The sequence below is a fragment of the Bacillus sp. JCM 19034 genome, assembly GCF_001310635.1.
In the GTDB taxonomy this organism is placed as follows: Bacteria; Bacillota; Bacilli; order Bacillales; family Bacillaceae_D; genus Halalkalibacter.
Genome location: NZ_BAXR01000019.1, coordinates 1 through 55349, shown reverse-complemented (window position 1 = coordinate 55349; position 55349 = coordinate 1). Strand labels below are relative to the sequence as shown.

Below are 55349 nucleotides of genomic sequence, written 5' to 3'. Positions count from 1 at the left end.
TTATAATCAAATATTCCTAAAGTAGAACAAATGAACCGATTTTTTTGGCTCTATACTAAATGTGGTGGTGATGGTTGATCAAACAAGGTTGTCTTCCTCCCCAAAAAAGCAAAAAAAAGCACTATATTCACTCTCTTTGTTACTCTTAAAGTTGGCACACCAAAGAGAAAAAAGAGGAATATAAGGCATGATCATTCGAAGCAGGGTGTGGAGAACGGACAAGACGTGTCCATAGTTACCGAATACAAAAGTACAAAGAACACGTATAAATGAAAAAGAGATCAGCTTATATGTGAATAAGAGAAGATATCGATGTCTGAGATGTGGGAAGACGTTTTATGAACGGTTGTCTTTTGTAGAACGCTATCAACGTCACACGATAATGTTGGAACAAGAAGCATTAACACTTAGTTCAGAGATGTCGTTCGAATATCCATAAGCTTAGCACAAAAAGTCAAGTTTCTAATAGAGTCTTCAGTTATAGTTAAACATGAGGCTAGGAGGTGTTCAGGTGCTCTATCAAGAGTATGAAAAATCCATTAAGAATACACTAGATTTTATTGAACAGCATTTAACAGACGAATTACCACTACATTCCATTGCAAAGCAAGCCGGTTATTCAAGGTTTCACTTTCACCGCATTTTTCGAAAAGTGATTGGGAAGTCAGTTGTTGATTATGTACGGGAACGAAGAATGACTCAGGCGGCAAGAGATTTAATTATGACAGATAATAGGGTGATTGACATTGCTTTGCAGTACCATTTTGGATCACAAGAGTCTTTTACTAGAGCTTTTAAGAAAACATATGATAGGACGCCAGGACATTATCGGAAATTGCTTCGAAAATTAATGGAAAAAGGGGAGTTTAGTATGAGTAAAAAAAATAATGCACCTGCTGGTTGGATTATGGCAGGGGAATCACCATCTGATTACGAGACCGGATTAGATAACCAAATAGTACATAGTGGTAATTACTCAGCATATTTGATTTCAAAAGATGAAAAAGCACGTGGTTTTGCAACACTGATGCAACAAATTAAATCAGATAGATATCTAGGTGAGCGAATCCGTTTCTCTGCATTTGTAAAAAGTAAGGATGTTAAAGCTCGGCCGGTTTATGGATGAGAATTGACCATTCCTCTGGGGAGGTGCTTGCCTTTGACAATATGATGAATCGCCCGATCAAAGGGACGAATTCATGGAATTATTATAGTGTTGTATTGGATATTCCAGTAAAAAGCGAACTGATAGCGTTCGGAATATTATTACATGGTTCAGGGCAAATTTGGATAGACGATCTTAGTTTTGAGGTTGTAGATGAAAGTGTCCCCGTGACAGATCATAACGCTACAGAAGATTTATCCGATGAGCCAGTTAATCTGAATTTTGAAGATGGTAATAGAGGATGACAACAGGAAAAGGACAAAATCGTCAAATTTGTGAAGATAAGGGGATTAAATCAGTTATGAAAAGAATTTTATTGATACCAACAACTGTTGTTAACACAATTAGCCTTTTGATCGGCCTTGGCTTTTTATTTGGTGAGGATGAAGAAGACAAAGGGTTGTAAGGGAGATTGCCCCATGCCTATTTAATTCAATCAAACGTCATAAGTCGCCCCATTTTTATGCGTTTTCACACATAATAAATACGTATTAATGATTGTTAAGAGATAATGAAACCAGTTGAATGTTCTTGACGTAGGTAGTTCTAGAAATTACAATCGAAGTAGGTCAAAACTGACTGGTCAGTCGGAGATATGTAGAAAAACAGAGGAGTGGAGAAGCGTGACGTTGAAATCAATCGCAACGTGTACTGTTAGTCTTTTTGTCTTGTTTTTAGTAGCTTGTGGTGGAGAAACAGATACAGAAGCAGAACCTGAAGAAATAGTAGTCGCTGTTGAAGAAGTTAAGAAAGGCGATATTATCGGTGAAAACCGTTTTATCGGACAAGTGCAGGCCGGAGGACAACAAGTGATTATGCCAAAGGTGCCTGGTGAAATTGTCGAGGTTCTTGTCGAGAAAGGAGACTACGTCGAGAAAGGAGACATACTTGCCCGCTTAGATAATCAGGATTTGCAACTCCAGCTTGAAGCAGATGAAGCACAGCTTGAGCAGGCTCGTAACGGATTGCGTCGAGCAGAAAATGGAAAGAAGCAGGCACAATCAAATGTAACTCAAGCCGAATCACAGCTTAGTCATGCGAAAAAAGGATTATCTGATGCCAAAGAAGCAAAGGAAGAGTATGAAGAAGAGCTAGAGGCACAAATTGAAGAGGCAGAAAAAATGGTTGAGCGTCTTCGTGAATCGCTAGAAGAGGGTGGTGCTAGCGAAGAACAAGTTGAGCAGGCAGAAGAATTTTTACAAGGGCTGCTCTCTTCACAAACAGGTGGGAATGCCCAAATGAGCTCACAGCAAAGCATCTCCTCGATTGAGGCGACGGTTGAGCAAGCGGAAACAGGTGTAGATGTGGCACGTTCTACGGTTACTGAGGCGGACCTTGCCGTTGAGGAAGCGAAGAGAATGGTCAATCAAGCGAAAAAAGCAGTTGAGCGCTCAGAAGAAAGACTAGATGATGCTGTTATTCGTGCAACCGCTGAAGGAGAAGTGCTAGCAATTGAAGCAAGTGAGGGAGACATTGTTTCACCACAAGCACCATTTGCTCATTTGATCTCACTCGATTCGGTCATTGTGACGTTAAATGTAACAGCTGAACAGTTAAGCTATTTCTCAGTTGAGCAGGAAGTTGAGATTGAAGTAAGTGGAGTATCAGAGTTGCAAACAGGTGAAGTAACGTTTATATCTCCATCTGTCAACGATTCACGCCTTTTCCCAATTGAAATAGAAATTGAAAATACAGATGCTGAAATTCGTCAAGGAATGGTTGCCTCTGTATTTATCGAGGAAGTTCTTGTAGAGGATGAGCAAATTGTACCAACAGAAGCGATCCTAGAAAGCCAAGGTCGTGCGTATGTCTTTGTTGTGGAAGATGGTGCTGTGCGTGAAGTTGAAGTTGAAGTTGTTCGCTTTGACAGTGAGCAATCGGCAATTAGAGGAGAGATCGAGGTAGGAGATCAAGTCGTAATCAAAGGTCAGCATCTCATAGACGATGGCGACTCTGTTCGAATCGTCGAGGAGGTGTAGCATGAAATTAGTAGAAACATCCGTAAAGCGTCCCGTCGGGGTTATTATGATCGTCCTAGCAGCACTAGTACTCGGCGGAATTTCCTTAAAAAATTTAGCAATTGATTTATTCCCAGAAATTGAGGTGCCTGTTGCTGTCATTGCGACCTCTTACCAAGGTGCGGCCCCACAGGAAATGGAGCAGCTTGTTACGAGGCCAATTGAATCAGCAGTAGGCTCTATTGAAGGGGTACAAGCGATCGAATCGATGTCAGCGGCGGGGTCTTCTCTTGTTATCCTACAATTTGATTGGGGACGGAATATCGATGAATCAATGAATGCGATTCGCGAACGTGTTGATCAAGTTGTTGGAGTACTTCCAGAAAATGCTGGACGACCATCGATTTTACGCTTTGATCCACAACAGCTTCCTGTCATGTGGGTCAGTATATCGGGGGCATCACCAGACATTTTACAGCAGTTGGCTGAAACAGAGATTCAACCAGCATTTGAACGAGTTGACGGTGTCGCCTCTGTCTCAATCGAAGGTGGACTCACGCGTGAAATTCAAGTACAAATGGATCAAGCAAAACTTGCTACATATGGCTTAAACGGCTCGCAAATTGCTCAGGCCATTTCTGCAGAAAATCAGTCAATATCTGCTGGAACACTTGAGCGCGGAACACAGGATTTACAATTACGAATTAATGGAGATTTCACGTCGATTGATGATATTGGCAATACACCGTTAATGATTCCGACAGGTGAAACGATTACGGTTAATGATGTTGCAGAAGTAACCGATACGTTCCTTGAACGTGATGTACGCTCAGAAGTAAACGGGTCGGAAGCAGTTGTTTTATCAATAATGAAGCAATCTGATGGAAATACGGTTGCAGTTTCTGACAACATGTATCGTGCAATTGAACAAGTGCAGCAAGATTTAGGAGACAGCCAGTTTACTGTTGATGTCATTATCGATACATCTGAGTTTATTCGACAATCAATTGCGAGTGTCGTCAATAATATGCTACTTGGAGCTCTTCTATCGGTTATTATTCTACTCATATTCCTACGTAGTATCAGAACGACACTAGTTATCGGGATTTCAATACCTATTGCGATTATATCAACGTTTACACTCATGTATTTTACCGGTGAGACATTAAATGTTCTGTCGATGGGTGGTTTGGCACTCGGACTCGGAATGATGGTCGATAGCTCGATTGTTATTTTAGAAAATATATTTAGTAAACGTCAGCAAGGCTATTCAATGATCGAAGCAGCGAAGGAAGGTGGATCGGAGTTAGCATCAGCCGTCCTTGCTTCAACGTTAACGAGTGTGGTCGTTTTCTTGCCGATTGTCTTTGTTGAAGGTTTACCAGCACAAATTTTCCGACCGCTCGCTTTTACGGTCGCATTTGCACTCTTCGCTTCACTGGTCGTGTCGCTGACGTTAATACCGATGCTCTCCTCCAAGCTGTTATCGAAGGTGAAAGTCGGCGAGCCTGAGGAAAAGAAAGGCTTTGACCGTTTATTTGATAAAATAACAAACATTTACGAGCGTGTATTAAAATGGGCACTGAAAAAGAGAAAAACAACGGTTGCCCTCACAATCTTCTCAATTGTTGCTAGTTTAGCACTCACACCATTTATTGGAATGTCCTTTATACCTGAGGCTGATCAAGGCCAAGTTCAAATGAACATCATTGCCCAAACAGGGACAAGGATAGCTGAGCTTGATGAAATGGTTGAGCGAGTGAATGAGACGCTCGAACCATATGAAGAGATCATTGAAACAAGATATTCAATGATTGGTGGTAGCTCACAAGGAATGGGCGGTGGCTCAAGTGAAATAGAGGTCATTATCCAGCTCGTCGAACCGTCTGAACGGAGTATGACAACGGAAGAATTCGTTCAGTCCTTAGGTGATGAGATGACTGATTTGCCTGGGGCAGAGACGACAATTACAGCTGTAGGTGCGGGTCTAGGTGGAGGTTCTCCGATTCAAATTAACATTAGTGGACCTGAGATGGATGTCCTAGAGGATTTGGCTCAGCAAGTCATGTGGATGATTGAAGATAATGAAGGAATCACAAATGTTGACAGTACGATTTCGGAAGGAAGACCAGAGCTACAAATTGTTGTTGACCGCGATATGGCAGCTCAATATGGTTTATCACAACAGCAAGTTATGAGTGAAATCATGCTCGGCTATAGTGGTCAAGTGGCAACTCGTTACCGTGAGGAGGGTAAAGAATTTGATGTTCGGGTCATTTTACCAGATGATCAGCGTCAAACCATTCAAGATATTGAAACGATGATGATTCATAATCAACAAGGAACCGAAATCCCGCTTTCAAGTATCGCGGAGTTACAGCAAATTCAAGGTCCTACGGAAATCAACCGAAGCAATCAGCAACGAGAAGTACGGGTGACAAGTGACTTAGTTGGTGTAGACCTTGGAACAGCTACAACGCAAATTGAAGCTCAGCTTGAGCGAATGCATAAGCCAGACGGATATAATTTATCACTTGGCGGACAATCGCAAGAAATGATCGATGCCTTTGAACAGCTGGCCTTAGCGTTCTTTTTATCAATCTTTTTAGTGTATATGGTTATGGCGATTCAATTTGAATCCTTCTTATTCCCATTTATCATCATGTTCTCGTTACCTACGATGATTGTCGGGGTTCTTGGCGGTCTATTTATTACAAATGAACCACTTAGTGTTCCAGCCTTCGTCGGGGTCATCATGCTCGCCGGAATCGTCGTGAACAACGCGATCGTGCTCGTTAGTTATATTAACATTTTGCGGGAAAAAGGAATGGATCGCACCGAAGCAATTATTGAATCAGGTCGGTCACGTTTACGTCCAATTTTCATGACGACGTTAACGACTGCATTAGCGATGGTACCACTTGCACTCGGCATAGGCCAAGGTGCAGAAGCACAAACACCAATGGCGGTCGTAATCATTTTCGGTTTGATGGCTTCAACGGTGTTCACGCTAATTTTAATACCGGTCATGTACATTTTCTTTGATAATTTATCAAAACGAATGGGATCATTCTCTTTTAAACGAAAGAGGGAGGTCGATTCAATTGAAGAATAAGGAAACAAAACGCGAAAAAAATTTTAAAAGCCGCTTTTCATGTTTTTCTAAGAGATGGTTACGAACGGGCAACAATGCAGGAAATTGCCAACTCGGCAGGAGTGGGAAAAGGAACGACCTATGAATATTTCGAAAGCAAGCAGTCGCTTTTATTTGAAGTCGTACAAGAGGCCTTCCGTTTCTTCCTTAAGAAATTAGTTCAGGAGACAGAGAAGCCAGGAACAGTCCGTGAAAAGGTTGAACGTCTATATGAATGTAATTTATTCTTCTTTCAACAAGAAGTGCAATTTCGAGATTTCATGCTAAGTGACTTCGGTAAGATGCCGGAAGAACTTCATGATTGGCTTCGCGAGCAACAAGGAATGTTCATTGATAAACTCGCAATGGTCATAGAAGAAGGGAAGGAAGCAGGAGAACTAGGAGATCATGTTCATCCAAAGGTAGCAGCTAGCACACTTATTCATAGTATGAAAGTAATCTATTTCTACCCAGCTACAGAAAAAGAGACTCATCAAGAAGTGGTAAAAACTCAAGTAGATCTACTATTTCAAGGATTAAAAAAGCATTAACACAAAAGACAGAACCATTGCCGGTTCTGTCTTTTGTGTAGTTTCCAATGGGCTACTAATAAGGTTTTAAGCAAGCCTAATAAGGTGAAATTGGCAGCAACTGAGGAGGAATCTATTTGGAATTAGCACTATAGTAGTAACAAAATTAACGCGAGAAGCTCTGTGACCCCCTAAATTTTCTAAACAATAAATAATACAAAAGTCGAAATAAGTCGAATAATATAGGTTATCATAATGATATAGAATCTTGTATACTAGTTATAAAGTCATAAAATTCCGGCTTTGTTGAAATTTATCTCAAGTATTAGGAGGTTTAGTGTAGGTCTAATTACTTGAATCATTCAAGAATGAGGAGGAAAGTTTATGGAAGCAAATCAAGGTATGAAAATGAATTTGCAATTAAAGGTAACGGCATTACTTACATTACTAATTTTTGTTATAACAAGTGTTAGTACAACATTAACTGGTATAGTACATAATTATATTGAAAACTCAACTGCTGTTATGGTTGTGACGACATTTATCATGATCGTAATAGGGGCAATTGGGAGTTTTTTCATTATTCATTTTCTAATAAAAAAACCACTCACAAAATTAACAGAGATTGCTCTAGCCCTAAAGAACAATGATTACGAAAAACGTATTCACATTCGTACAGGCGATGAGCTTCAGCAGCTAGGTGAGGTATTTAATGCAACAGCTGAGCAAATGCAGTTTCTCGTAGACGAATTACAATCATCGAGTAATCAACTAGCTAAGCAGTCGAATGGAATGATACAAGCATTAGTAGAAACACAACAATCAATTGAACAAGTCGCATCAACGACGGAGCAATTTTCAATGTCGGCTGAAACGATGACAAAGGATGTTCAGCTTGTAGTTGAAGAAACGCAAGCGACGAATGATGAGATTAAAAGCTTTGCTAGTCGTGTCGACCAAGTCGACCAGTCGGCAACAGATGTGTATACGTTAATGAAAGAAGGACAGAAAACAGTACAAGCATCAATGGAAAAAGTTCAAACAACTCAAACGAATTTTACGCAAACGGCAACGGGCGTTAGACGGTTAAGTGAAAAATCACGTGAGATTAATGAGATTATTGAGCTGATCACGTCGATTGCTGAACAAACAAATTTATTAGCACTGAATGCATCTATTGAAGCAGCACGTGCAGGAGAGCATGGGAAAGGATTTGCCGTTGTAGCTGATGAAGTACGTAATTTAGCTACGCAATCCCAGCAATCAATTGGACAAATTCATCAGCATATTACCGCCATCCAACAAGAAGTAGAGAAAATGGTACAAGACATTCGGGAAAATGAAGCAGATATGAATGGCATCGTTAAAGAAATGCAAGGAACTGAGCAAGTCATTACATCAATCGGTCATGAAACAGGCGATATAAAAGAGCAAACCACTGCGATGAAGCAAGTGATGACTGAGCTGGTTAATCGTGGGGAGCGTGTTAATGAATTAATGATAAATACTGCACAACGTGTTGATGATGCACAGGCTGGAACAGAAGAAATTGCAGCGACTACGGAAGAACAGCTTTCGACAGCGACTCAACTGACAGAAATGGGGAATAAACTCGAAAGTATGTCGGTTTCTCTAAACGAAATAGTCAAAAAGATTGGTATAAAGGCATAAACTTTTCCACAAGAATGACCGTGAAGATCACGATCATTTTTGTGGATTATTATTTAATAAACGTGAAAAGTGTGCATAACCTTGTGGATAAGAATGCCTTTATACACAAAATAATTAGAAAATTCGGCTTACTGTTGATAGTTGTGAATTATTCCCCGATATAAAGCTCACCTTTTTCTTTGGCAGCTCTTAATTTTTTTATTGCTTTCTTTCGCCATGTGCCAACCGTATTAGTCGAAACCCCTCGTTCCTTCGCGATTTGTGCTGGCTTTTTGTCATAGATAATCGTGTCGATAAACCATTGAGCTTCGCGTTTGCTCAAAAATGCAGTATACTCCTCAAGCTGCCTATCTAGCAGTTCCGAAACAGCACAATTTCTATCTTTAATGTAATGGAAGAGGACATCATTACTATAAATATGATGCTTATGATGCTGCCCTTCCTTCCGTAAATGGTCCAGTAGATGTCCACGCACTCGCAGCATTGCAATCGTAGCAAAACTACCTTTTTCTTTATCATATTGTTGATATGCTTTCCAAAGGCCAATTAAACCGATTTGAAAAAAATCATCCCAGTCACGATAAATGTGCAGCTTATTGATTTGCCCTCCAATTAGAGGTGCATACTTTTTGGCAACTTCCTGAAAAGACATTCCTTCAACCATTTTCGTACATCCTTCTAGAAGTGCACTTCTTCAAATTACCGGTACATTCACGATACATAAATAAAGAGAATCGTGCATGGAGTGAAATGTTATATTTGCTTGTTTATATGAGAAGGAAATGAGCGTTTTCCCTTAGGTGAAAAACCCTTTTTCGATAGATAAAAATTGATAAAATAGAAAAAAATACAAAAATCGTGTGTAAGTGGAGAAACGTGTTACAATAGAAGACAAATATAGGATATGTAAATGGAGTGAACGTAATGAAATGGATTCAAACAGCAGTGATACTGCTGCTAATACTGAGTGGCTGTCAGCAAGCGACGGAACCACCAGTTGAGGAAGAGCAAGATCCAGAGCCCGAAGAAACAGCGGTTGAACAGGAGCATGAGGAAGAGCCTATACCACCTCCAGTTGAAGAAGAGACGACAATCACACTCGGAGCGATCGGCGATGTATTGCTGCATGAACGCTTATATGAAACGGCAGAGGTTGAGGACGGCTATGATTTTATGCGAATGTTAGAACCTGTTAACCACCTTTTAGAAGAACCAGATTTCATGATGGCGAACCAGGAATCGCTGCCAGGTGGAGAGGAATTGGGATTATCAACATATCCGACCTTTAATAGTCCGCAGGAAATTGCTCGTGATTTACAGCTAGCTGGTGTTGATATGGTTTCTGTTGCAAACAATCACACGTTAGATCGTGGTTTACAATTAGTATATAATTCGATTGATTATTATGATGAAATCGGCCTTCATTACGTTGGAGCATATCGGGATCAAGACGACCGTGAGCGCATGCGAATTATTGATGTTGACGGCATCAGCTCGGTATTCTAGCTTATACATACGGAACAAATGGAATTCCTGTACCAGAAGGACATGACTATGTCGTTGCGTTGATCGATGATGAACAAATGCAAGAAGATGTAGAAGAGTTGCGCGATCAAGTCGATATTTTAATCGTCCACATGCATTGGGGAGCTGAATATATTCTTGAGCCGAGTGAGGATCAGCTTCATCAAGCGAACCTACTTGCCAAAGCTGGTGTTGATATCATTTTCGGCCATCATCCTCACGTACTCCAACCGATTGATGTGATTGAGCAAGAGGATGGCCATGAAACGACTGTATTTTATTCGCTCGGAAACTTTTTATCTGGTCAGAACTTTGACTATACTGACATTGGTGGAATCGCGACAGTTGATGTAACGAAAGTCACACTTGATGATGAGCTCATCTCACTAAAAGTCCATTCGCCACACATTGAACCAACGGTCGTAACAAGAGAAGAGGGAAGTTATCGCGTGCGTGAGCTAGCTGAAGTCGGGGCATCACCTATTAATGGAAGTACTTTTGAAGAAATGAGCGAGCATGTTGTTCAATATTTAGAGTAAATTAATACGGAGCTTTTCGCTGATGGCGGAGGCTTCTTTTTTATATTAGTAGCAGTTATTTTGGTGTTTTGGAGTGATTTAATAAAAGGACTAACAGGAACAAATTAATACCAACAATAAATCGCCCTCAATAATTCTTAGTAGAATTAGTTTGAGGGCGATTTTTATTAAGTTATTTAAATATAATATCATTCAATCTTGAAAGAATATTGAGTAAAAAAATATCCTTACTTTTTCTCCTCTAATTTTCGCCAATGCAGCATTCGTCGTCTTTTTTCAATGAGGCTTACATAAAATAGGTGGAAAATCATCAGTGCCAGACAGGCTCCAAGAGAATTAATTAAAACATCGAACAGGCTAGCAGTTCGCTCTGGTAAAAATGCTTGATGATATTCATCAAGGGCACCGTAAATCGTCGCAAGCCCCCAGGCGAGATAATAGCGGTATTTCCGGCGTCGAAGGGAATCTAATGCCATAAAGAAAAATATGGCCAATAACCCAAATGAAGTTATATGAACCCCTTTACGAAAGAAATAGTTAACGATCTCAGGGTCAATAAAAACAATAAATTGAAAGAAGGATTCTGTTGATTGACCAGTTAAGCTAGGCTGACGAGTAGCAACCGCAATTGCAATACACCAAACAAGGGCAATAAACCACCATTTGTTGAGTTTATGCACGTTGGTCACCGTAAGCTTTTTGATAGTGCTCAATCATCTTTTGTGTTGTAGGTATGATTTGTTCAGGAAGGGCATCTAATGAGAAATAGCCTAGATCTTTACTTTCTTCATCGATTCGCAAAAATCCACTAACCTCTTTAGTTATAAAAGAGACGATGACATTATACACTTCATCACCATTTGGATATTGAAAGTAGAAATCTTCACCTGAAAATACTTTGAACAACTCTAGCTTATGAACGGTTAATCCGGTCTCTTCTTTTAACTCGCGACGGGCTGCTTCTTCAATCGACTCCCCAAGTTCCATAAAGCCTCCAGGTAATCCCCAGTTATTAGTATCCGCCCGATGCTGCAGCAAAATCCGGTCCTTATCATCAACGACGATAATAGAAGCCGCTGTTAAAATTAAAGGCTGTGCCCCAGCAATTGAACGAATATGCTGTATGTAATCCATGTTACAACACTCCCTCATGGTTTAATTATACATTTTATCACAATGGAAGTCATAAGAAATATTTACCAATGGGGGCACAATGGGGGTCAGACCCTTTTTTAGTGACTTTAACCAAATCCGTATAAGATAACTGTTATAGAACTGTAAAAAGTGCTGTGCATCTTCATTTGTAAGACTAGTATTAACTAAATAGAAATAATCACGAAGAGAATGGTAATGAGCATTACGTGAAACAGACCCACATGAAGGACAAAGCCACTTTCCACGGTTGCGAGAAAGGGGGAGAGAGTCACAAGTGGGACAGTGCACGCCCGGCATGGGGGTCAGACCCCAATCATGTACAGCAGGTGTATGTGATTGTAAAAGTAGTTCCTTCAATTGTAAAACTTGACGATCGGAATAGAGAGAACGTTGATAGAATTGTTCGTAGCGTTGGATCATTTGTGGGAGATAAGCTTTGTGGATGACATAGTTGGAGATTGATTCATATCCTGATTTCGTTTGGATTTGAGAGTGCTTGGAGCTGATCACAACAAGTGGGAGTAGTGGAATGTCTGAGAACTGATAAGAGGAGAGCCATCGTCTAAATTGCATAACCTGTCGTTCATTTTGAACAATAGGATCGGGAAATGTTTCTGTTTCCCCTTCTAACGTTCGGATCAACTGGTGAAAGGTGGGGGCGAAATAAAGCTGACCGGCAATATTTTTACTTCTATAATTACTATAAAACGTGAGCATAAAATGAGCAAATCAAACTGTGCAAAGTACTCACCGATGGGCAAACGCACATCATGAAAAACCAAGTACTCATCTTGATCTATCAAACTCAGCTCATATGCTAGCGACTGCTCTCCCTTAAAGCCAGCCACCCGCCTACGCCATTGCTCCTTAATATCAGCCTGTCGTTCATGCTGTCTTGGCAATCGCCTTCTTAAAGCATCAAGCTGAAAAAGAATGGGAGGAACTCGCAAAGGCTTTACTATCATTGCCTCACTCCTTTCAATTGCTACTTCGTTAATGATGTAATTCGCCGTTTGGATGAGTTACTCCTTCTCATTGAGGAGGAATTTATTTGAATAAATTCGCGAATGTGTGTGTGAAAGCGTTGTATTAAATGGTGAAAACGCTCTAACAATGCGTGAGAACGTTACAAAAACGGAGGAAAACGCTTCCTAACCATGTGAAAACGCGTACACGAGCAATTACGACAAATTCCGCACGCAACATCACGCAACATCAAAAAGGGGTCTGACCCCTGCCCCCCCACCTCCCACGTATGCCTTTCTAAATCATTGGCTACAATGATGCTAGAAAGAGAAAAGGAGTTGAGGATCATGTGGAAAGCATTTGGTGCAGGGTTGGCCTTTGTGTTCCTATTACTAATCGGTGCAGGCTATTTAGGCTATCAATCATACAATGACGATTACGCGACTTATGCTACCGAGCAGCATCCGAAAAAAAGCGAGAACCAGCTGCAAACGAAAGAGGTAACAGCTGACATGTGGAAGCAAGAGGATGCGATGCCAGCAAGTACTATCCCGCAAGCTCAGGAGGTACAAACACTCGTTGCAACGGCACGCGGAGAGACAGTAGAGGCACTCGTTGCTAGAATGACAGGGTCTGAGCTAATCGAAGTATACAATATTGCCAAAGCTGGTATTGATGAGGAAGCCGAGAAGCAAATACACGATACGCTTGAAAAACGCTTCACCACTGAAGAAATTGATACGATCATCTCATTCGGCCTTAGTGAAATGGAGCATATGATGCAATAGCTTCATAGAACCGAGCACTAAATATACTTGAAAAAAGCCCTTAAAGGAGAAATCCAATCCTTCTAAGGGCATCCTACATATACTTTACCTTTCAATAGTAATCTGAATAAATGTCTTCAATGTTTCACCTGGCTTCACACATACGAGCTCATTTTTACGATGAAATTCACCGTTCTTCGCCATCCAAGGCTCAACGCAGACAAAGTCCTTGCCTTCCTCTGTCCAAAACACGACATACGGGAACTCGTCACCATAGCTCAATCGTACTTTTGCTTCAATCTCCGGCAGTTCAAATACAACATAACTCTGCTCTGTATCAAGTAAAGCGATTGATTCCTTTAGGCCGTTCAAATCAACGACACCATCAAATGGCTTCACGTCATGATCATTGTAATCTAGCATAATCGTCGCGTCACTTTCAACGACTATTGCCTTCTCTGCTGTACGAAAATACGGATGGAAGCCAGCGTACATCGGCATCTGCTCCTCCGATAGATTCGTATAATTTTGCTCAATAATTAAGCCTTCATTGTTAAGGCGATACGTGAACTCAAGCTTAAAGTCAAACGGATACGCAGCCTTGGTCACATCATTACTCGTTAAGCGAAGCGTCACGGTGTCCTCGTCCTGTGTCACAACCTCCCACGGTAAATTTCGTGCAAAGCCATGATTATTCATCGTATATGTCTGTGTGCCCCACTCATACTGCTTTTCTTCTAACTGACCACTAATGGGAAAAAGGATGGGAATCCCGCCACGTACATTTGCCTCTAAGTCATCTAACGTGTCCTTATTTAAATAGAGTATATCATGCCCTTCAAGCTGCAAACGTGTTACGATCCCACCTCGTTCAGGAATCAATTCAGCTAAATCTGTACCATTCCTCAGTGTAAAGGTTTTCATTAAATCATACCCCCAAATAAAAACGTTTGTCTTACTATCATAATCTTCTGACAAAAAAAGTCTAGTATTAGAGAACACTTTAGGGAAAATTTCCTATATCAACACCGTCCAAAAAGAAAATCTCACGTTGACGACAATGACACCCCGATAAGGAAATGTTAATGACCCATGAAATTGAACAGAAAAAAAGGCTTACTGCACAAGAGCCTAAAATGGTCCTGCACGAACGTAATGGGGTTTATGAATTTTACGGTAAATTTAAAAAATTTGAAAGTATCGATGAATGCTATTACAGATACCACAAAAGCTATCTTATTAACCTCGATAAAAAGAGTTACAACAGAATTCCTCAAGTTTCGATTCTCGGAATAATAATAATTAAAACAAAAAAATGTAAGTCGCTTGAATAAACAGATAGGCCAATGTCTTTTTACTTATAATCTTGTCTATTTGTCGGAGCTTTTGTCGAACCTATTAACTGAAACAGTTTAATATTGTAATATGTAGTTAGTCTAAAAGTAGGGGAAGTTATGGGCACAAAGACGAGTTCACATATTGCAGTTGAAGTTGAAAAGTTACGTACCATAATGATTTATACGGGATTAACAAAAGGATTAGATCACCCAGAGACACTTATGTACAGTCAAAAATTGGACGAGTATTTGAATTGTTTACTAGCGGAAAACAATGACAAAGAGAAAAGAGAATAATTGTGATGTTTATTCCACACTTACTAACATTAATCGGTTAGTTGGTGTGGATTTTGTTTTAAAAGGTATTCTGATTATCGTGTGGAAATTACTATTCCCACTTATTCATTATTTACTCTTACATATTTAATATAATAATTTATCTATTTAATTCTTTTTCTCTCTGAATAATTTTCTTATTAATATTATCAACACAAGTCATTAAAGATTTTTTATCTGGAAATACCTGGTATCCCCTCCGTCTAAATAATGGTTCGTTGTACATACCTAAATGTTGTCCTTTAATGAAATTTTCATTTTGATCTTCTATATATAAATCTATAAAATCACCATATCTGTTATTCTTTACAAAATTTTCTCCTGGTCTCACTAATATAAAATTTCCTGGAGTATGCGTTAATTTTGCGAAATCCTGCATACTCTGTAATGCGTCTTTATCGCAATTGTCTTCTAATTGACGAAACAATTCTTCTTGAAAGAAAATAAGATGACTATATAAAATCAGTTGGTTATCATATGCAATGTTTTTATGACATTCCTTTAACTTTTTATATGTTGAATGAATTATTAATTCGCTTAAAAGGTTCTTAGTGTATTCCGTTTTCAATCTAATATTGTCTCTATCATTACCCTCTTTTCTTGGAAATATATCTGGCAAATAAAAATTGAGAAATCGTTTAAATAGTTCCGCATATGAGTTTGCTGTATCTGGACTCCAATTTGCTTTTTTCTCTGCCAATCATTAACTAATTCGGATGGTACAAACGAAGGTAGATTAAGTTTACCAAAAAAGGCTTTATCACAATCAGACTGATATGCGGGCATATTTTTACAAACCAAAAGCTTATACCAAAGAAATTTTAATATATGATTATCCCCCTCAAATACTTCAGATATGTTCTCATATGTGAGAACATTTAACGTCTTTAATATTTCCTTGTAACGACTATCACCTTTCTTCCCCCAGTCATTAAATTTTTCTGCCGTAAGATATTTCGTAATATCGTTTTTATAATCAATACTCATTTAACCCCTCCTAATATTATATTTAGCTCATTACAATAATTATTGTATAGGAAAGAAGTAAACGTAATCATATCCTCTCTGATTTTAAACTCTTATTTATGAGCACTTTGATTGAAAGCTCATTAGCTTTTTCACAGGATAATCCGAGTACCCGTTTTAAGTAGATGTACAGCAAAATGAAATCTGCTGATTAATACGACCAACTAGCTAGATACATATAAAAATAAAAATACGCCTCATTATTCTCAATACATTTGTACCCGCCACCTTTGCCGAATCGCCATAACTTTTTGCTATCCTCTAACAGTAATAACAATAGATATAACCCTCATCAAAATATTGAAGCTCGTTCTTATCGTATTCTTCATTCTTCACAAAGCTTCTTAATGCTACGGATTCATTCCAAGGGTCTCCAATCGTCATTCAACCCACATTAAATAAATAATTCAACACGAGTATATTGTTAGGTGAACAATTTCCATGAATCATGCTTTGTAATTATTTAAGCTTCTGTATGACCAATCTCCACATACTATACTCAGCTCCTCATGTTCCGTAGTATGAATGAGTTCCGCTATACCTTTAAAAGGGTCGATTAGTCTGCCTTAATTTTAGCATATACATCCTGCTACGATTAGGATCATTGATCCATTGTTTATGAAATAAGTATTGCTATAAGGCCTTTGAGACTATACGAGTGAAAATCTATATAATAGGGATCATCTACCTACATTGCTTTACCCTTTCCGTTTGATCGGGGATTTAAAAATAATATGTTGCTAATGACATCCCGAAAAATAGGGAAAAGGAAGTTTGAAACTATAAAAACTAACCATTCACTATTCAAAAAAAGTAAAAACAATAGTGTAAATATAGTAGGACTTTTGAATGAATTTAGACAAAATTATTAGTTTAAAATCAGGATAAATCCGAGTTTCTTCTATTATATATATAATAATGAAAGCGTTTACTGAGAAAAAATAATGATGGAAACATTTCGAATGGGCATTTAAAATAAAAATTAACGGACTATTAGACTAGTAGTGTAGAAGGAGGAAACGAACCATATGAACAAAACTTTGAAAAAAGCTGTTATTTCTTCCGCATTTGCGACTGGACTCTTGATCGCTACACCGCAAGTTGCAGATGCCGCTTTAGGTGATCAAACGCTACGTAAAGGGATGAATGATCCAGACGTCAAGGATCTACAGGATGCGTTAAAGAAGAAAGGATTTTTTAACTACGACCAATCAACTGGGTATTATGGCGACATTACGCAAGATGCTGTCCGGAAGTTTCAGAAGGAGCATAATTTAACGGTCGACGGCATTGCTGGGCCTCAAACATTGAATAAGCTGCTTCAATTAATGGAAGGAAACGCAGCTCCGCCTACATCGTCCAATTCCAACTCGAAATCATCTAGTTCAAGTCAATCAACGTCATTAGCTAATCATTCAACATTGATTCGCAGTGGCCAAAGTGGGAATCATGTCGAAGAGCTTCAAAAGCTATTGAAAGAAGAAGGATACTTCCGCACTGATGTGACAGGTTACTTCGGACGTGTAACGGAAACAGCGGTAAAGGATTTTCAACGTGACATGAAAATTAAAGTCGATGGAATTGTCGGCCCACAAACAATTAGTAAACTATTAAATGAAAATAAAACAGAAGTGAAGGAGCCTGAATATAAGCCGTCACTACCAAAAGAAACGTCTAAGCTTGATCCGACAAAAATCTATCGTATCGGCAGTACAGGACAAGCTGTTAACGAGTTACAATCGCAGCTTCGTTCAGTCGGTGTTTTCCAGCGAGAGCCAACAGGATATTATGGTGAGATTACAGCAGATGCCGTTCGCAGCTTCCAGCGGCTACACAACTTAAAGGTTGACGGTATTGCTGGCCCCCAGACGTTAAAGAAGCTACAAGAGATTGCTACGAATAAAAACGGCGGCTCAAATTCAAACGCTTCAAATGGAAGCGGCTCCTCGTCTAATTCATCGGCATTTGTAACAAACGTAGTTGCCGATGCTGCGACGTTAATCGGTGTTCCGTATGTATGGGGAGGAACAACGACGAATGGCTTTGATTGTAGTGGATTTGTTCAATATGTCTTTAATAAACAAGGTGTCTCCATTCCGAGAACAGTTGCATTACAATGGAATGCAGGTAAATCTGTTTCAAAGCCAGCAGTTGGTGATATCGTCTTTTTTGACACGACTGGAGGACCGTCTCATAACGGTATTTATATAGGAAATAACCAGTTCGTACATAGCGGTTCTTCAACAGGTGTGACGATTGCAAATTTAGATAATAGTTACTGGAGCCAACGCTACCTTGGTGCAAAAAGGCTTCATTAAATTAACAATCTGTAAGGTTGATCCAATCTCTATTTGGGTCAACCTTATTTGTATTTACGTTTCACCAATTAATCCCGTTCGAAACCATAACACATTTCGACAATATTTGCAAAGAACATAGAAAAGAGCCCTGCTTCGACGAAAGCAGGGGCTCATGTTCAAAACTATCAATCCAATTCCAAATGTGCACGGAGCTCTTGACTAACTCGAGCGACTTCATCATCCGGCACTATGAAATAATAAAGGCCATCAATATGCGTTCCGTCTCCTGAAAGTGTCATTTGCTCAACATTATGACGAGCATTACGATAGTTCGATTGAATGGTCCACATATCATCTAACGCTAAGTCCGTTTTAACCGAGCCACCGACAGCATTTAAAATCTCTCCAACCTTCGTAATGGAACCGATATGTGCAGCTTCATGGATCATGGCCTCGACAATTTGTCGTTGACGGTCATTACGACCGAAGTCACCGCGAGTATCTTGTTTTCTCATTCGTGAGTATGCAAGTGCTTGATCACCGTCCAAAAAGATTTCACCTTCATTAAAGGTATGTCCATCTTGAGTGAAGTAAAAATCATTTTCGACTGTTACCCCACCAACTGCATCAACTAACCCTTTGAAACCTTCCATGTTTATACTCACATAATGATCGAGCGGAATATCGAGAAAGTTCTCAACCGTATCCATCGACATTGCAGCACCGCCATACGCATAGGCATGGTTAATTTTTTCGATTGTTCCACGGCCGATAATTTCGGTACGAGTATCGCGGGGGATGCTTAACATTTTAATCGACTGCTGATTCGGATTAACGGTCATCACGATAAGTGTATCTGATCGACCTGCATGCGTTTCACCTTGTGAATCGACACCAGCAATTAAAAACGAGATTGGATCTTGATTCTCGAAATCGACTACATTTTCACGACGTTCACTTGTCCTCTCAATCGGCTGATGTATTTCATTTGCCGTATCGACAACAGATTTATACAAATAAAAGCCATATGCAACAACTGCTAGGAACATTACACCAAACAAAATACCTATACTTATAAAGATTTTCTTCTTCGTCATTCTATTATGAACGCCCTTCCATAGTGTATTTGCCCTATTTCCAAAATTAGTAGCTAGATTACTTACTTATTATAAATTATAGTAATAATGAGATTCAACAAAATTTTAATGAACAGAAATTGACAAACTATGATATAATCCTCATAGCTATTGTGAAAATCGTAGGAGGGTTCAGTTAAAGATGGAAGAAACAATTAGTTTAAAAGATATTATCCTGACGATCAAAAAGAGGCTTAGTTTAATAATCACGATTCCGATTATAGCTGTTGTCGTCAGTGCCTTAGTTACCTACTTATTGCTCACCCCAATTTATCAGAGTTCAACTCAAATTTTAGTAAACCATACGAATTCAGATCAGCAGGTAAGTCAAAACGAAATTCGTACAAACCTTGAATTAATCAACACATATACGGAAATTATACGTAATCCAATTATATTAGATAAAGTAATTGAAGAAGCGAATTTAACCGAATCGTTCGGTACATTAACTAATATGATTAGTGTCAATCCGCAAAACAATTCACAGGTCGTTCGGATAACGGTAGAACACGAACAACCAGCACATGCCGCCTTAATTGCCAATACGGTAGCGGAAGTGTTCCAACGGGAAATTGTAGAAATTATGAATGTAGATAACGTTCATATTCTCTCTTATGCTGTAGTCGGTGATTCACCATCACCTGTTGCACCAAATCCAACATTAAATATGGCGATTGCTTCGTTGTCGGTTTGATGGCAGCCGTCGGTGTAGCCTTCTTATTAGATTATTTAGATACAACGGTGAAAACGGAAAAAGACATCGAGGAGCTAACGGAGCTTCCGATCCTCGGAGTTGTTTCAAATATGGAAAACGTCATGTCGAAAAAGGCAAGATGAAATAGCGACAAAGGAGAACGATAGCGTGGCACGAGCAAATAGAAATACAAAAGTAAACAACCAACGAAATTTAATTGCAGATACCGATAAACGCTCCCCGATTGCAGAGCAATATCGAACAATTCGGACAAATATTGAATTTTCTTCAGTTGATGAACAATTAAAAACAATAGCCATAACATCATCAGGTCCAGGGGAAGGGAAATCAACAACGTCGGCCAATTTAGCGGTTGTGATGGCTCAGAACGGTAACCGTGTTTTACTGATTGATGCTGATTTACGGAAGCCGACGATGCATTATACGTTTAAGACGATTAACACCCACGGTTTAACGAGTGTTTTAACGAAGCAGGAAGAGCTTGCAGAAGCCTGTCAAGAGACGAAGATTGAGAATTTAACGATCCTTACTTCGGGGCCGATTCCACCGAATCCATCCGAGCTCCTGAACTCGAAGATGATGGAAATAACGTTAAGTAAAGCAACGGAAATGTTTGATATCGTTATTTTAGATACACCTCCAGTTGCGGCCGTTACTGATCCCCAAATTATTGCCAGTAAGGTTGACGGAACGATTTTAGTAACGTCTAGCGGTAAAACCGATAAGGAACAATTGGTTAGGACAAAGGAACTACTAACGAAGGCGAAAGCGAAAATTTTAGGTGTAGTATTAAACAACAAAGAAGTGAATGAAGGACAATATTATTATTATTCTAACGATTAATTTAATTATTTGTTAGTATATGGTAGAGTGTATATGATTTAACAAAAAATTAACAATTATTAATGGAAGAAGGTGTTATGATGATTGACATCCACTGCCATATTATACCTGGGGTCGATGATGGTCCCAAAACTGTTGCAGAAGCAATGGCGATGGCACAGCAAGCAGAACGAGAAGGGATTACAGCGATTGTTGCTACCCCGCATCATAAGCACCCTTCTTTTATGAACGATGGTCAAGCAGTACTGAAAGCTGTTCAGGAATTGAATGCTAGCTTAAAAGAATACGAGATTTCACTTAATGTACTACCAGCACAGGAAATTCGCTTGTTCGGTGAGATGAACGAACAGCTTCAAACCGGTGAACTCCTCTCATATGGGGGGCATAATCAGTACATATTAGTCGAGTTTCCGTCCAATCAAATTCCACGTTATACGAAACAATTATTCTATGATTTACGTATGCAAGATTATACGCCGATCATTGCCCATCCAGAGCGAAACAAAGTCTTGATGGAACAGCCTGACATGCTCTATGAATTTGTGAAGAATGGAGCATTAACTCAAGTGACGACCTCAAGTATAACTGGACACTTTGGCAAAAAAATAAAAAAGTTCTCTGAACAGTTAATAGAAGCAAACTTAACTCATTTCATTGCTTCAGATGCCCATAATTTGGCTGAACGGGCGTTCAGAATGGAAGAAGCGTTACATGAAGTTGAGAAGCTATTTGATTATGAAACGATTGTTCAATTTAAAGAAAATGCTGAGCTTTTAGTTGAAGGTCAGTTTGTTTATGCTGAACCGCCTGAGAAAATCCGGACTAGGAAGAAATTATTGGGAATTTTCTAAATGTTGCAGTCATAACAATAGGCAATACCTCCTTGCCTTTATCGATGGGGGTACTCGGCTATGCTGTGGGTTTTATACCTTAGACACAAATGTTGTCATTGGTATAGTGTGAGGGTGGGTTAGATGCCCATTATTTTAATAAAACCTTATTCGAGTAATCTTAAAACCAAGAAGATTCGATTAAGGTTTTATTTCTTAAATTATTACTAATGGAACGGTAACTATAAATACTTGAAAGAAAGGTGACAAGAAATGACGTATCGAAAACGGGTTGCTTTTTAATGCTTGTAGACTCGGCAATCGTATTGACTGCCATTTTTATTAGTAACTTTTTATTAGCTCCACTAGGTAACCCTTTTACAATGGTATTATTTGTGAGTTCTATCACATTATTAATTAGTCATCATATATTTGCTTATTACTTTAAACTGTATAAGAAGGCTTGGCAGTATGCGAGCATATCTGAGTTAATAGGGATTTTCAAAGCTGTAACAATATCGATCGCCTTAACAGCAATCGTACAACTACTATTCTTCCAGACCATCTCATTACGAACGCTAGCGATTACGTGGATGATGCATATTCTCTTTATAGGTGGTTCTCGATTCTCTTGGCGTTTAGTTCGAGATCGTTATATTAAACCAAGCAAGGATAAAAAGAACACATTAATTATCGGTGCTGGTGCAGGTGGGACGATGGTTGCTAGACAACTGCAACAAAGCCAAGAGTCTGAGCTGCAGCCTGTTGCCTTTATTGATGATGATTTGGCTAAACAAAATTTAGAAATTCTTGATCTACCGGTAGTAGGCGGTGTTTCGGAAATTGAAGAAGTCGTTAAGCGTAAGCGGATTGAACAGATTATTATCGCCATTCCATCGCTTTCAAGAGAAAAAATTAACTATATTTTCAACGAATGTGCAAAAACGAAGGCTAAGACACAAATTCTCCCCCGTATTGAAGATATCATGTCTGGGAAAGTTTCAGTTAGCCAGTTTAGAGATGTAGAAGTAGAAGATTTACTCGGTCGTGATCCTGTAGATTTAGATATCGACGGAATTGAGAAATACATTAAAGGGAAAACAATTCTTGTTACAGGTGCAGGTGGATCGATTGGTTCAGAGGTTTGCCGTCAAATTGCGAATTTCTCACCAGAAGAGTTAGTCTTATTAGGTCATGGCGAGAACAGCATTTATGCGATTGAAATGGAGTTAAGACGCAACATACCCGATTTGAACATTTCAACGGAAATTGCTGATGTTCAAGACCGTGATAAAATGTTTAAAATTATGAATACGAGAAGGCCGCATGTAATCTTCCATGCTGCTGCCCATAAACATGTGCCGCTTATGGAACGCAATCCGGAAGAAGCAGTGAAAAATAATATTATCGGTACAAGAAATGTTGCAGAAGCAGCTAGTAATGCGAATGTAAATACATTTGTGATGATCTCAACCGATAAAGCTGTTAATCCAACTAGTGTAATGGGGGCAACGAAGCGAATTGCTGAGATGATTATACAGCATATGGATATGGTCAGTTCTACCCGCTTTGTAGCGGTCCGATTCGGGAACGTATTAGGAAGTCGTGGAAGTGTGATTCCGCTATTTAAAGATCAAATACAGGCTGGTGGTCCTGTCACCGTCACCGACCCGAAAATGGTTCGCTATTTCATGACGATTCCAGAAGCGTCACGATTAGTTCTCCAAGCTGGTGCGTTAGCAGAAGGCGGCGAAGTATTTGTACTAGATATGGGAGAGCCAGTCAAAATAGTTGATCTAGCCCGTAATTTAATTAAGCTATCAGGTATACAGAGGATGAAATCCCGATTGTCTTTACAGGAATGAGACCAGGTGAGAAGATGTTTGAAGAGTTACTAGGTGAAGATGAGGTTCATAGTGAACAAGTGTATCCGAAGATTTACCGGGGAAAGACACCACCTGTTAATATTAATGTCACCTTTGATTTAGTAGACCGATTCCATAATGAAGATCGGGAATGTTTACGGAAGCAGTTGCTTGATATTGCTAATTTCAAAGTGAAAGAATTGAAAGAGTTAGTATAGAATGCTTGTGAATAAGTTAGCCATTTAAAGAATAAGTGGCTGACTTATTCTATGTGAACAGAGGATTGGTTGATCAGTAGTTATTTGATAGAAATGAAATAAGTACTAATTAACTAAGAACTAGGAGAGTGTGTGTTCCATGTATATGAAGTGTAAAAGAGTTATAGATATCATCCTTTCATTAGTAGGAATGATTTTACTTTCACCTGTTTTTCTACTTTTAATTGTAGCGATTAAGGCTGAATCAAAAGGTCCGGTTCTTTTCAAACAAAAACGCGTAGGTCTACATAAAAAGCATTTTCATATATTAAAATTCCGGACGATGCGTATTGATACACCAAAGGATACACCGACACACTTGTTGGGAAATCCAGATCAATACATTACTAAAGTTGGTAAGTTTCTTCGTAAAACGTCACTAGATGAGCTTCCACAAATATGGAACATTTTCGTAGGGGAAATGAGTATTATCGGGCCGCGCCCAGCACTATGGAATCAGTATGATTTAATTGCAGAGAGAGATAAATATGGTGCGAATGATGTACCTCCAGGGTTAACAGGATGGGCACAAATTAATGGAAGAGATGAATTGCCGATTGATATAAAAGCACAACTTGACGGGGAGTATGTCGACAAAATTGGCCTAGCGATGGATGTAAAGTGTTTCTTCGGGACAATTGTCAGTGTCTTTAAAAGTGATGGAGTTGTCGAAGGAGGAACAGGAGCTATGGCTAGTAATGAGGCTAACCGAAAAAAGGGGAGAGCTTCTGAATGAAAAGAATACTCATAACCGGTTCGAACAGCTATGTAGGGAAATGCTTCCATGAGTGGATTGAAAAAGGTGACTATGATTACGAGATCGATTTTATTAGTGTGCGAGATGACTCTTGGAAAGAGAAGAATCTATCTGACTATGATGTCGTGTTACATCTTGCGGGAATTGCTCATGTTTCTTCTGATCCGAAGCAAGAGGAGCTCTATTATCGAGTCAATCGGGATCTTACGATTGAAGTAGCGAAAAAAGCAAAAAGAAGATGGAGTTAAACAATTTATTTTCATGAGTAGTATTATCGTCTATGGTGATAGTACACGTGAAGCGAGAGTAATAGATGAGAATACGATACCGACTCCAAGTAATTTTTATGGGAACAGTAAACTTCAGGCAGAGGAAGGGATAAAACCACTTTCGAATTCTAAATTCAAAGTTGTCATTATACGACCGCCAATGATATACGGGAAAGGTTCGAAAGGGAATTATCCGAAATTAGCAAAAGCAGCCAGGCTGTTACCGATTTTCCCTGATATCGATAACCAAAGAAGTATGCTTCATGTTGACAATCTTTCTGAATTCATTCGTTTAATGATTGAGAATGAAGAAAAAGGATTATTTTTTCCACAAAATGCAGAGTATGTGAAAACTAGTGATATGGTGCGTATGATTGGAGAAGTACATGGGCGAAAGGTAAAGATAGTAAAGTGGTTTAATTTTATGTTAAAACCGTTTATTAACAGAATTGGTATTTTGAATAAAGTGTTTGGGAATTTGGTGTATGATTCTAAGATGAGTTCTTATAAAGACGATTATGTAGTACATCGCTTCAGTGAGACAATTAAACAAACTGAAATAATAAATCACTGAGAGGATGGGTGAAATGAAACCAGAAGTAACCGTATTAATGAGCGTCTATAATGATGAACAATACTTAGAGGAAAGTGTAGAAAGTATTTTAAACCAAACATATGAAAACTTTGAGTTTCTTATTATAGATGACGCATCAACAGATGGTAGTTATGAAATATTAAAAGAGTTTGCTGAAAAGGATCAACGTATTAAACTGATTAAAAATAAAGAAAATAAGGGTTTGAGTTATAATCTAGCAGAAGGGGTATCCCAAGCTACAACAAAGTGGATAGCTAGAATGGATGCAGATGATATTGCTCGTGAGGATCGTTTGCTGCTTCAAATGAATTATGTTGCGGAGCACCCTAATACGGATATCATCGGTAGTTATGTAATGGATATTGACGCAAAAGGTAATGAAATAGAATTAAGAAAAGTACCGACAACACATGAAAAAATTGCGAGTTTAATTTGGACATGTCCTTTTATTCACCCTACTGTATTATTTAAAAAGAAAGCGATAGAGAAAGTCGGCTCCTACGATAAAAATTTACGTAGAAGGCAAGATTATGATTTGTGGTTCAGGTGTCAAGAAGGAAAATTGCAGTTTCATAATATTGACCAACCACTTCTTTATTATAGAGCAACAGACGATTACTATAAGAAAAATGATATTAAAGTTCAATTCCAACAAGTTAAAATGGGTTTTACGGGGTCATGGAAAGTAAAAGCATCACCTATAGCTTATATCGGTGTGACTGTTTCATTTTTAAAGGGAATTTTACCGTATAGAATTAGAAAACCAATTAATAGTTTTTTAAAATTAGTAGACCCTAGAAGGTCATAATGTTATTTTGCGAATGATAGGAGGAGTAAAATTGTTAAAGAAAATTGAAAATAGTGTCAATCATTCTTTAAATAAAATGCCTATATTGAAGAGAATGGTGAAGCGTTCTTATCAATTGGGTATGTATAGTGTCTCAAAAAAAATTAAATCAGAAGGAGATATTAAGCGAGTAACTCCTCAAGATGAATATGAATATTTCTTTGGCTATTATGATAAGTCACCTTGGGATGCAACAGATCGCTTTATGCTTTGCTTAAGAGTCAAAGATACTACTAAGTCTGTTGCACCTAAAGAAGCAGCAGATATCATTTTAATTGATACTGAAAATAATAATTCCTATGAGGTAATTGGGAAAACACGTACATGGAATGTACAGCAAGGTTGTATGCTACAATGGCTTGGCCTGATTTCAAGGAAGAGATTATATTCAATGATTTTAGGGATGGTAGATATTGTTCAGTAATTTTAAATGTAAAAACACAAGAAGAAAGAGTTATAGAAATGCCTGTATATAGTGTTGCTGAAAATGGTGAATTTGCACTTTCTTTAGATTTTTCACGCTTACACAGGTTAAGAAAGGGTTATGGTTATTCTAACATAGAGGAAACGACTAAAGATGAAAAATGCCCAGAAAAACCATGTATTTGGCATATAAATTTAAAAAACAATAAGATCACTCCATTATTTAACTATATAGATTTTGCTACATTTGAACCAAGGCCTGAAATGAAAGGGGCAGAACATAAGGTTAATCATATTATGCTAAATCCGTCTGGAGATAGATTTATGGTTTTACACAGATGGTTTGATGGCTCTACAAAATATACTCGATTAGTTTCAGTTAATATAGATGGTACAGAGATGTTTAATCTTAATGATGATAATATGACATCACATTGCTGTTGGAAGAATGACCAAGAAATTCTAGCTTATGCAAGGAAAAATGATTTAGGGAACGGATATTATTTAATGCGAGATAAAACAAATCAATATCAAAGAATGTGGCCGGAATTAAATGTTGATGGTCATCCAAGTTACTCTCCAGAGGGTAGTATGGTAGTTACAGACACTTATCCAGATCGTGCAAGGGTAGGTACCGTATTTATTATTAAGGATAGTGAAGTAACAAAAGTTGCTAGAGTCTTCGCCCCTTTTAAATATGATAATGATTTCAGATGTGACTTGCACCCAAGATGGAATAGGTCAGGAAATATAGTGTGTATTGATTCGGTGTTTGAAGGTAAAAGAGGACTTTATGTGTTAAACATATATTAAGGAGAGTTAGAAATGGATAGAAGTAGATTGGTTTCATGTATTGTTCCAACATATAAAAGAAGTGACTCCCTAATTAGGGCGATAAATAGCATTTTAAAGCAAACACATAAAAATTTAGAAGTAATCGTAGTAGATGATAATAATCCAAATGATGAATATAGTTTGGATGTTCAAGAAAAATTAAAAAAATAGATGATTCTAGAGTTAGATACGTTCAACAAGACAAGCATATAAATGGAGCTGCTGCTAGAAATGTTGGAATAAGGGTTTCTAAAGGCGAATATATTGCCTTTTTAGATGATGATGACGAATGGTTGCCAAATAAAATTGAATTGCAGGTTAGGGAAATTGAGAATAATAAGGACTGTGAAGGTGTTACTTGTTTATACACTATTTATAATAATGGCAAACCGATTAGAAAGCTACACCATATACTGCTGAAAATTTGCATAAAAAAGTTTTAGAACGATCAGTTGCAGTGTTTACATCTACTGTACTATTTAAAAAACATTCTCTTATAAAATCAGGCTGTTTTGACGAGTCAATGATAAGGCATCAAGATTTACAATTGTTACTTGATTTTTTAATAGATAATAAGTTATCCGTACTTACTGATTATCAGGTATTACTCCATACAGAAGTTGGGGGCAATAGACCTAACTCAGAAAAATTCATAGAAATTAAGGAACACTTTTTTTTGAAAATGAAAAGACATTTTCAGTTGTATGATAAAAAACACAAAAAAGAATGTATGCTGTCCACTATTTTGAAATTATTTTGTTACTATTGAGAGAAAAGAGAATTAAAAAAACAATTTACTATGTTATAAAGAAAATTGGTTTCAATCCAAGAGCATATTTAGATCTGTACAGTAGATATATGGACAGGAAGAGGAATTCATTTTAATTAATGTTAATTTATTATCATAAAAGGAAGTGTACATCAAATGTGTAGGCCTAAAAAAATTGTTTTACTTGGTTTTATATCAGGTGTAGGTGGAGCACAAAAATCATTGATAATGTTAGCTAATGAATTAGCTAATAGAGGGTACGATATTACATTAATATCTTTCCATAATGATAAACCTCATTTTGAAATTTCGAAAAAAGTAAAATGTGAATTTATAGAAGACACTAAAGGTGGAAAGTTAAACAAAGTATATAAACGATTTATTTTATTGAAAAATAAATTAAATGAAATTAAACCTGATATAGTCATATCATTCTGGTTACAGCTAGTTGTATTTGCTGCTATGATGTCAAAACGTATAGGTTTTAAAACTATATATTCGGAAAGAGCAGATCCAACCGCTAAACAATACAGTAATCTTAGTAAAATAGTAAGGAGTTTAGTATTTAGAAGAGTAGATGGATTTGTATTTCAAATAGAAGGTGCTAAGCAAATTTTTTCAGAGTCAGTCCAAAGAAAAAGTGCAATTATCCATAATCCTGTATTCATAGATTCAAAAAATTACGTAATTCCTCAGAACAAGATGAAGAAAATTGTGAATGTGGGACGGTTACATCCACAGAAAAATCAGGAATTACTGTTAAAGGCATTTGCGGAAATTAGTAATGAGTACCCAGATCGCAGACTTGAAATATATGGAACTGGTGAACTTGAACATGAATTGAAACAGTTAACCAAAGAGTTAAATCTTGAAGGGAAAGTACATTTTAAAGGAACTTCAAATCAATTATTTAAAGAAATAGTTGATTCTGAAATGTTTATTCTATCTTCAGATTATGAAGGAATGCCAAATGCTTTAATGGAAGGGATGGCTTTAGGCTTACCTTGTATATCTACTGACTGTAGACCTGGAGGAGCTAAAGAGTTAATTCGTCACAAAGAGAATGGTTTACTTGTGTCCAATGGTTCAATTAATGAATTAGCAGAAGCAATAAGATATTTTATTAGAAATAATGAAGAAGCTGAAAAAATGGGAAGTAACGCAAGAGAGATAATTAAAACGCACTCGCCAACAAAAATTTACTCAGATTGGGAGAAGTTTATTGCAAAAATTTACAATGGTTAACTCTAAAAATATTACTAGCATAAACTATGTCTGAATGGAGAATCATTAATGGAAGTAATAAGTAAACAAGACGAAGCTTTTAAGAAAGGAACAATATATAATCTAGGTTATATTCAAAAGTTGATTTTATTAATATTTTTCATAGTAGTATTTAATCTAGATTTCCAAATTCAAATAATTTGGTGGGGAGTTCACGGGTTACTTTTTGTGGGATTGCTATTGTACTTATTAAAAACTAATTTTTCAATAAAGAAAGATACACTTCTTTTTATAGGTTGGTATAATTCTTTTGTGTTATTAAGTATCTTTTCTTTATTTTGGTCAGTAAATAATGATTTTACAATGATTGATGTAAATAGATTGATTGTTACAAGTTTTAGTTTGAGTTGTATTTCTATAATGTGTTGTAATAAGTCAAATTTCCATTGGATATTAAAGTTGTATTTGTATGCGAATTTGATAAATGTAATATATATTATTAATACTTTAGGCATTTCAGGATTAACTTCTGGCAGACTTGGAGTAGATAATCTTGGAGATTCTTGGAACTCAAATTATATTGGGATTGTAATGGCAATTACAGCGTTCATAGCTTATTTTTTGTATGAAACTCATAAAAAAGGTATATCCAAAACGTTTTTCCTCCTAGCAATAATTGGTTTCAATATTATCGTAATAATGACAGGATCAAGAACAGCATTGTTTATTTCTTTATTTATGATAACGATATTCTTTTATTTAAATACTAGGAAAAAGATAGCTTCATTCTTTTTTATAACAATAAGTAGTTTGTTTATATTGTATTCGGTATTTAATATTCCTTTTATATATGAAAGTATTGGATACAGACTAGATTCTTTTTTTAATGTATTTTCTAATGATCAAAGCTCAATTGATGGAAGTACGATGATAAGGAGAGATATGATTTCGCTAGGTCTCGCTTGGTTTAAGGAAAGTCCTTTTTTAGGACATGGAGCTAATTCATATAGAGAACTATATGGATTAACAACTGGTTGGTACACATATTCCCATAATACATATGTTGAGTTACTTGTTGGAATAGGTATTATAGGATTAGTTGTTTACTTCTATCCATATTTCACTATCTTAAAAAAATCTTTGAGAGCTAAGAGCCAATATAGCTTATTTGCGATTTCAATAATTGTAACCTTACTTATTGCTCATTTTACTATGGTAGGATATTTTCGTTTTGAAGTTCAATTATTAATTTGTTTAGGTTTTAGGGCAGTTATTTTAGCTCAAAATAATGATTTGAGAAAAGGATTGGAAATGTAAATGTATTATAAAAAGAAGATAGCCATATTTATAATGAGTAAATCACTTTCTGGAGCTGAAAAAAGGTTTATTCGAATAGCTTTTGATTTAAATAGAAAAAGAGATGACATATTATTAATAGTAAATTCTAATTTATACGATTTAGGCTTGAAAGATCAGGAAATTGCAAATAAACTTAAACCTCTAATGAATGAGAAAGTTTTAAAAATAATTAACACGAATAAGAACAGTAAATATTTCAGATCTTTATTTACTATTAGAAGGCTAATACAGTTAATAATACAGGAAAATATAGGCACAATGCATAGTGCTTTAGGAGCGTTAAGCTATTCAATAATAGGAAAGTTATTAGGAGTAAAAGTAATTGCTGAAATAACAAGTCCCGATATTGCCAATGAAGTTCATACAAAATATAAGAGGATAATATCACATTTCAATAAAATTATAAGTGTTAGTCCAGGAGTCGATTTAAAAGTAAGAAATAATTTGAACAAAATAAATAAACTAAAAGAAACTCAATTATATTGCTCGCCAATACCATTCTTTTCACCAGACAATATAGAAAATGAGAATGATATATCGAAGAAAAAAGAGAATTTAATCGTTTATGCTTCAAGGTTTATTGAAAGGAAAAATCCGATACTTTTTGCTAAGTCAGTTAAAAAGTTATTATCTGAAAAGAGTGATTGGAATGTTGTTATTCTTGGGAAGGGTCCTCTTGAAAAGGAGATTAACGATATTTTGCAAAGTGAAATTGATGATAATAGAGTAATTATAGAATACTCGAAAGATATCTATTCTTATTTAAGAAAGAGTAAAATTTTTGTCTCTTTGATTTATCCGGATAATTACCCATCACAAAGTATACTAGAAGCAATGTACATGAAAAATGCAATTATTGCTACAAACGTTGGTAATACAGATAAATTTGTTACTTCCAAAAATGGATATATGATAAATGAATACAGTGTAGAAAGTGTGTATAATAATTTAAAGTTAGCTACAACACATGAAAATGAACTCACTTTAAAGGGAGATTATTCATATAAAATGATAAAAGAATGTTTTTCTAAAGAATTATATATAGAGGATTTAGAAAAATTATATTTAAATTTAAACTGAATACTGTTTAGACAGGGAGGATATTATTGATGACAATTATAAAAGTTGACGAAGACAAAAAAATAGCTGTAAAAGGCGGAAAAGCATTATTTGGTGAAGTTCACTTATCTGGTGCTAAAAATGCTGCACTTCCAATGATTGTAGCGGCATGCTTAGGTATGAATTTTACAATTCTTAAAAATGTACCAATTAACCTCCGAGATGTAAAAATCTTAATAGACATTTTAAGTGAGTTAGGTGCAGAAATTATAATAGATGGAACAACTGTATCTTGTAGAAGAGGTAACTTTCCTAATCAAAAAGTAGCTCCAAAAAGAGCTAGTGAAATTAGATATTCACTTCTACTGTTAGGTCTTACTGCAGCTTTTAGTGAGGAAATTGAGTTACCACTACCAGGTGGATGTAAGATAGGAGATCGTAAGTATGATCTACATATCTTAGGTATGGAAAAGTTAGGAGCTAAGGTAGAGGAAAATGATCAAGGTCTCTTTTTATCATCTCAAGGGTTAATCGGCAATGATATTGAGTTTTATTTACCAACTACTTCGGGAACAGAAAATGTCATGATTGCAGCTGCAATTTCACAAGGCAGGACTACCCTTTTAAATGCAAACACTCGCCCAGAAGTCATTCAACTTGCGGAACTATTAAATGCTATGGGAGCCAAGGTAACTTGTAGTAATCGAGTGGTAACTGTTGAAGGACAAGCTAGCATTCCTGGTGGTATAGAGGTTGCAGTTATGCCTGGATGGGACGAAGCGGTAACGTATGCTGTTGCAGCTGGTGTAACCGGTGGAGAAATATCAATACCCAACTTTAATACTTCTTTTATCAAAGAGGATGTTCGTTATTTAAGTCTTGCTGGTGTTCAAGTATTTGAATGGGGATCTTCATTATATGTATCAGGAAAAGGACAAAAGAAACCATTTGATTTATTTACTGCACCATATCCAGGAATTAATTCAGACATGCAACCAATTTTCGCGACGCTTGCTTTAACAGCAAAAGGGACAAGTACGATAGCCGACCTTCGTTTTACTGATCGATTCCAATATGTCGAAGAGTTGAAGAAATTTAATGCTGATATTAGTGCATTTGGCAATACAGCTATTATCAATGGAGGGAAACAACTACAGGGGGCTGAAGTTAGAGCAACAGATCTTCGTGGAGGAGCAGCTTGTATATTAGCTGGATTGTTTGCAGAAGGGGAGACTGTTATCACAAACATTTCGCAAATTAACCGTGGGTATGAAAATATTCATGAAAAACTGGGTAATCTAGGTGCAAATATTTTACTTAATTAAATATTAATTTGTGAATGGAGTGCTAGTCTTGAAGAAAAATCTAATTATTACTGATTATCGAGGATTTTTACGTAGAAAAAAAACAAAAGATGAAAGTCTAGATGTAGTTAAAATAAAAAAAATTTTAACAGAAGAAGGTTATCATTTTGATATAACGAGTTTTGAGGAAATTGCAGCTAATTATCACTATTACTCAACTATAGAGAATAGCTATATTATATATTCTGCGTCAAAAAATCAAGAATATAATAAATATATTGATCATGTAATATATTTATTAGGGAAGAATAACCACCTACTACCAAATTACGAATTATTCAAAGCATTTGATGATAAAGGATTTCAAGAATTATACAAAACTAATCTAGGAATTGAATCTTTAGGGTACAGGTATTTGTCTAATATAAATAGCTTCTATGAATTAAGTGACCAAATTAAATATCCTATTGTTATGAAAGAAATGGTAAGTGCTAGTAGTAAAGGTGTTTATAAGGTTAATGATAGTAAAGAAGTAGAAGACCATTATTCCCGAATAATAAATAAACAGCAGGGTTTAAGATTAAAAGATACTCTAAAAAAATTTATAAAGAAAAAAAAGAAAGATTATGCAGGAGTATCGAGAGTTGTTTTACAAGAATTTGTTCCAAACCTTAAGGATGATTGGAAGGTATTGATTTTTGGGGAAAAATATTATGTTCTCAATAGAAAAGTTAGAAAGAATGATTTTAGAGCTAGTGGTAGTGGAGACTTTGCGTATATAAGCCCTCCACTTGAAGTTTTAGAGAAAGCTAGAGAAACTTTTTTGAATTTAAATACTCCTTTTCTTTCTGTAGATTTAGCATTTGATGGGGAAAATGCATATATTATTGAAATTCAAGCTTTGAATTTTGGGCCTATAACTTTATTGAATTCTTCATCTTATTATATTAAGGAGAACAATGAATGGTTAGAAATAGCTAAAAAATCTGATTTGGATGAGGAGTATGCTAATGCATATATATGGATGATCAATAGAATTCAAAACTAGTCTAATAAAATGTAAATCAACTCGAGGTGTTAAATGTCTTATAAAAAAATATAAAAAGTACATTTATAACACAAATAGTTATTATGTTACTAGGATTTATAATTAGCGTATTAGTAGCACGTGCTTTAGGTCCGGAGGGAAAGGGGCAAGTTGCCTATTTTATGTTGTTTTTTGGCATGATTGCTCGATTTGGTAATTTTGGAATCAACGATTCATTAGGGTATTATATAAAAAAACCAATTATGATAATGAAAAGATTATAAACAATAACTTCACCTTTATTACGTTAGTTGTTATTTTTTACATGATTTTGTTTTCATTTTTATATAACAAAGGCTTGTTTTTGGCGGACTTTAGTTTTCTTCTCATTGTAGCAGGTATATTATATGTATACTCGAACTTTTTGGAATCTAATTTTAAATCAATATACATGGTAAAAGAAAAAACATATATTCAAAATAACTTTAAAATGAAAGCTACACTGATAAAATTTCTAAGTATAATATTTTTATACTATTTTGATTTAATTAATGTAAATATTTTCATTTTATTAAATGTTTTTGTATTTCTATTTCCAGTAATTTTGATGGTTAGAAATTTGAAGTTCAGCTTTAAGTTTACTATTGATAAAAAATTAATATCTTCTCAGCTAAGATACGGATTTATATTATATTTAAGTTCTGCCATGATTTTTCTAACCTATAAAGTTGATCAATTTATGGTTGAAGGGTATTTAGGCATGTCTCAACTAGGAGTTTATAGTATAGGAGTACAGCTTGCAGAACTGGTTTTTATTATTCCTCATAGTATTATTATACCATTAAGAGGTAAATTATTTAATATGAATAATAACTCTATAGAGGAAAGAGAAGTTATAACTACTACAACAACCAAGCTAACAATGTATGTATGTAGTTTTTTAGTCATAATTGGATTAATTTTAAGTCCAATTATCCCTTTTGTTTATGGAAAGGAATTCCAAGGTGCTATTGTAGTTACGATAGTACTTTTCATAGGTGTCATTTTTGCATCTATTGCTAAAGTGGCTGCAAATTTCTTCTATACTGAAGGAATAACAAAAATTCATTTATTAATAACATTCATAGTACTGTTAATAAATGTAGCCCTGAACTGGGCTTTAATTCCTTTGATAGGGATAAATGGTGCTGCGATTTCTTCAACAATTGCTTATTTTTTCTACGGAGTTCTATATATAATTATTTTCGTTAAGAGAGGTAATGTGAAATTTAAAGATTTTATTCTGCTAAATAAAAAAGATTACTCTATAGTGAAAAGTTATGTTATGAAAATAAAAAAATAAATTACTTAAAAGGAGGGATTTTATGAACTACATTCTAATTCAAGAATGCACATTAAAAAAACATAATACCCTTCGTATTGATGCTATAGCAAAAAACATGGCTTACCCTTTAACCCATAAAGGAATCAAAGAGATTTATCACGAATACAAACAAAGCAAAATAGTGATTATTGGTAACGGCTCAAACATTTTATTTTCAAAAAATTATTATGATGACAGCTATGTGTTTGTTAGTTTTAAATTAATGGACTCAATTGATTACTCTAATGGACAAATTGTTTGTGAGGCTGGAGCTTCGCTTTCAAAACTTAGCTGGTACGCTCTTGAAAATGGAATCAAAGGTTATGAGTTTCTAGAGGATGTTCCTGGAAGTCTAGGTGGTGCTATCATTATGAATGCAGGCACTTATGAAGATAATATAGGACAATTAGTAGACGAAATAACCTACTATGATATTGATCAAGATCAAATAATAACTGAACCAGTAGTTCTCAATGATTTTGGCAGAAGAACATCAAAATGGACAGATCGAAATTGTATTATACTCTCTACTAAATTGAAAGCATCTAGGGAACAACAAGTCGAGGATTATGAAGAATTATTAGATAAATTAATGTTAATTAAAAAGAAGCGTTACTTGAAGCAACCGAGGAATTACCCAAATGCAGGAAGTGTATTTAAAAGGCCATCATTAAACGGTGAGGATTTCTACATTTGGAAATTATTTGACGAATTAGGTTTAAGAGGATATCGAAAAATGGTGCAATGATATCTGAAAAACATCCAGGTTTTATTGTGAATGTAGATAATGCGAACCTGAAGATGTATTACACATTATTGATTTAGCCAAGAAAAAAGTAAAAGAGCATTTCGGAATTGACCTAGAGCTAGAGTGGAAAGTGATTTAAGGAAGGACTGGAGATTAGAAATGAGAATTTTAGTAACCGGTGCTGGCGGTTTTGTCGGTACCCATTTGTCAAAGCGTTTATTAGAGAATAATATTTCTGTTATTGGTTACGACAACCTTAACGACTACTACGAAGTCCAATTAAAAAAAGACCGCTTAGAAATCCTAAATAAGTTTGATAATTTCACGTTTTATGAGGAGGATTTAGCTGATCGTGATGCTCTGAATCGCTGTTTCGAGAAAGAAAACATCGACATCGTCATCAACCTAGCTGCCCAAGCTGGCGTCCGTTACAGTATAGAAAACCCTCATGCTTACGTTGACTCCAACCTAGTTGGTTTTGTTAACATTTTAGAAGCATGCCGACATCATAATGTGAAGCACTTAATCTATGCTTCTTCAAGCTCTGTATATGGTGCAAACGTAAAGATGCCGTTCTCTACCTCGGATGAGGTGAATCATCCTGTTAGCTTGTATGCGGCAACGAAGAAGTCGAATGAATTGATGGCTCATACGTATAGCCATTTGTATAATATTCCAACGACAGGGCTTCGTTTCTTTACTGTATATGGTCCTTGGGGCCGTCCTGATATGGCATATTTCTCATTTACGAAGAACATTGTTGAAGGTAAGACAATTAAAGTATTCAATAATGGTGAGATGATGCGTGATTTCACTTATATTGATGATATTGTTGATGGGATTGTACGTCTGTTGGACAAGCCCCCTAAGGCAAATCCTGATTGGAATCGGGAAGAACCAAATCCAAGCTCTAGCTATGCTCCATATAAAGTGTATAACATCGGTAATAATCAGCCGGTGAAGCTAATGGAATTTATTCAGACGTTGGAGAAGCACTTAGGAATTGAGGCGAAAAAGGAATTCTTGCCGATGCAACCAGGTGACGTGAAAGCGACGTTCGCTGATATAGATGAGCTTCAGAAGGATACAGGCTTCAAACCTTCTACAACCATTGACGAAGGTTTAAAGAATTTTGTTGATTGGTACAAAGAGTATTACAATGTCAAGTAATCAATAGCCCTCCTTCTTATTGAAGGAGGGCTTTATTAAAGATAGGAGTGAGAGTAATATGAAAGTACGCAAAGCCATCATCCCAGCTGCTGGTCTAGGAACACGGTTTCTACCAGCAACGAAAGCACAACCGAAGGAAATGCTACCGATTGTCGATAAGCCGACGATCCAGTATATTGTAGAAGAAGCCATTGCATCAGGTATTGAGGATATTATTATCATTAGTGGACGTAGTAAGCGGGCCATTGAGGATCACTTTGATAAGTCATATGAGCTAGAGGAAACGCTCTTGAAGAAAGGCAAAATGGCTCTGCTTGATGAAGTTACGTCAATTTCTAACATGGCCAATATTCATTATATTCGTCAGAAGGAAGCGTTAGGGCTAGGGCATGCGATTGCATGTGCCAAATCATTTATCGGTGATGAACCATTTGCCGTCTTGCTTGGTGATGATATCGTTCAGTCAGAAAAGCCGTGCTTGCAGCAATTAATTGAAGTGTTTGATCGTTACCAATCGTCTGTTGTTGGTGTTCAGCCAGTCGCTGATCAAGATGTCTCGAAATATGGTATTATTGCTCCAAAAGGAGAAGAGGTTGAATCAGGTGTTATTCATACGCAATCGCTAGTAGAGAAGCCAAAGGCAGAGGAAGCACCATCGAACTATGCAATTATGGGACGTTATGTTTTGCGTCCAGAAATTTTTGAGATTCTTGAGACATTACCACCAGGTGCAGGCGGTGAAATCCAACTAACGGATGCGATTAATAAGTTAACAGAAGAGCAAGCTGTTCTTGCTTATCATTTTGCTGGATTACGTTATGATGTTGGTGATAAGTTTGGATTCTTGAAAGCAACGTTAGACTTTGCTCTCCAGCGTGAAGATTTACGGAATGATGTTCGACGTTATTTAGAAGAAACGTTAGCAAATGAAACGATCGAAACTAGATAAAGGAAGTGTAAAAGTACGATGAAAATCACGATTGCAGGTACTGGTTATGTCGGTTTATCGAATGCCGTGTTATTAGCTCAACATAATGAAGTCATTGCTCTTGATATCGTTCAAGAAAAGGTTGATATGATTAACAACCGTCGTTCTCCGATAGTTGATAATGAGATCGAAGAGTTTTTAGCAACGAAGGAATTGAACTTAACGGCAACAACAAGTAATGAAGAGGCATTGAAGGATGCGGAATTTGTGGTGATCTCAACACCTACAAACTATGATCCTGAGAAAAACTATTTCGATACGAGTACAGTCGAAACTGTCATTGAAAATGTACTGAAAATTAACCAAAACGCCGTAATGGTTATCAAATCAACTGTACCTGTTGGCTATACGGAGTCAGTGCGAGAAAAATACAATACAGAAAATATTATTTTCTCTCCGGAATTCCTACGTGAAGGAAAGGCGTTATATGATAATTTATACCCTTCTCGTATCATCGTCGGTGAGCGTTCTGAGCGTGCGGAGACATTTGCTAACCTTTTAGCTGATGGAGCAATCAAAGAGGATATTGATATTCTATATACGGATTCAACGGAAGCAGAAGCGATTAAGCTGTTTGCTAATACGTATTTAGCAATGCGTGTCGCGTTCTTCAATGAGCTTGATTCATATGCTGAAGTTAGAGGCTTGAATACGAAGCAAATCATTGATGGGGTTGGACTTGATCCACGTATCGGTACGCATTATAATAATCCTTCATTTGGTTACGGTGGTTACTGCTTGCCGAAAGATACGAAGCAGCTGCTAGCAAACTATGAGGACGTGCCAAACAACATTATGGGAGCCATCGTTGATGCAAACCGTACACGTAAGGATCACGTTGCTGATATGATTCTAACGCGTAATCCGAAAGTCGTCGGTATTTATCGTCTCACGATGAAAATGGATTCAGATAACTTCAGACAATCGGCAATTCAAGGTGTTATGAAACGCATTAAGGCAAAAGGTGTTGAAGTTGTCGTTTTTGAGCCAGCATTCCAAGGTGATGAGTTCTATAACTCAAAAGTTTATAAAGATTTTGATGAATTTAAGGAAGTCTGTGATGTCATCGTTGCGAACCGACTTTCTGATGAATTGAAGGAAGTTGAGGATAAGGTGTATACGCGCGATTTGTATGCACGCGATTAATACTGTGTGAAGGCTGAGGGGGAATGATGCTCCCTCAGCTTTTTTTAGGGTTAATTTCAGAATATTCCCTCAACTGTGTGGTTATTTGCTCATATGACCTGTTAAATAGCATGTACTCTCTTCCAACGTTTTTCATGACTGTGCAGTGCCATTCTTCTTTCCTGATGGAAACCCTAACTCTATCTAATCTCCTATACGTATCACTAGAAAGCAACATTCTCAACCATACCGATTGCTTAATCCCCTATATTTCTCTTTTATTTTTAATAGTAATACTTTACTATTGTAATAGCGACGATCAATTAAATGCTAATGCTCATAAGAAGAGTATAAAAGCAGAATTGATTGATTCCTTCTATCTATTCAAATTCATCTATGTTTATAAAAAGGATATTACGTAGAAGGGATTGTAAAAATAGTGAAAGCAAATCAAACTATGACGATGAATAATATTGGCCTAGCAATATTTATTCTGTTTTGGTGTGGCTTAGTCGTATTAAGCTCCCTATATATGACGATACCACTCCTACATTCTTTTCAAGAGGAGTTTCATCTCACATCAAACCAAGCAGCATGGGTAGGGAGTGTTTTTTCTATCTTTTTCTCTTTAGGATGCTTATTCTTTGGTATTATGTCAGAGCGATTAGGAATGAAACGAGTGATGGTATGGGGCTTAGTTTGTTTAAGTCTTCTGACGTTTCTTGTTGGGTTTTCCAATAGTTATTATCAACTTCTTTTCTTACGTGGCTTACAGGGGCTTGCAGCAGCTACGTTTTCACCAGTGGCTCTGACGTATGTGGGTATCGTGTTTCCTAGCGATAAACGAAGTACGGCTATTGGATTTATAAGCTTTGGATTTCTATTAGCTGGTATTGTAGGTCAGTTGGTTAGTAGTTATGTTGAAGTTCTTGCTGAATGGAGAGCTGCCTTTTACTTTTTTGGAGTGACGTATGTTCTTGCCGCTTTCATGCTATTAATTCTCCCAAAGGACCGTAGCGACCAATATAAAGATCTTGTTATTATTATAAAAAAACTAGCACTCCCATTTAAGGATAGACAAATCGTAATTTCATACTGCATTGCACTGACTATTCTATTATCCTTCGTTGGGATGTACACTGCCTTAGGAACTTATCTCACTAATACGTTCGATTTCAATGAGCAACAGGTTTTTCTCGTTCGTGTTGCGGGTATATTAGGAATTTTATTATCTCCGTTTTCAGGTTTCTTTAGCTCGAAAGTGGGACTTTTCGGATTGCTTCGTATTGGGTTATGTTTGTCGATACTTGGATTATTGGTTATGGGATTTAGTACTCATCTATATGTCACAATTATTATGAGTGTAGTGTTTGTTAGTGGAATTTCAGTCATCATTCCAACGATGATTATAGTAGTTGGCAAGCTTGGAGGTTCTAATAGAGGAATTGTTACATCTGTTTATACCTTTTTCTTATTTGTTGGGGCAAGTTTAGGACCAATAGTAACGACTACACTGACACGCCTTGGTAACGCCTCACTTCCATTTAGTTCCTTAAGCGGCCTACTCCTTGTTAGTTTAATATTATCTCTATTCATGACTGCAAATGAATGGAAACAGGTTAAAGAGAAGACCGTATAAAACCATCCCTTGTTTATGAAGGTTCGTAAACCTATAAACAAGGATGGTTCTTTTTCATCCTCAAAAAAGGTAACATTCGTAAAAGTCCAATCGTTAATTTAAAGGCTGGATAAAAGCGTATCTTGTAAGCGGTTAATACATCCTCATGACTTGCTTCTTCATAACGTGTTACTACAGTAGCTATACAAATACTTAGTGAAGAAATATGACATACTCGTTGTTTCATTTAAGGGAACTGGTAAACTTCACTTAAACATATGATGAATTTAATAGTTAGAAAGAGGTGAGCGTTTTGCAATCTGTAAATTACAAGGTTCAGAAACGAAAGCTTGTAGATCAGGTATTGGCTCATTTGCAGTCTATTATTCTTTCAAGGAAGTATAAAGTGGGTGATAAACTTCCAACAGAGCCCGAATTAATGGAAATGTTTAATGTTGGTCGATCAACCGTCAGAGAGGCTGTAAAGATTTTAGTTCACGCCAATGTTTTAGAAGTGAGGCAAGGCGATGGTACTTATGTCATTTCCTTACCTGTAGAAAGCTTTGAACGTAGTTTGAAGATGGCTAATAAGAAAGAAATTGATGAAGTCAGAAGCATGTTAGAAGTTCAAATTTCCGCACTAGCAGCTGAACGGAGAACAGAGGAAGATTTGTTAACAATGAGAGAAAACCTTGATAAGCGAAATGCCTATTTAAAAAATGGTGAGTACTCTAACTATGTTAAATATGACATTGCGTTTCACTTTGCAATTGGTGAGGCAAGTCACAATTCACTATTAATTACGATGTATCAGACACTGTCCAATGAGCTACACCATATGTTAAGTACGTTAATTCTTGATATAGAAGCTTATAAAGACAATACGCACTACCACGAGAACTTATACAAAGCTATAAATGATCAAAAGGTAGATGATGCGAAGTTTTGGGCGGAAGTAAATATAAGGATGAAATAGTTTGTTACAAACATCAGATGAATAGATGATAGGACAAATTATCCACTATAACCCAGGAAAAAGGAGGAAGAATGATGAATCAAGAAAAAAAGGTGCTCCAAGTTGGCATAGAAGACCAACTATCAAAGCGACATACATTAGCATTCGGTGTTCAACATTTGCTAGGATTAACAGGGATATTCTTATTTCCGGTATTAATTGGTCAAGCAATGGGACTAGAAACAAGTATGATTGGTTATTTAATTCAAGCATGTTTTATTACAACTGGTATTGTAACAGTTCTACAATCAGGGAAAATGCTTAAGCTTCCAGTTGTGCAAGGTCCTACCGCAGTATTTTTCGCAATCCTTCTATCTGTAGGTCTTGATCAAGGGCTAGGAACAGCCTTTGGATCGATGATGGTAGCAGGAATGATTATGATGCTTTTATCCATACCAATAAAGAAGTGGGGGCTAATGGCTTATGTTGTTAGATTTGTCTCTCCGCCACTCGTCTATGGCACACTACTAGTAATCATTGGTGCACAATTGGCAGAAATAGGATTAAGTGGTTGGTTTGGTGTAGGTGGAACAACTTCTATTAACTTTTTTGCAGCACTAGTTACAGTGTTGGCAGTTATTATTCTAATGGTTGTTGGTGGGAATACGATTCTACGTCGGGGATCGGTTTTGTTAGGGATTATCATTGGAACCATTTTTTATTCTATAATCCAGCCGATTAGTATGACAGCGGTGAATGAGGCGAGCTGGGTAGGGCTACCACAATTATTTCCTTTTGGTTTTTCTATATCGATCGCGGCCGTAGGAATGTTCTTGTTAGCATTTTTACACGCATCAGCAGAATCAGTAGGAATGTATAATCTTTTAGGTGGATGGAGTAATCAAGAAATAAGCAAAGAACGAGCCAATAGAGGACTTTTTGGAGAATTTTTCGGGTGTACAATTGGTGCAATATTCGGTGGTCTAGGAACTACTTCGTATCCGGAGAACATTGGAATCATTCGTGTTACAGGTATAGGAAGTCGTTATGTGACCTACACTGCAGGGATTGTTGCGATCATTATCGGTTTTATTCCTAAGATTGGTATTTTAATAGCTAGTATTCCAGGTTCGATCCTTTCTGGTGCATCTACTATTCTATTCGGAGTTATTGCATTAAGTGGGATTCAAATGCTAAGTACGGTTAAATGGGATGATTTAAATCTTACAGTTGCCGCAACAGCATTTATTATTTCTTTAGGCACGATGCATTTACCAGCTGATATTGTAGAAGGAATGCCATATGCTGTAAGAAGTATTGTTGCTGAACCGATGCTTGTGGGACTAATCCTACTAGTAGGATTAAACATAATTGTTAATCTAATCATCAGACCTAGGTTAGAAAAAGAAACGAATGATGACTATGAAAAAACGTTGAAAAACGCGGGGTAACTATTATTTTGATTAGTAGAAGGGATGGAGAAGGTTATGGCAAAAGAACTAGTGAAATGGGATATTAATGTAAAAAGGACAGCGGTTATCGTCGTCGATATGCAAAAAGTATTTTGTGAGCCTGAAGGTGCTTTATATGTAAAGAATACAGAGTTAATTGTCGATAATATTCGAGAACTTCTTGATGTTGCAGGTAATGCAAATCTACCAGTTATCTACCTTCGTCATATTGTTCGAGGTGACGGATCAGATACGGGCATAATGAAGGCAATGTATCCAAATGTTGATGAAATATTAGCACGAGGAATAGATCAAGTTGAAATCATCGATGCCATTAAGCCTAAAGAGAAGGATATTATTGTAGATAAACTATTTTATAGTGGCTTCCATGATACAGATTTAGATACAATCTTACGAACAAAGGATATAGATACAATAATTATTTGTGGTACAGTGACGAATGTATGCTGTGAAACTACGGTTCGTGATGCAGCACATCGAGAGTATAAAGTGATCTTTTTAAGTGATGGTAATGCAGCAATGGATTATCCTGATTTAGGATTTGGACCTGTTTCTGCGGAAGAATTCAACGTATTACGTTATCAACCATTGCCTATGAATTCGGTCAAGTTTCGAGTACGAAAGAAATTATCAGTGAAATTGTTAAGAAAAGTAGTTAGTACTGCTATCACGTTAATGTGTTCTATAGTATAGATGTTAAATAGAATATGCATAAAGTGATCGCACAGACTACATGTAATAGCGGTATTAACCGAGCACTTATTTCGCGAAAAAGCAAAACATATGAGAACAGTTATCTTAATATTCTGTCTAATGTTTGGAACGAAAACCGCACAATGCAATACGACGTCCGGTGCATTTGCTTTTCTAGTGCAGCATAAGAAATAGGTAATGTGAGCTTTCGATAGTTGTGGAAGGTGATGATAGATTCACTTGCTTTCGTGGGATGATGTTGAATCGATTTGATGTGGTGGTAGAATATCCAGCAGCATTCATATAGCTTTGGTGAGTGGGTAGGGAAGGCATAGATCTGTTGCAGTGGTTGAATCGGGATTGGGATTTTATGTTGGATTCCTGTTTTGTGGATGACGGCAACTCGTCTGCCTTCGTAATCAGCTCCTCCTTCTAGACATGCCTCCTTGATCAATGAGAGCATCGGTTGTTTCACATGGAGGCTGTCATTTCGCTCCCAAACGATCGTGTCATATTCGATTCGCTTCGCAGGAAGTAATGCAATCGTGTCTTGATTAATGTCATAATGCGAGAGGATGGATGTTGTCATTGGAATAGCTCCTTTGGTAGCGATTTTTAAAAAAACGATCATACGGGGAATTGTACATGGAGTAACGAACGGTTATTTCGATCGAATTAGCAGTTCCTTGTGGAGAAAGAGTCCTGCTAATCCGATTGATTAGAAGTCATACGAAGAGTAAACTAAATCGAACGCCTTATTTGTCAGTTCATTCGGGTGTGCTAGGTTCAATCCTTTTGCAATTTTCATTTGCGTAAAGGGTGTCATACTTGATTTACCTCGTTCAATATTAGAAATATGAGTGAGACTCACATTTGTGATTCCAGCCAAGTCTTCAAGAGAGAGGCTTCGTTCAGTCCGAAGCAATCGGACGTGCCGACCAATATGGCGTTCGAGCTCTTGTTTTACTGGGTTTTTACTCATAGTTCTGTCTCCCTTTTTTCATCATTATGTAATTGAAGTATGGGAGACACCATACACTATAGTGGTGGTTGTTTAGGGTTAGTGAGATGTCATATTTGAAGGTATTAACGTTAGAAATAGCTTTGTTCGAAATTAGCTCAACAAAGAGAATAACTCTCATTGTTGAGCTGTTTTATATGAGATATCTGAGCAACTTGTGTTTTGCAAAGGCAAAATCTCGCTACAACTTAACACGGAGAGGGGAGCATGCTAGTCTTCATGACATAGCCAAGACTTGGCTTGGCTTAAGGAGCATGCCCATAGAGGCTCCGTGTCATGTTGCATTACTTTGTATGTGCAATTTAAAACTATGTGCACTTTTCCTTTGCACCATACACAACTCGAAGTTTTTTGAATAAAAGGTACATAAATGCTACAGTAAGATGGAATAGCATAAGCCTCTAGCCATACCGTTACTTAGTAGTAATGAAGGCTGTTTGGTTGTAGCGAATGTATGTAGAAAAAGTAGAGGAATCCGACTTTAAGGGGGGTATTGAATGAACCAATACATTAAAGCGTCCGTTGAACAACCGATCAATTTTTATTCTGGAGGGCAATTTGTTGCTTCTGAAACTTGGACTCATATGAAGAGAAATATGGATATGTTCGTTTTGATTATTAACTTAAATCAAACGCTTTACATCGAACAAAACGGGAAGCAATTTACAGTTCAACCTGGTGAAATATTATTTTTAATTCCTGGACAACTTCATGTAGGATTCGCTGATTCCCCAATAGGTACTTCCTATTATTGGTTTCATTTTACATTTTCAAGTCCCTATTCATTACTTACTCGTACAATGATGGATAGCGAAGTAAAGTCGTTGCGGTCGAATATGATACCTGTCGATAACGAGACCTGTGCAACCGTCTTATTACCTATTCATGCAAAACCTATTGAAGCTGAACGAATTCATATATTATGTAAGCAATTATTTGATGTTACAAAAGCAAATTATTATAATACCTTACATGCCCATTATTTAGCCACGTCACTTCTGATTGAAATCTCTGAACAAACGATCTATCATCACAAAACGATATCACTGGAAACAGCTGCGGAACGAAAGGTAGAAATGATCAAAGAGTGGATAAGAGTGCACGTATTCAAAAAAGTAACCGTTTCAGCGGTTGCTGAAGAATTTCAATATAACAGTGATTATTTATCACGAATCTTCAAACAGACGACAGGATATAGCATTCAAGAATATATTCATCTAATGAAAATCTCAAAAGCCAAGGAATTGTTAATGAATACGAATGAAACCGTGAAAGGTATTGCGATAACACTCGGCTTAACCGATGAAAAATACTTTATGCGTTTATTCAAAAAGTATGAGAAAATGACACCAACCGAATTTCGAAAAAGCGTACTACCGAATGCCGATGAATAATGTGTAAAAAAGGGGTCTGACCCTCACCGCTTTAATGCGTTAACAGGGAGGGGGTCAGACCCTACTATGCGAAGGAAATAAGTATTTACATGGTTCGATGTTAATCGCTGCTCATGATAAAATTCTTTTAAATAAAGGGTTTGGAATGGCTAACTGGGAGCACATGGTACCAAATAAGCCTACGACAAAGTTTCGTATTGGTTCTCTTACTAAGGCTTTTACTGCTTTAGCAATTTTTCAATTACATGAAAGAGGCAACTTAAATATAGACGATACGATAGGGACGTATCTTAGCAATTATCCACAAGGTGAGATCATAACAATCTATCATTGTCTAACTCATACGGCAGGAATCCCAAATTACACGAGTTTCCAAGACTTTTGGTCAACTACTATGAGGCTCCCTTTTACTTTAAATGAATTGATTGATTCATTTAAAGACCGTCCATTACAGTTTGCACCTGGTAGTAAATTTGAATATTCAAATTCAGGTTACGCGTTGCTAACGGCTATCATCGAAAACGTATCAGGTCTAACATATTCTGATTACATTCAAGAAAATATATGCAAGCCATTAGGAATGGAACATACAGGATGCGATGATGGAAGGGTGGTAGTTCCACATTTAGCAACTGGATATTCCTATTGGGAGAAGCCTATCCACCCAGCTTATGCGGATCTATCATTTCCATTAGGGCATATGGCCTATATTCTACAACAGAGGACTTATTAAAATGGGATCAAGCTTTAAAATCATCCCAACTCCTAAATAAAAAACTTACAGAAAAGATGTTCAAACCATATCAAGATGGATACGCTTGTGGCTGGATGGTATCTGATATACTAGGTAGAAAATGCATCCACCATTTTGGGGATATTAGTGGTTTTTGTAGCAATATGTTAAGATTTGTCGATGAACAGGTTACGATTATCTTTCTAAGCAATATGGATGTCACTCCTGTCACGCATATTACGCGAGATTTGGCTAAAATCGTCTTTGAAGAGAAAGTATCTATTCCTGTAACCGTTGGACCGATCGAATATACAATGAATCAGGCTATGGTGGGTAAGTATGTCATTGATAAGAATAAACAAATGTTAGAAATCACAACGAAACAAAATGAACTATACGTAACTGTTCCAAAAAGGTACGGTGTTTTCTATAAATTTAAACTTGTTCCTGTTAGTCACTCTACATCCAAAACGATCTTTATAACAGAAATGGTTAATGAGCATCTAACATTCTACTATTCCTCGTCAGGTCAAGTAGAACGATTAGAGTACAAAGATTGTTATGATAACAAATATATTGCTCAGAAAAGGGGTCAGACCCTTAATAAAACATTTACATAATTTTCATCGGTAAAATACTGAATGTGTGGAGGAGTATGAAGTTGAGTAAAAAGAATTGGTGGCTATCTATAGTAGTAATGGTTTTAGTGGTGATAACTGTAATCGGTTGTTCATCTAATAACGATGAGGTTAGTGGAGAAATCAAGCAAGAAGGTGACCTGCTTAGTGAAGAACAAGTGGATCAAGTTGATAGAGTAGATGAAGCTGTGGAATTAGAAGACGAAGAGGAGCAGCCTGACGTCGATGAAGTTCAACCGGAAGTTGTAGAAGAATCTAACGAAGTGTATGGCAACTATAACGGGAATATCTTTATCGGTGGGAGAGTTGACTTTTATGATGAGCAATTTTATATCGCTGATGATTTAGGGGAAGGCTATGGGATTTATACCGTTTCTGTTGATGGTGGAGAACCTAACTTAGTTCTCGAAGTAGGTGAATCGAGCGTCAAAGGACTACACGTTACGCCTAAAGGAATGTTTTTTGTTGAAAGCAATTATGAGGATGATGAACAATTTCAATTTTATTCGTTTGAGGATGAAGAAGTTATAACGATTGCCAAAGGGAAAATTGATTCACCACAATTGGCCGATGATAAAATTTGGATGATGATGATTCAAACGTATCCTGAAAGCCAAGAGGGGTATTATACGTATACATTAGATACAGAAAGCTTTGAGCTTGAGCGGCAACCGCATTCAGAAGCACATGTGACGGTAAATAATGATTATGCAGTCATACAACAAGAGATGTTTGTTTATGAGTTGGAAGACAATGGAGAAGTTGGCGAGGAAATTGAAGTATTCAGTATTGGGCGAACCATTCTCGATGGTTCAACACTTTATTATAATACAGATGAGGGCATTCATTCATACGACCTGGAAACAGGCGAAATACAACGTCATACCTCTGAATATGCACAGTACTTCAACGCTAGAAACGGTCACATTTTCTATTCACCATACGTAGAGGCAGAAGTAGATAGAACGGTTAAATATGCTAGTGTAGAAGATGGAACAGATGAAATATTAGAAGACACGATGTTTTATGAAAGCTATATATTTGATCGATATATGGTTGCTCCTTATGGGCGTGGTGCGACGATCTATTCAATTTATGACTTTGAGACAGGAGAATGGGACACGTTGTACCATTCGCATGGAGAGTGAGGGTGGGGGGTCAGACCCCTCATTGAGGGTCTGACCCCCAAAATCAACTATTGATAATTTAATAGAATATATGTATGATAAAAATTAGTTTAGTAGTTGTTGAAGGAGATTCTATTTTAATGTCCATAAAGTTGTCGGAAGCAGACCTGAAAGCTTTACTAATAACGATGTGTGAAAAGGGTTCAATTGCCAATGGAGATAACATAAATGCGAAAGAACTAGTTAATGAAATTGCATCGTTTATTAAAAAACATCAAGAGATCGCTACAATAAGTAAATAATAGTGAACTGCCGAAAACGAATTGGCAGTTCTTTTTTTTGTATTTTGGGGTCAGACCCGACGAGCCCACGACAACAAACGACAATGTGGCAGACTTTTCTATATTTTTTGTTTATAATAGAAGTAACTGATTCGAATTTTCTCGAATCTTCGTTTGAAAAGGATGATTTCATTGTTTAAAGCAATTTTAATAGACGACGAGAAGCTAGCTTTAGAGAGATTGAAAGCGCTATTGCATAGAGTAAGCAATAACATTGATGTAATAGGTGAATATCAGAACGCGAAAAATGCATTGGAAGCCATTCAATCTGACACTCCGGATATCATATTCCTAGATATCCGCATGCCTGAAATAAGTGGGATAGAATTAGCTAACCTAATTAGAGACGATTATCCCGAGGTCTTCATTGTTTTTGTTTCAGGGTATGATCAATATGCCATGGAAACATATGAAATATTTGCCTTGGATTATTTATTAAAACCGATTATGCCCAAGCGCCTGAAAAAAACGTTGGAGCGGCTAGAAACATATTATAGACCGCACAACCGCCTGAACAGTCCTAAACATAAAAGGGGAATCTCCGTTTCCTGTTTTCAAGAAATCAAATTTTATAATGAAAAGGACGAAGAAATACCGGTTTATTGGCGAACAAAAAAAGTATTAGAGCTGTTCGCCTACTTACTGCATCATCGGAATAAATTTATCGCAAAGGGCACGTTGATTGAATTGCTATGGCCTGATTCCACACTCAAACAAGGCTACCAGCAGCTCTATACAATGATTTACCATTGTCGAAATTCATTAAAAAAAGCAAATATACGTGACATCAATATTAAAAGTGTGACAAATATCGATACGGGCTACTTACTAGAGGTAGGAAATTCCGTTTCAGTCGTCATGGATGAATGGGATAACATGTTAAATAGTGTTCCAGCCCTTACTCAGACTGACGTACCACAATATAAAATAATGTTTAACCAATACATAGGGGATTATTATGGTTCCTATTACTTTCACTGGGCTTTAGATGAATTAGAAAATCGACGACAACAATGGCTACAAATTGCTAGAATGCTGGCAGACTATTATTTTCAACAAAATAATATGGAAGAAGCGATTTCAATTTATTCTACCGTACAAAAAAAATGCCCATATGCAGAAGAAAGCTATGTTGCATTAATGAAGCTTTATGCGAAGTTAGATCAATATTTAGCAGTAGAAAATCAATACCATAAACTAAAAGCGATGTTGAGAAAGGAATATGATATCGAGCCTACTGAAGAGATTAGTAAATGGTACAAGGATTGGGAGATAAGTAATCAAAGTATATAAGATGATTATCATTAAGGGCATATGCAAATTAGTAGGTACCTAGTAGATGAAGAAGAAAAGATCAATTCCTTCTTCATCTACTAGGCCTTTTTTCCTTAATTTACTTCTCCGTAAATTGAATCTGTTCACATTAATAATTGAACAAGTCCCCTATTAATAATAAGAAAACTTCTTACTCTATCTTGTATACAGGCTATCAATTATAGATTGATCATGCATATATACTATCGCATTTTGTCTCAAATTAGTAGTTGAATAGGAAAATAGTCGTCATTTTCCAGTACCTTCCTTATAGTTGTTATACTTTTTGTATAGTTTTTGTATAGTTCTATATTTTATACTAAAGGAAAATATTATGACTTATTAACTATTTCTGTAATAGGTTGATTATGAAGGGGAGGAATGAAGTGGGAAGCCTCAAATAGGAGGTTAGACTATAGGAATTTAGTAATCTTCATTATAATTGTGAAAAAGGTAATAAAGAACTTCATTTTTTTTGAAAGTGAATGACTAGTAAATTAACGGAGGGGAAAACATGTTTAAGTCAAAAAATAGCTTTATTCACAAATTGCAGATGTCGTTTCTTGTCACCTTGTTAGTTTTCTCATCAATGTTTACGACATTTGTTCCTTCTGCTGCAGTGGCGGCGGAGGAGGATACCGTTTATGTGTCATCCGGGGGTGTTGACACGAATGCCGGTACGAAAGATGCACCATTTGCGACTATTGAAAAGGCACTTCAGGAAGTGGAAAACGGGGGGACGGTCGTCCTGCTGAGTGATTTTGTTTTGGATCAAACATTAAGTATCGATAATAGTAGCAACATATTAGGAAAAACTGCGACGATACGATCTGATGAGGGTAGTACTTATTCGATTATTCGTAAGGAAGATTTTAATAATCAAACTTTGATTCAGATATCAAATGCTAACAACATTACATTTGAAAATTTAATCATAGACGGTAACAATGTTGAATTAATAAGAAGTAGTGGGAATTTTGGTATTTATGTTTTAGGTGGATCAACAGCTCTTTTTGAAAATGTTGATATTGTAAATCATATAGTACAAGGTACCGGATCATTTGTAGTATTTTCAAGTGGTAGTGCAAACGTGATTATAAAAGACGGAACTCTTATTAAAGAGAACGAGATAAGAGGATTGATACCGACTAATCCCCAGGTGTGCTTGCTGCTGGTTCGGGAGGGGTTTTGACAATTGAGGGGGGTTAATAACCGAGAATGAAATTTCTGAAGGCAGTAATGGTGTGATTGTTGCATTAGGACTTTCCGGTGGACCCCGCTTTGAAATGTCAGGTGGAGAAATTAAGGGGAACCGTCTTTATGGTACTGAATTATACGGTAATGAGACCGTTGGGAATGTTGCTGTTAACATGCGAGGCACTGCGTCGCAGGCTCGATTTGAATTTAGCGGTACAGCTTATGTATACGACAATCTAAATAGCGATGGAGAGCAACGCAACGTATATCTAAAAAATACGGAAGCACGGGACAGTGCTTATTTGTCGCTAGTAGATAGTATGGAAGACGGAGCCAAGGTTGGCGTATATGCAAACATCATGCCAGATGATGCAAATCCGATCGTTGACGTTGCAATAGGTTATGGTAGTTATACTGCAACAATAGAGGATTCATCCTATTTTGTATCGGACAAGTCCACAGATGCTACTGTTGCTTATGACGAAGTAGCTAAGAAAATCGTACTGACTCCAGTTGATCTCGAAGTTTTAGATCTAGATGATCAGCAAATTGTTGATCCCAAACCAACAATTAGCGGAAAAGGTACCCCAAATTCAAAAGTAAGAGTAAAACTAATAAGTGAATCAGATCCGTCTGTATTTATTGAAGATGAAATCGAGGTTGATGAAGACGGGAACTGGGAATTTACTCCTTGGGAGTTTACTCCTGAAGGAAAACTGCAATCTGGCAATTATACGCTAGAAGCAACTCTTATTAAAGAGGGAATTACGACAACGCCTGTAACGATGAATATTACGGTTGTAGACAAAGAAGATTTACAAGCAAAAGTAGATGAAATCAACGGTGAAAATCTGCAAGAAGAAGATTACACTGAAGAGAGCTGGGAAGAGTTCGAGCGTGCATTGACTTCAGCCCAAGCGGTTTTGGATAACAAGGAAGCAACACAAGCAGAAGTAGATCAAGCACTTACGAATTTGGAAGTAGCAAGAAATAATCTGCAAGAAGTCGTTCCAATTGCTCCAGGAGTTACTCCAGGTGGGATAACTTCTCAACCAGTTCTTTGGTTAAAAGCAGATATGGACTAGGCCAAGAAGATGGATTGTTATCCGGTTGGGAAGATCAGTCTACTGAACCAATCAACTTTACACTTGACGTACCAGCAGGAAATGAAACGAAGACGCCTGAAGTGAATGCAGGTGGAGTGAACTTTAACCCGAGTGTCACATTTAAAAACAATAATGTGACAAATGGGCATTATGCTGTTTCACCTAAACTGATCGGGGATAAGGAAATCACTTTCACATCGGGTTTTGTGGTCTATAAACACCCTGATGAGGGAAGTGCAGGAGCTTTGGTCGGGGCGAGAGACCAGAATCCAGGTGCTGCTAACGGTGTGATTGTCATGGGTGGTTATGGTCATGATTTTACCACAGGACCTGGGATTTCCGGGGTTTATGACTACTATGGACCTGTAGATAGAAACCGGCATCAGCTTTCCAATTTTGAAATTGCTGGTTCAAAAACGGCTAGAGTTGACGGGAAAACAGCAACGTTTAGCCGGACTAATAACTTTTCCGCATTCACATTCACTCCTGTCATCGGAGCGACGAATGGTGGCAGTAATGATTGGCATGGCTTTGGCGGTGATGTCGCGGAGATTATCTTGTACGATGAACTGACAAGTGATCATGCTGCGAAGATCGAAACATATTTGGCAGTCAAGTATGGTATTACGCTGAATGAAGGTAATAGTGATTACGTTGCTACAAACGGAGATATTGTGTGGAGTGCTGATTCTACCTACAAGTACAATATTGCCGGTATCGGTAGAGACGATGCGGAAGAACTCAATCAGAAGCAAAGTCACAGCATTAACGTAGGCGAACCACAGGTAGCAATTGGTTTAGGTACATTAGAGGATACGAATGCACAAAATAGCAATGAGTTACTAGCGATGGGCAATACATGATTGGGAGATAATGGGGAAGACTTAGTATTTGATGTGTATGTGAGGGATACGGAATATCATGCACAACGGATTTGGAAAGTCCAAAATACAAAAGATGTCGGAAACGTACAAGTTGCTTTACCAGAGGATGCGATTCTGGACGTGAAAAAGCTGCTTGTTAGTGACAATGACACCGATTTCTCTGAAGCTACTGAATACGAATTAGAAGTTAGTGAAATTAATGGGATTTCGTACTTCGTAGCTAATGATGTTCCGTTAGAGAATGGGCAGTATTTCACTTTTAGCGTGTTTGCTCCTGAACTAACAGATGCGTCTGTTGAAGAAGTTACGGTTGGTGAGCAAGAGATTGTTTTGACTTTTGATAAGCCTATTACTTTAACAGATTTGGACGGACTTACGGTAACAATTGGTGACGAAGAATTAGGGATTGACAGCTATAAAATTGATCCAGACGACGATAAAATATTGAAATTGAATCCAGGAACAGAGATTAAGCCGAATGATACAGTCTTAGTGTCATATAAGAAAGACACCGGCAATATTAAAGGATTGAATGGAGCACCGGTTCGCGACTTTGAGATGGAGGCAGTAAACAGTATTGAAGCCACTCCATTAGAAACACCAGAAGTGATGCTTGATGAGAACGGCGTGTTGAAGTGGGAAGAAATCACCAACGCGGACAAGTATGAAGTGACAATCGAAGTAGAAGACGGAGAACCGATCGTAGTCGAAGTAACCGAAGGAACGGAACTAGACTTGACGGAACTGGAACTAGAACCAGGCACGTACACGGTGAGTGTGGTAGCAAAATCAGACGACTCAGCGTATACGGATTCAGAACCGTCGGATTCAGTGACATATACAGAACCAGCTACTGCATTACCAGCCCCAGTAGTGGAGCTTGAAGACGGAGTTCTGACATGGGAAGAGATCGACAACGCAGACAAGTATGAAGTGACAATT

The 55349-nt window shown here is 37.0% G+C and carries 56 protein-coding genes and 5 pseudogenes; 52 read left to right on the top strand and 9 right to left on the bottom strand.

The window, feature by feature from the left end:
* Positions 1-206: 206 nt before the first annotated feature.
* The 10 genes and pseudogenes from JCM19034_RS23550 to JCM19034_RS17395 form a co-directional block, all read left to right on the top strand.
* Positions 207-379 (top strand): annotated as a pseudogene (locus tag JCM19034_RS23550) (transposase family protein); the annotation flags it as partial.
* Positions 380-439 carry a hypothetical protein gene (locus JCM19034_RS25310; protein ID WP_370622177.1) on the top strand — a complete coding sequence of 20 codons (60 nt, stop codon included), beginning with the start codon at positions 380-382 and terminating at the stop codon, positions 437-439.
* 72 nt (positions 440-511) lie between these two features.
* On the top strand, positions 512-1126 hold the full coding sequence (locus JCM19034_RS17415) for a helix-turn-helix domain-containing protein (RefSeq protein ID WP_231687018.1): 615 nt from the start codon (positions 512-514) through the stop codon (positions 1124-1126).
* On the top strand, positions 1123-1410 hold the full coding sequence (locus JCM19034_RS23545; RefSeq protein WP_231687017.1) for a hypothetical protein: 288 nt from the start codon (positions 1123-1125) through the stop codon (positions 1408-1410). Before JCM19034_RS17415 ends, JCM19034_RS23545 begins: the two co-directional genes overlap by 4 nt.
* Complete coding sequence (locus JCM19034_RS21990) at positions 1407-1571, top strand: hypothetical protein (RefSeq protein WP_156324044.1); 165 nt, start codon at positions 1407-1409, stop codon at positions 1569-1571. Before JCM19034_RS23545 ends, JCM19034_RS21990 begins: the two co-directional genes overlap by 4 nt.
* A gap of 217 nt (positions 1572-1788) precedes the next feature.
* Positions 1789-3144 carry an efflux RND transporter periplasmic adaptor subunit gene (locus tag JCM19034_RS17410; protein WP_062051775.1) on the top strand — a complete coding sequence of 452 codons (1356 nt, stop codon included), beginning with the start codon at positions 1789-1791 and terminating at the stop codon, positions 3142-3144.
* 1 nt (position 3145) lies between these two features.
* On the top strand, positions 3146-6238 hold the full coding sequence (locus JCM19034_RS17405; protein ID WP_062051772.1) for an efflux RND transporter permease subunit: 3093 nt from the start codon (positions 3146-3148) through the stop codon (positions 6236-6238).
* Entirely contained in the window at positions 6235-6807 is a 573-nt protein-coding gene (locus JCM19034_RS23540) for a TetR/AcrR family transcriptional regulator (RefSeq protein WP_082394185.1), read from the top strand. The genes JCM19034_RS17405 and JCM19034_RS23540 overlap by 4 nt, the downstream gene beginning before the upstream one ends.
* Before the next feature lie 363 nt (positions 6808-7170).
* A pseudogene (locus JCM19034_RS25305) lies at positions 7171-7509 on the top strand (HAMP domain-containing protein); the annotation flags it as partial.
* Positions 7510-7515: 6 nt separating this feature from the next.
* Entirely contained in the window at positions 7516-8457 is a 942-nt protein-coding gene (locus tag JCM19034_RS17395) for a methyl-accepting chemotaxis protein (RefSeq protein ID WP_370622176.1), read from the top strand.
* 148 nt (positions 8458-8605) lie between these two features.
* Here JCM19034_RS17395 and JCM19034_RS17390 read toward each other — a convergent pair whose 3' ends face one another.
* On the bottom strand, positions 8606-9121 hold the full coding sequence (locus tag JCM19034_RS17390; RefSeq protein ID WP_062051767.1) for a sigma-70 family RNA polymerase sigma factor: 516 nt from the start codon (positions 9119-9121) through the stop codon (positions 8606-8608).
* A gap of 260 nt (positions 9122-9381) precedes the next feature.
* On the opposite strand from JCM19034_RS17390, the pseudogene JCM19034_RS25300 reads away from it, so the two are divergent.
* Positions 9382-10520 (top strand): annotated as a pseudogene (locus JCM19034_RS25300) (CapA family protein).
* 227 nt (positions 10521-10747) lie between these two features.
* Here JCM19034_RS25300 and JCM19034_RS17375 read toward each other — a convergent pair.
* From JCM19034_RS17375 to JCM19034_RS17360, 3 genes are all read right to left on the bottom strand, one after another.
* On the bottom strand, positions 10748-11200 hold the full coding sequence (locus JCM19034_RS17375; protein WP_062051759.1) for a VanZ family protein: 453 nt from the start codon (positions 11198-11200) through the stop codon (positions 10748-10750).
* Positions 11193-11654: an NUDIX hydrolase gene (locus tag JCM19034_RS17370; protein WP_062051757.1), complete on the bottom strand. Its 462-nt coding sequence runs from the start codon at positions 11652-11654 to the stop codon at positions 11193-11195. Before JCM19034_RS17370 ends, JCM19034_RS17375 begins: the two co-directional genes overlap by 8 nt.
* Before the next feature lie 659 nt (positions 11655-12313).
* A complete protein-coding gene (locus JCM19034_RS17360) occupies positions 12314-12640 on the bottom strand; it encodes a nuclease-related domain-containing protein (protein ID WP_062051753.1) in 327 nt (108 codons plus the stop codon).
* Positions 12641-12988: 348 nt separating this feature from the next.
* Here JCM19034_RS17360 and JCM19034_RS17355 point away from each other — a divergent pair, with 348 nt between their 5' ends.
* Positions 12989-13429, top strand: a complete 441-nt coding sequence (locus JCM19034_RS17355) for a hypothetical protein (protein ID WP_062051751.1) — start codon at positions 12989-12991, stop codon at positions 13427-13429.
* Between the two features lie 84 nt (positions 13430-13513).
* On the opposite strand, the gene JCM19034_RS17350 is transcribed toward JCM19034_RS17355, so the two are convergent.
* Complete coding sequence (locus JCM19034_RS17350; protein ID WP_062051749.1) at positions 13514-14332, bottom strand: hypothetical protein; 819 nt, start codon at positions 14330-14332, stop codon at positions 13514-13516.
* A 155-nt stretch (positions 14333-14487) separates the two neighbouring features.
* On the opposite strand from JCM19034_RS17350, the gene JCM19034_RS17345 reads away from it, so the two are divergent.
* Together JCM19034_RS17345 and JCM19034_RS17340 are read left to right on the top strand one after the other, a co-directional pair.
* On the top strand, positions 14488-14742 hold the full coding sequence (locus tag JCM19034_RS17345; RefSeq protein WP_082394181.1) for a LytTR family transcriptional regulator DNA-binding domain-containing protein: 255 nt from the start codon (positions 14488-14490) through the stop codon (positions 14740-14742).
* Positions 14743-14862: 120 nt separating this feature from the next.
* On the top strand, positions 14863-15042 hold the full coding sequence (locus tag JCM19034_RS17340; protein ID WP_062051743.1) for an aspartyl-phosphate phosphatase Spo0E family protein: 180 nt from the start codon (positions 14863-14865) through the stop codon (positions 15040-15042).
* 139 nt (positions 15043-15181) lie between these two features.
* Here the strand turns inward: JCM19034_RS17340 and JCM19034_RS17335 are convergent, their stop codons facing one another.
* Positions 15182-15781, bottom strand: a complete 600-nt coding sequence (locus tag JCM19034_RS17335) for a hypothetical protein (RefSeq protein ID WP_156324042.1) — start codon at positions 15779-15781, stop codon at positions 15182-15184.
* Positions 15782-17135: 1354 nt separating this feature from the next.
* Between JCM19034_RS17335 and JCM19034_RS17325 the strand changes: the two genes are divergently transcribed.
* Entirely contained in the window at positions 17136-18425 is a 1290-nt protein-coding gene (locus JCM19034_RS17325) for a peptidoglycan-binding protein (protein ID WP_062051737.1), read from the top strand.
* Between the two features lie 167 nt (positions 18426-18592).
* On the opposite strand, the gene JCM19034_RS17320 is transcribed toward JCM19034_RS17325, so the two are convergent.
* On the bottom strand, positions 18593-19504 hold the full coding sequence (locus JCM19034_RS17320) for an LCP family protein (RefSeq protein WP_062051735.1): 912 nt from the start codon (positions 19502-19504) through the stop codon (positions 18593-18595).
* A 181-nt stretch (positions 19505-19685) separates the two neighbouring features.
* Here JCM19034_RS17320 and JCM19034_RS17315 point away from each other — a divergent pair.
* The 27 genes and pseudogenes from JCM19034_RS17315 (at position 19686) to JCM19034_RS17195 (ending at position 44652) form a co-directional block, all read left to right on the top strand.
* Positions 19686-20380, top strand: a pseudogene (locus JCM19034_RS17315) (YveK family protein).
* 25 nt (positions 20381-20405) lie between these two features.
* Positions 20406-21101, top strand: a complete 696-nt coding sequence (locus JCM19034_RS17310) for a CpsD/CapB family tyrosine-protein kinase (RefSeq protein ID WP_062051732.1) — start codon at positions 20406-20408, stop codon at positions 21099-21101.
* Positions 21102-21181: 80 nt separating this feature from the next.
* Positions 21182-21952, top strand: a complete 771-nt coding sequence (locus tag JCM19034_RS17305) for a tyrosine-protein phosphatase (protein ID WP_062051730.1) — start codon at positions 21182-21184, stop codon at positions 21950-21952.
* Between the two features lie 252 nt (positions 21953-22204).
* Positions 22205-24014: pseudogene (locus JCM19034_RS17300) on the top strand (polysaccharide biosynthesis protein).
* Positions 24015-24153: 139 nt separating this feature from the next.
* Complete coding sequence (locus JCM19034_RS17295) at positions 24154-24789, top strand: sugar transferase (RefSeq protein ID WP_062051728.1); 636 nt, start codon at positions 24154-24156, stop codon at positions 24787-24789.
* Positions 24786-25058 (top strand): NAD-dependent epimerase/dehydratase family protein, encoded by a 273-nt coding sequence (locus JCM19034_RS25295; protein ID WP_370622170.1) that lies wholly within the window; start codon positions 24786-24788, stop codon positions 25056-25058. The genes JCM19034_RS17295 and JCM19034_RS25295 overlap by 4 nt, the downstream gene beginning before the upstream one ends.
* Before the next feature lie 13 nt (positions 25059-25071).
* Positions 25072-25653, top strand: a complete 582-nt coding sequence (locus JCM19034_RS17290) for an NAD-dependent epimerase/dehydratase family protein (protein WP_370622169.1) — start codon at positions 25072-25074, stop codon at positions 25651-25653.
* Between the two features lie 13 nt (positions 25654-25666).
* Positions 25667-26482 carry a glycosyltransferase gene (locus JCM19034_RS17285; protein WP_062051726.1) on the top strand — a complete coding sequence of 272 codons (816 nt, stop codon included), beginning with the start codon at positions 25667-25669 and terminating at the stop codon, positions 26480-26482.
* A 31-nt stretch (positions 26483-26513) separates the two neighbouring features.
* On the top strand, positions 26514-26945 hold the full coding sequence (locus JCM19034_RS22445) for a hypothetical protein (RefSeq protein ID WP_197276444.1): 432 nt from the start codon (positions 26514-26516) through the stop codon (positions 26943-26945).
* Positions 26876-27757 (top strand): hypothetical protein, encoded by an 882-nt coding sequence (locus JCM19034_RS17280; RefSeq protein ID WP_197276443.1) that lies wholly within the window; start codon positions 26876-26878, stop codon positions 27755-27757. The genes JCM19034_RS22445 and JCM19034_RS17280 overlap by 70 nt, the downstream gene beginning before the upstream one ends.
* 12 nt (positions 27758-27769) lie before the next feature.
* Complete coding sequence (locus JCM19034_RS17275; RefSeq protein ID WP_062051723.1) at positions 27770-27949, top strand: glycosyltransferase; 180 nt, start codon at positions 27770-27772, stop codon at positions 27947-27949.
* Positions 27937-28221: a glycosyltransferase family A protein gene (locus JCM19034_RS25290; RefSeq protein ID WP_082394179.1), complete on the top strand. Its 285-nt coding sequence runs from the start codon at positions 27937-27939 to the stop codon at positions 28219-28221. The genes JCM19034_RS17275 and JCM19034_RS25290 overlap by 13 nt, the downstream gene beginning before the upstream one ends.
* Positions 28222-28703: 482 nt before the next feature.
* Positions 28704-29792, top strand: coding sequence for a glycosyltransferase family 4 protein (locus JCM19034_RS17265; RefSeq protein ID WP_062051718.1), 1089 nt, complete (start codon positions 28704-28706; stop codon positions 29790-29792).
* Between the two features lie 48 nt (positions 29793-29840).
* The gene (locus JCM19034_RS17260) at positions 29841-31088 is read left to right on the top strand and encodes an O-antigen ligase (protein WP_062051716.1); all 1248 of its coding nucleotides are present in this window, start codon (positions 29841-29843) and stop codon (positions 31086-31088) included.
* Positions 31089-32210 carry a glycosyltransferase gene (locus tag JCM19034_RS17255; protein WP_062051714.1) on the top strand — a complete coding sequence of 374 codons (1122 nt, stop codon included), beginning with the start codon at positions 31089-31091 and terminating at the stop codon, positions 32208-32210.
* 29 nt (positions 32211-32239) lie between these two features.
* Complete coding sequence (locus JCM19034_RS17250) at positions 32240-33514, top strand: UDP-N-acetylglucosamine 1-carboxyvinyltransferase (protein ID WP_062051712.1); 1275 nt, start codon at positions 32240-32242, stop codon at positions 33512-33514.
* Positions 33515-33542: 28 nt separating this feature from the next.
* Positions 33543-34541 carry a RimK family alpha-L-glutamate ligase gene (locus JCM19034_RS17245; protein WP_062051710.1) on the top strand — a complete coding sequence of 333 codons (999 nt, stop codon included), beginning with the start codon at positions 33543-33545 and terminating at the stop codon, positions 34539-34541.
* Between the two features lie 50 nt (positions 34542-34591).
* Positions 34592-34804 carry an oligosaccharide flippase family protein gene (locus tag JCM19034_RS25285; protein ID WP_370622174.1) on the top strand — a complete coding sequence of 71 codons (213 nt, stop codon included), beginning with the start codon at positions 34592-34594 and terminating at the stop codon, positions 34802-34804.
* A gap of 41 nt (positions 34805-34845) precedes the next feature.
* Positions 34846-35862: a polysaccharide biosynthesis C-terminal domain-containing protein gene (locus JCM19034_RS17235; RefSeq protein ID WP_082394177.1), complete on the top strand. Its 1017-nt coding sequence runs from the start codon at positions 34846-34848 to the stop codon at positions 35860-35862.
* A gap of 22 nt (positions 35863-35884) precedes the next feature.
* A complete protein-coding gene (locus JCM19034_RS17230) occupies positions 35885-36631 on the top strand; it encodes an FAD-binding protein (protein ID WP_062051704.1) in 747 nt (248 codons plus the stop codon).
* Positions 36632-36790: 159 nt separating this feature from the next.
* On the top strand, positions 36791-37801 hold the full coding sequence (locus JCM19034_RS17225; RefSeq protein WP_062051702.1) for an NAD-dependent epimerase: 1011 nt from the start codon (positions 36791-36793) through the stop codon (positions 37799-37801).
* Between the two features lie 58 nt (positions 37802-37859).
* A complete protein-coding gene (gene galU, locus JCM19034_RS17220) occupies positions 37860-38750 on the top strand; it encodes a UTP--glucose-1-phosphate uridylyltransferase GalU (RefSeq protein WP_062051700.1) in 891 nt (296 codons plus the stop codon).
* Positions 38751-38768: 18 nt separating this feature from the next.
* The gene (locus tag JCM19034_RS17215; protein ID WP_062051699.1) at positions 38769-39935 is read left to right on the top strand and encodes a nucleotide sugar dehydrogenase; all 1167 of its coding nucleotides are present in this window, start codon (positions 38769-38771) and stop codon (positions 39933-39935) included.
* 418 nt (positions 39936-40353) lie between these two features.
* Entirely contained in the window at positions 40354-41553 is a 1200-nt protein-coding gene (locus JCM19034_RS17210; RefSeq protein ID WP_062051697.1) for an MFS transporter, read from the top strand.
* Between the two features lie 292 nt (positions 41554-41845).
* Positions 41846-42508, top strand: coding sequence for a FadR/GntR family transcriptional regulator (locus tag JCM19034_RS17205; protein WP_197276441.1), 663 nt, complete (start codon positions 41846-41848; stop codon positions 42506-42508).
* A 74-nt stretch (positions 42509-42582) separates the two neighbouring features.
* Positions 42583-43938 (top strand): uracil-xanthine permease family protein, encoded by a 1356-nt coding sequence (locus JCM19034_RS17200; RefSeq protein ID WP_062051693.1) that lies wholly within the window; start codon positions 42583-42585, stop codon positions 43936-43938.
* Positions 43939-43974: 36 nt separating this feature from the next.
* Positions 43975-44652, top strand: a complete 678-nt coding sequence (locus tag JCM19034_RS17195) for a cysteine hydrolase family protein (RefSeq protein ID WP_197276440.1) — start codon at positions 43975-43977, stop codon at positions 44650-44652.
* Between the two features lie 100 nt (positions 44653-44752).
* Here the strand turns inward: JCM19034_RS17195 and JCM19034_RS17190 are convergent, their stop codons facing one another.
* Entirely contained in the window at positions 44753-45241 is a 489-nt protein-coding gene (locus JCM19034_RS17190; protein WP_062051691.1) for a competence protein ComK, read from the bottom strand.
* A gap of 129 nt (positions 45242-45370) precedes the next feature.
* Positions 45371-45634 (bottom strand): helix-turn-helix domain-containing protein, encoded by a 264-nt coding sequence (locus tag JCM19034_RS17185; protein WP_062051689.1) that lies wholly within the window; start codon positions 45632-45634, stop codon positions 45371-45373.
* Between the two features lie 536 nt (positions 45635-46170).
* On the opposite strand from JCM19034_RS17185, the gene JCM19034_RS17180 reads away from it, so the two are divergent.
* The 10 genes from JCM19034_RS17180 to JCM19034_RS17145 form a co-directional block, all read left to right on the top strand.
* Positions 46171-47067, top strand: coding sequence for an AraC family transcriptional regulator (locus JCM19034_RS17180; protein ID WP_062051687.1), 897 nt, complete (start codon positions 46171-46173; stop codon positions 47065-47067).
* A 145-nt stretch (positions 47068-47212) separates the two neighbouring features.
* A complete protein-coding gene (locus tag JCM19034_RS24285; protein ID WP_269431725.1) occupies positions 47213-47800 on the top strand; it encodes a serine hydrolase in 588 nt (195 codons plus the stop codon).
* Positions 47713-48420 (top strand): serine hydrolase, encoded by a 708-nt coding sequence (locus JCM19034_RS24280; RefSeq protein WP_269431724.1) that lies wholly within the window; start codon positions 47713-47715, stop codon positions 48418-48420. The genes JCM19034_RS24285 and JCM19034_RS24280 overlap by 88 nt, the downstream gene beginning before the upstream one ends.
* 41 nt (positions 48421-48461) lie before the next feature.
* Positions 48462-49586 (top strand): DUF5050 domain-containing protein, encoded by a 1125-nt coding sequence (locus tag JCM19034_RS17170; RefSeq protein ID WP_062051684.1) that lies wholly within the window; start codon positions 48462-48464, stop codon positions 49584-49586.
* Positions 49587-49705: 119 nt separating this feature from the next.
* On the top strand, positions 49706-49867 hold the full coding sequence (locus JCM19034_RS21975) for a hypothetical protein (protein ID WP_156324041.1): 162 nt from the start codon (positions 49706-49708) through the stop codon (positions 49865-49867).
* Positions 49868-50038: 171 nt separating this feature from the next.
* Positions 50039-51199, top strand: coding sequence for a response regulator (locus tag JCM19034_RS17165; RefSeq protein WP_062051682.1), 1161 nt, complete (start codon positions 50039-50041; stop codon positions 51197-51199).
* A 535-nt stretch (positions 51200-51734) separates the two neighbouring features.
* A complete protein-coding gene (locus JCM19034_RS17160; RefSeq protein ID WP_062051680.1) occupies positions 51735-52412 on the top strand; it encodes a hypothetical protein in 678 nt (225 codons plus the stop codon).
* Between the two features lie 52 nt (positions 52413-52464).
* Positions 52465-53502 (top strand): FIVAR domain-containing protein, encoded by a 1038-nt coding sequence (locus JCM19034_RS17155; protein ID WP_062051678.1) that lies wholly within the window; start codon positions 52465-52467, stop codon positions 53500-53502.
* 14 nt (positions 53503-53516) lie between these two features.
* The gene (locus JCM19034_RS17150) at positions 53517-54386 is read left to right on the top strand and encodes a hypothetical protein (RefSeq protein ID WP_156324039.1); all 870 of its coding nucleotides are present in this window, start codon (positions 53517-53519) and stop codon (positions 54384-54386) included.
* The coding region (locus JCM19034_RS17145; RefSeq protein ID WP_197276439.1) for a hypothetical protein at positions 54387-55349 on the top strand (963 nt) is incomplete at its 3' end. It lies immediately after the preceding gene.

Bases quoted from the DNA above. Each gene is read 5' to 3' on its own strand.
- JCM19034_RS17185 (WP_062051689.1), bottom strand. From the start codon at position 45,634: ATGAGTAAAAACCCAGTAAAACAAGAGCTCGAACGCCATATTGGTCGG.
- JCM19034_RS17290 (WP_370622169.1), top strand. From the start codon at position 25,072: ATGAGTAGTATTATCGTCTATGGTGATAGTACACGTGAAGCGAGAGTA.
- JCM19034_RS17215 (WP_062051699.1), top strand. From the start codon at position 38,769: ATGAAAATCACGATTGCAGGTACTGGTTATGTCGGTTTATCGAATGCC.
- JCM19034_RS17160 (WP_062051680.1), top strand. From the start codon at position 51,735: ATGTTTAAGTCAAAAAATAGCTTTATTCACAAATTGCAGATGTCGTTT.
- JCM19034_RS17225 (WP_062051702.1), top strand. From the start codon at position 36,791: ATGAGAATTTTAGTAACCGGTGCTGGCGGTTTTGTCGGTACCCATTTG.
- JCM19034_RS17345 (WP_082394181.1), top strand. From the start codon at position 14,488: ATGTTAATGACCCATGAAATTGAACAGAAAAAAAGGCTTACTGCACAA.
- JCM19034_RS17265 (WP_062051718.1), top strand. From the start codon at position 28,704: ATGTGTAGGCCTAAAAAAATTGTTTTACTTGGTTTTATATCAGGTGTA.
- JCM19034_RS17260 (WP_062051716.1), top strand. From the start codon at position 29,841: ATGGAAGTAATAAGTAAACAAGACGAAGCTTTTAAGAAAGGAACAATA.
- JCM19034_RS17180 (WP_062051687.1), top strand. From the start codon at position 46,171: ATGAACCAATACATTAAAGCGTCCGTTGAACAACCGATCAATTTTTAT.
- JCM19034_RS24285 (WP_269431725.1), top strand. From the start codon at position 47,213: ATGGCTAACTGGGAGCACATGGTACCAAATAAGCCTACGACAAAGTTT.
- JCM19034_RS17235 (WP_082394177.1), top strand. From the start codon at position 34,846: ATGATTTTGTTTTCATTTTTATATAACAAAGGCTTGTTTTTGGCGGAC.
- JCM19034_RS17230 (WP_062051704.1), top strand. From the start codon at position 35,885: ATGAACTACATTCTAATTCAAGAATGCACATTAAAAAAACATAATACC.
- JCM19034_RS17390 (WP_062051767.1), bottom strand. From the start codon at position 9,121: ATGGTTGAAGGAATGTCTTTTCAGGAAGTTGCCAAAAAGTATGCACCT.
- JCM19034_RS17360 (WP_062051753.1), bottom strand. From the start codon at position 12,640: ATGATAGTAAAGCCTTTGCGAGTTCCTCCCATTCTTTTTCAGCTTGAT.
- JCM19034_RS17255 (WP_062051714.1), top strand. From the start codon at position 31,089: ATGTATTATAAAAAGAAGATAGCCATATTTATAATGAGTAAATCACTT.
- JCM19034_RS17250 (WP_062051712.1), top strand. From the start codon at position 32,240: ATGACAATTATAAAAGTTGACGAAGACAAAAAAATAGCTGTAAAAGGC.
- JCM19034_RS17370 (WP_062051757.1), bottom strand. From the start codon at position 11,654: ATGGATTACATACAGCATATTCGTTCAATTGCTGGGGCACAGCCTTTA.
- JCM19034_RS17280 (WP_197276443.1), top strand. From the start codon at position 26,876: ATGGCTTGGCCTGATTTCAAGGAAGAGATTATATTCAATGATTTTAGG.
- JCM19034_RS17355 (WP_062051751.1), top strand. From the start codon at position 12,989: ATGTGGAAAGCATTTGGTGCAGGGTTGGCCTTTGTGTTCCTATTACTA.
- JCM19034_RS17395 (WP_370622176.1), top strand. From the start codon at position 7,516: ATGCAGTTTCTCGTAGACGAATTACAATCATCGAGTAATCAACTAGCT.
- JCM19034_RS17405 (WP_062051772.1), top strand. From the start codon at position 3,146: ATGAAATTAGTAGAAACATCCGTAAAGCGTCCCGTCGGGGTTATTATG.
- JCM19034_RS17195 (WP_197276440.1), top strand. From the start codon at position 43,975: ATGGCAAAAGAACTAGTGAAATGGGATATTAATGTAAAAAGGACAGCG.
- JCM19034_RS17340 (WP_062051743.1), top strand. From the start codon at position 14,863: ATGGGCACAAAGACGAGTTCACATATTGCAGTTGAAGTTGAAAAGTTA.
- JCM19034_RS21975 (WP_156324041.1), top strand. From the start codon at position 49,706: ATGTCCATAAAGTTGTCGGAAGCAGACCTGAAAGCTTTACTAATAACG.
- JCM19034_RS17295 (WP_062051728.1), top strand. From the start codon at position 24,154: ATGTATATGAAGTGTAAAAGAGTTATAGATATCATCCTTTCATTAGTA.
- JCM19034_RS21990 (WP_156324044.1), top strand. From the start codon at position 1,407: ATGACAACAGGAAAAGGACAAAATCGTCAAATTTGTGAAGATAAGGGG.
- JCM19034_RS17275 (WP_062051723.1), top strand. From the start codon at position 27,770: ATGGATAGAAGTAGATTGGTTTCATGTATTGTTCCAACATATAAAAGA.
- JCM19034_RS17190 (WP_062051691.1), bottom strand. From the start codon at position 45,241: ATGACAACATCCATCCTCTCGCATTATGACATTAATCAAGACACGATT.
- galU (WP_062051700.1), top strand. From the start codon at position 37,860: ATGAAAGTACGCAAAGCCATCATCCCAGCTGCTGGTCTAGGAACACGG.
- JCM19034_RS17200 (WP_062051693.1), top strand. From the start codon at position 42,583: ATGAATCAAGAAAAAAAGGTGCTCCAAGTTGGCATAGAAGACCAACTA.
- JCM19034_RS17325 (WP_062051737.1), top strand. From the start codon at position 17,136: ATGAACAAAACTTTGAAAAAAGCTGTTATTTCTTCCGCATTTGCGACT.
- JCM19034_RS25295 (WP_370622170.1), top strand. From the start codon at position 24,786: ATGAAAAGAATACTCATAACCGGTTCGAACAGCTATGTAGGGAAATGC.
- JCM19034_RS17305 (WP_062051730.1), top strand. From the start codon at position 21,182: ATGATTGACATCCACTGCCATATTATACCTGGGGTCGATGATGGTCCC.
- JCM19034_RS17320 (WP_062051735.1), bottom strand. From the start codon at position 19,504: ATGACGAAGAAGAAAATCTTTATAAGTATAGGTATTTTGTTTGGTGTA.
- JCM19034_RS17285 (WP_062051726.1), top strand. From the start codon at position 25,667: ATGAAACCAGAAGTAACCGTATTAATGAGCGTCTATAATGATGAACAA.
- JCM19034_RS17350 (WP_062051749.1), bottom strand. From the start codon at position 14,332: ATGAAAACCTTTACACTGAGGAATGGTACAGATTTAGCTGAATTGATT.
- JCM19034_RS23545 (WP_231687017.1), top strand. From the start codon at position 1,123: ATGAGAATTGACCATTCCTCTGGGGAGGTGCTTGCCTTTGACAATATG.